Genomic DNA, 57,671 nt, shown 5'->3' on the forward strand with positions numbered 1-57,671 from the left:
AAGGCAATTAAAAAACTTACTAAGCGAATCATTCGGACGAAAGAACCGACAATCCAACGGTTATTATAATCATCTGGTGATTGATAAAAAGCGAATAACGTAACCGGTACGATGAGTGCTGTTGGATCTCCGTCAGATAAAATAGCAACACGCCCTTCCATTAAATTAGCAACAGTTCTATCTGGACGCTCTGTATTTAATTGCTGCGGAAATGGGGAGAAAGACGTATCCTCTATAAATTCTTGTATGTATCCTGGTGGCATAAGTGCATCCGTTTTAATGGTTTCCAATCTTCTTTTCACTTCTATAACTAAATCGTCATTCGCTATATTTTGCATATAAGTAATTGCCACTTTCGTGTGCATTTCTTCACCGAGTGTAAAATACTTAACAACTAAATTTGGACTCTTAATGAGTTTACGAATAGAGGTTAAATTAGTTGCTAGATCCTCTACAAAACCAGTATGTGGACCGCGCACAACTCCTTCATTATCAGGCTCTGCTATATCTCTCTTTAAAGATAAGGCTGTTTCGAAAATACAAAAACTGTCGACCTGTTCATGAAAATATAAGGATTTACCTTGTAATAAAAGTTGTATCCCATAATTTAAATTCGTTTCTTTTTTCATATTTAACGTAGAAAAAGATTTATCTAAAGATAAATCTGATCGCGTTAATAATGGCTCAAGGACTAACTGATGAATTAGATTTGGATCTGCTAAAGATTCGATACATAAGATTGTTCCTTTTCCGTTTTGAAAAGGGAGATCTAATTTTTTTATATCATCAGAATGAGAAAGTTTATTTTCAATGTAATTAATGTTCTCCGGAAGTGATGGAAACATATGCTTTTGGTTTTTACTCTCTTGTTGTTCTTTTTGCTCTGTCATAATTTCCACCTCTCTTAAAGTGCAATTGTTTCTGTTAATTTTTGTTGTTTGTGAGAAATTTATGCTTGAATTATTTTAAAAAAAAAGAGGATTGAAGGTTACGTTACATTGTCTTTTGTGCATTATTCAATTTCATAGCAGTACTTCTAACATTTGTGTCGAATTAAGAAGATATATAGGAGGGATATATATGGAAATAGCTGTAGAACGTGTTTTTACGAAAGAGATTTTAAAAAGAGCAGCGAATTTGTTTCATGTAACAGTAGAAGAAAAGCCACTTGGAGATTTTGAGAATTATATTTTTAAGGCGAAGGGTGATAATGATGAAGATTACGTATTACGTTTAACACATTCTTCTCATCGTTCTAAACAAGAGGTAGAGGCTGAACTAGATTTTTTACGATATGTTGCGGAGAATGGGGCAAAGGTAGCAGGACCTCTTTATTCAACGTCTCGAAATCTCGTAGAAGAAATCGTAGCAGAGGATGGGACTTTCTTTTTCGCTTCTTTATTTACATATGCAAAAGGTGAGCCAGTAAAAGGAGCAGAATCGCCTTATTGGGGAGATGCTTATTTTGAAGCGTGGGGAAAAGCGATTGGGCAACTGCATCGCCTTACAATGGATTATCCTAAAACAGACTACCGTGAAACGTGGGAAGAAGACGAAAGTGGAATTGTTAATGAATTAGAAGATGGTCAAGTGAAAGAGATTGCAGCGGTATTAATGGATGAAATTAAGGCTCTTCCAGTTGAAAGAGAAACGTTCGGTCTTATGCACGGTGATATCCATCAAGGTAATTTCCATTATGATGGAAAAGAGCTTACAATCTTTGATTTTGACGATGCAGCTTATAATTACTTTATACATGATTTAGCGATGGTTCTATACTACTCTGTTCTATTTACACCGTGGACAGCAGAAGAGAAGACAGATTTTGCTCGTAAACAGTTACAAGTGTTACGAAAAGGATATGAGTATGAGCACAGGCTGGCGGATAGTTGGTATGAATCGATACCACTATTTTTACGTTTACGTGATATAGGTTTATATGGAACGCTTCAGAAGAAGTTTAAAGGGAAAGATATGCCTGATAACTTCTTGAAATTATCAGAAGAGCTATACGAAAGAATTATTAAAAGAGAAGCAATTGTGAATATATAATACATTTAGTTCAAAACAAAGTATATAAAACAAATATATACTTTGTTTTTTTATACAAAAATATGTTTACTTTATTAAAATAATATTGTCCTGGATTCGGTATACACTTATAATTTTATATATATTCTGAATATTCTTTATAAAGAAGGAGGGGGAATGTTGGAAGCTTTCGTAAATTGGTTAAATAATATTGTTTGGAGTCCAGCACTTGTTTATTTATGTTTAGGAGTAGGTTTATATTTTTCCATTCGAACGAAGTTTTTACAAGTAAGGCACGTAGGAGAAATGGTGAAGCTAACATTTCAAGGAGAAAAATCAGAAGCTGGTGTTTCTTCATTCCAAGCGTTAGCACTTTCATTATCAGGACGCGTTGGAACAGGAAATATTGCTGGAGTAGCAACAGCGGTTGCATTCGGTGGACCAGGAGCTGTATTTTGGATGTGGGCAGTAGCCTTTTTAGGGGCAGGATCAGCTTATGTAGAATCAACACTCGCGCAAATATATAAGACGAAACATCAAGGGCAGTTTCGTGGTGGGCCTGCTTACTACATCGAAAAAGGTCTAGGAGTTAAATGGTATGCTTTAGTATTCGTTGCAGCGACAATTCTTGCAACAGGACTTTTATTACCAGGTGTACAAGCAAATAGTATTGCTGTAAGTTTAGAAACAGCTTTTGGTATTAATACTACCGTATCAGGGGCTATATTAGTTGTCGTATTAGCTCTTATCATTTTCGGTGGAGTAAAGCGGATTGTTAACGTAGCACAAGTTGTCGTACCGTTTATGGCAATAGGCTATATTTTAGTAGCTTGCGTCATTGTTGCTATGAATATTGAAAAATTGCCAGAAGCATTTATGTTAATTATAAGAAGTGCATTTGCATTAGAAGCTGCATTTGGTGGTATTATCGGTTTAGCAATTTCTTGGGGAGTAAAACGTGGTATTTATTCTAATGAAGCAGGGCAAGGAACTGGGCCACATGCAGCAGCAGCAGCTGAAGTATCACATCCAGCTAAACAAGGTTTAGTGCAAGCATTTTCCGTTTACATTGATACATTATTTGTTTGTTCAGCAACAGCATTTATGATGATTATTACAGGCATGTATAACGTATTTGATGCAAGCGGAAAAAACTTTATCGTTAATAAATTAAATGGTGCTCAGCCAGGACCAGGATATACACAGGCAGCGGTAGAATCTGTTTTCCCTGGATTTGGAAACGGTTTCGTTGCAATCTCGCTATTATTCTTCGCGTTTACAACAATTATGGCGTATTACTACATTGCAGAAACGAATATAGCGTACTTAAATCGTGATAAGGATCGTCCTTGGCTGTCCATGATACTAAAGTTTGTATTTTTAGGAGCAGTATTCTATGGCTGTATAAAAACAGCAGCAACGGCTTGGGCTTTAGGCGACATTGGGGTAGGAATTATGGCATGGGTAAATATCATTGCGATTTTACTATTACAAAAACCTGCATTAGTCGCATTAAAGGATTATGAAAAACAGAAAAAAGAAGGAAAAGATCCAGTATTCGATCCAGGGCCATTAGGAATTAAAAATGCTGATTTTTGGGAGCATGAATACGGGAAAGATAAGAAAGAAGAAGTATCTTAATAGAATAGAAATGAAGAAGCAAAGGGGAAACCCTTTGCTTTTTTTTATGGACAAATTGAAGCTAAAAGTTATTTTTGGGACTATTTTTGAATATAAAAAGAATGTACATGCGTTGTTAGGGGAAGGGGGGAGTATGTTGATAGAATTTCGTAATGTAAATAAATATTATGGTAACTTTCAAGTTTTGAAAAATATTAATGTGCAAGTGAAAAAAGGCGAAGTAGTAGTAGTTGTCGGGCCTTCAGGATCAGGAAAAAGTACATTGCTTCGATGTATAAATCAATTAGAGGCAATTACAGATGGAGAATTAATTGTACAAAATACAGAGGTACACAATAAAAAAACGGACATGAATGAATTGCGGCGAAATATTGGGATGGTCTTTCAACATTTTTATTTATACCCACATAAAACAGTTCTGCAAAATATTACATTAGCACCGATTAAAGTAAATAAAGTTTCCAAAGAAGAAGCAGAGAAAACAGCAATGCTTTATTTAGAGAAAGTAGGAATCCCAGAGAAGGCTAATGTATATCCGCATCAATTATCCGGAGGACAACAGCAAAGGGTAGCAATTGCTAGAGGACTTGCGATGCAGCCGGAAATTATGCTGTTTGATGAGCCTACGTCTGCTCTTGATCCAGAGATGATTGGAGAGGTACTTGATGTTATGAAGGCGCTGGCTAAAGAAGGGATGACGATGGTTGTCGTTACACATGAGATGGGATTTGCTAGAGAGGTAGCAGATCGGATTTTATTTATGGATGATGGTCAAATTATTGAAGATACAACACCGGCACAATTTTTTGCAAATCCTGAACAAGAAAGAGCTCGTTTATTTTTAAGTCGGGTGCTAAATCATTAGAGGAGGAATTTCATGCTTAAAATGAAAAAGTTATTTACTTTAATCGTATTTTCATGTTTATTCGTGCTTGTTGTTGCTGGATGCGGAAGTAAAAAAGATGAGGCAAAGGAAACAAATACGAAGCAAGGCGGGGCTGTTGAGCAAATTAAGAAACGAGGGAAATTAGTAGTTGGGGTGAAGAATGATACGAATTTATTTGGATTAAAAAATCCTTCAACAGGGCAGGTAGAAGGATTCGATGTTGATGTCGCGAAGGCACTTGCGAAAAAGATTCTCGGAGATGAAAAGAAGCTGGAGCTGAAAGAAGTAACGTCTAAAACACGTATTCCAATGCTGAAAAATGGTGATATTGATGCAATTATTGCAACAATGACAATTACGGAAGAACGCAAAAAAGAAGTGGATTTTTCAGATGTATATTTTAAAGCAGGACAATCGTTACTTGTGAAAAAAGGAAGCAATATTAAGAGCGTCGATGATATAAAACAAGGCGTTAAAGTATTAGCTGTAAAAGGGTCAACATCTACAAATAACATTCGTCAAAAGTCACCAGAAGCGACTGTATTAGAGTTTGAAAATTATAGTGAGGCATTTACAGCGTTAAAGGCAGGTAAAGGTGATGTGTTAACGACAGATAATGCGATCCTTTACGGAATGGCAAAACAAGATTCTAATTATGAAGTAGTAGGAAAAATTTTCACAGATGAACCGTATGGAATTGCAGTGCAAAAAGGGGCAGATGATTTAACGAAAGAGATTAATACTTTAATTAAAGACATGAAAGCAAGCGGAGAGTATGACAAATTATATGAGAAATGGATTGGACAAAAACCAGAAAAGTAGATAGTAAAAGTGAGAGGATGAGAGTACTCATCCTCTTCTTGTAAAGAAAGAGGGGAGAATATGTGCCTGATTTTTCTATATTAACGAATAACATTGATATGTATTTAGAAGGGTTTAAATATACAGTTATGTCTAGTGTAATTGCATTGATAGGTAGTTTTATTTTAGGAGTAATTTTGGCAGTAATGCGTATTGCACCTATTCGTATTTTAAATTGGATAGGATCAGCTTTTGTGGAGTTTGTAAGAAATATTCCACTCGTATTAATTGCATTTATATTTTATTTTGCTTTACCTGTAATAGGAATTACTTTAAATGGTTTTGTAGCAGGAACAGTTACGCTTACGGTATATACGGCAGCTTTTATTGCAGAAGTAATTCGCGCTGGTATTTTATCAGTTGCGAAAGGGCAGATGGAAGCTGCTCGCTCTTCAGGGCTAACGTATGTGCAGGCGATGTATTATGTTGTCTTACCCCAAGCAGTGAAAATTGTAATTCCCCCTTTAGGAAACCAGTTTCTCAATTTAGTTAAAAACTCCTCAATACTTGGAATTATTGCTGGTGCTGATTTAATGTATCAAGGAGATTTAATTTCAACGAAGACGTTTGTTACGTTTGATGTTTATATATTTGTCGGGATGTTTTATTTAATATTAACAATTCCGCTCAGTATGCTAGTGCGTTATTTAGAAAAACGCTTAGCAAAGGAGGCGGTGTAAATGGATTTTAAGGGAGCTATAACAGGTGATCATATCCTCTTTTTATTAAAAGGATTGCTCATTACATTAGAGGTAGCGCTCGTAGCAATTGTACTTAGTTTTATTATTGGAAGTGTAATCGGTATATTGCGCTACACGAAAATACCTGTCGTCTCACAAGTATTAGGAATTATCGTTGAAGTGATTCGAAACTTACCACTACTGTTAATTATATTTTTCACGTATTTTGCACTTCCAGAAGCAGGCTTGAAATTAGAAATTATAACAGCTGCAATTGTTGCTTTAACAATATTTGAGGCAGCAATGATATCTGAAATTGTTCGAAGTGGTCTGTTATCTATTGAAAAAGGACAGATTGAGGCCGCAAGATCTTCAGGATTAACGTATGTGCAAGCGCTTTGGCATATTATTTTGCCACAAGCATTAAGGAGAATGGTCCCGCCGCTTGTCAGTCAGTTTATTTCATTGCTGAAGGATACGTCGCTAGCGGTTGTTATATCACTCCCAGAGCTTATGCATAATGCTCAAATTATTAGCGGGCAGAATGTAAATTATATGATTCCAACGTTTATAGTAGTAGCTTGTATGTATTTTATCGTAAATTATAGTTTATCAATTTTATCGAGAAGGTTAGAACTTCGTTGACTCTTACAATATATGTAAGGGTTTTTCCTTGTTTATCCTTATTTTCCTCTAAATAGAATCTAAATCTTGCAATAATTAGATTTTTTATATTATTTTATCAGAAAAGTTTTAATTTTATATAGAAAATGTAATCGCTTTCGTGTATATTTTTATTATCAGAAAATTTTAACAAGACATAGGGGTATGGTAGGGGGAGGATTTAGATGCAGCAACCAACGAATGAGAAATTACATCGTACGATGAAGAGTAGACATTTATTTATGATCGCACTTGGTGGTGTAATCGGAACTGGTTTTTTCTTAGGTTCAGGTTACACTATTAATCAGGCTGGACCAGGGGGGGCCATCCTTTCATATTTAGTAGGCGGATTTATTATGTATTTAACAATGCTTTGTCTTGGAGAGTTAACGGTAGCAATGCCAGTTTCAGGTTCTTTCCAAAAGTATGCGACGAAGTTTATTGGACCAGGAACGGGCTTTATGATCGGCTGGCTATACTGGCTTGGCTGGGCAGTAACAGTAGGACTAGAATTAACGTCAATCGGTTTAATGATGAAAAGATGGTTTCCAAATGTTGATGTTTGGGTATGGTGCCTTGTATTCGGCGTTATTCTATATGCGTCAAATGCTATCTCAGCGAAAAGCTACGCTGAATTAGAATTTTGGTTTTCTAGTATTAAAGTAATTACAATCCTTGCATTTGTTGTTCTTGGTGGTAGTGCATTATTAGGATTTATATCATATGACGGAAAAGAAGCAGCACCTCTTTTCTCTAACTTTGTAAGCGATGGTGGACTTTTCCCGAATGGACTAGCTGCCGTATTACTTACAATGATTACAGTTAACTTCTCGTTCCAAGGAACAGAGTTAATCGGAATTGCAGCGGGAGAAAGTGAAAATCCAGAAAAAACAATTCCACGTGCGATCCGTAATACAGTATGGCGTATTATGTTATTCTTCATTTTAACAATGACAATTTTAGTAGGATTAATTTCTTGGAAGGAAGCAGGCGTAATTGAAAGTCCATTCGTAGTTGTATTTGATAAAATCGGTATTCCATATGCAGCTGATATTATGAACTTCGTTATTATTACTGCGTTATTATCTGTAGCGAACTCTGGATTATATGCAGCGACACGTATATTATGGTCACTTGCAAATGAAGGAATGGCACCAACTTCTTTCAAGAAAGTAAATAAACGTGGTATTCCAATTACAGCGCTAGTCGTAACGATTGCGGTAGCTGGATTATCCCTATTCACAAGTTTCCTTGCAGAAGATACAGTATACATGTACTTATTATCGATAGCTGGTTTATCGGCTGTTTCAAGTTGGATCATTATTGCTCTATCGCAACTTCGCTTTAGAAGTCAGTATATAAAAGGCGGAGGAAAGTTAGAGGACTTAAAGTATAGAACACCACTATATCCGATTGTTCCAATTTTAGCTTTAATTACAAATAGCATCGTTGTTATTAGTTTAGCGTTTATTCCTGAACAAAGAATGGCGTTATACTGCGGTATTCCATTTATCATTTTCTGCTATATATATTATTATTATATGAGTAAGAAACAGCAGAAACCGATGAAAGTGGAGATGGACAAAACAAATGAAACTAACAATCAAACACGATGATATAAAGGCAGATTTATCGTACGCTCAATTAGCGATTGGAAAAGAAAACGGGTATTCACCGTTACAATTACTCGTTTCTTCTATCGCAGGATGTAGTGCAATTGTCTTTCGAACAATTTTAGAAAAGAAACGTATTACATACGATACGTTTACGATCGAAACTGAAATTGGTAGAAGTGAAGCTTTATCCAAACCAGTTGAAAGTGTTCATTTGCAATATAAAATTAAAGCGGAAAACATTACAGAAGAGCAGTTGGACAAAGCATTGCAGCTTGCAGTGAAAAATTGTACGATTGTTCAATCTGTAAAAGATAGTATAAAGGTTACGGAAACAATTGAACTAATAAAATGAAACATAAAAACGTGAGAGCCGTATTCTCACGTTTTTATGTTTTTAGAAAGAGGGGAAAGTGTAGTGGACTGTTTAGGTTGTAAATTAGCAAACGAAGAGGAAAAAATATATAAAGTATATGAAGATGATTATGTAACTTGCTTTTTAGATCATGCGCCTTTCTACCCAGGACATACTTTAATTGTGCCAAAGCAGCATGTTGTAGAAGTAGACGAATTAGATGACGTTGTAGCAAGATCAATTATGGATGCTTCTAAGCTGATTGCAAAAGCGATTAAGGCATTATATAAACCAGATGGAATTACAGTTTGTCAAAATGGTGGAGTATTTAACGAGTTAACACATTACCATATGCATGTCGTACCAAGATATAAAGAGCGTTCGTTTGCTGAGTTTTATACGGTGCAACCGGAGGAAAAGAAGAATCATAACTTTGAAGAGACAAAGAATTTGTTAAAAGAAGCGATAGAGCAAATACTGTATATTGAAAAGGTGTAAAAGAATTTTTCTTAGAGATACAGTCAGGAAAATTCTAATATTAAAAAGCCCAATTTCTCAGTTACAATAGAGAAATTGGGCTTTTGTTTATTCTATTATTAAATTTTATCTATAAAAAGATTTTGCAGTGTCACAAAGTTACAGTGCTCATTCGTTATATAGAGTGAGAGGAGGAATTATATGAAAGTTACAAACAAAGATTATGAAAAGATGGAAGAGCTATATGAGTTGTATGAACAAAAAATTTATTATGTAGCTTATTCTATTTTAAATAATATTCAACAGGCTGAAGATGCGGTTCAAGAGACGTTTATTACTCTTTATAAGAACTTGGAAAAGCTCCATAGCTTGAGCACTGAAGAGCTTAAACGCTATATTTTGAGGATCGCGAAAAACAAGGCGATTGATAGTTACCGGAAAAATAAACGACATGAAACATTTTTAGAAGAATATGAAAGAGAATCAATAGAAGCAGTAGATGAAAATATTGAAGAGTGGGAAAAACGTAAAATGTCTGAGGTTCAAATTGATACATTGCTAAAAGAGTTAAATGAATCTAACAGACAGGTGTTTAAGTACAAAGTCTTCTATAACTTAACGTATCAAGAAATTTCAAGTGTAATGGGGATTACGGAGGCTAATGTCCGCAAGCAGTTTGAACGCGCTCGAAAACGAGTCCAAAATATGATAGGAGGTATACAACATGACGAATTCAAAGAACTCCAAAGAAATATATGAACTTGCTGAAAAAATTGCTTTAGATGATTTTGATAGATCCGAAGAACAACATGAATTTTCACATACATATACGCGCAAAAAGAAACTGTTTATGGAGGAAATGAAGCTGAAGGGCGAGCGACCACAGAAAAAGAGTAAAAGACATCGTATGTTAATCGCTGCTGCCTGCTTATTGATTGGTATGCCGACAACCGTTTTTGGTGCAGTAAAAGTCTATAATATGATTGTTCAAAAACAAAATTATGAAGTAAATGTGTCGGTAACAAATAAGGACACGAAAAAGGCTGATAAGTGGTATAAGCTGAAAATTGATAAATTACCAGAAAATATGGAAGCAATTGATGACTCTGCTATGAAATATTCATTTAAAGATAACGACGCAAATGGAGGCTTTTCATTTAGTCTTTGGAGAGTAGGGGAAAATGCGGACTTTCAAACTTTATATTCAAAAAGCTACGAAGAAAAAGAGATAGGTGGCAAGAAAGCAGTAATTGTTCATAAAGAAACTGGAAACAACAATGTAATGTTTGATAGGAAGGTCTTTCTCTTTTTTGAGAAAGAAGGGATTATGTTAGAAAGTTTTATTGGATCAGATATAAATGAAGAACAAATGATAGATGTCTTAGGGAATATTTCACTTGAGCCCACGTCAAAAGAAAAGGCATCACATATATCAAATTATGATAAAAAGTATTTTAGCCAAGCAGATGAACCTAAAAAATCTAAAGTGATTCCTTTGAAAAAAGATAGCAAACGACTATTTCATATAGGGCAAAAGGTTCCAGTAACGATATCTATGGATAACAGCCAAATTGAATATGTGATAGAAAAAGTTGAAGTTTTTGATTCGATTAAAGATTTTAAACAAGAGAACTTTAATGAACTTGGCCTAGGGATATTAAGCAAGAAGAAGGCTTTAGATCAGACGGGAAAACTGCTATCGTACAGACGGGATGTATATAAATTAGGGAATGGTAAAGATTCAATTGATACATTAGTAGATTCGCAATTAGTTAATGTTAAATTTGTCTACTTGACAACAACAGTGAGAAATATTGGTAAACAGGCAACAGAAGAAATCTATATGCATCCATCCATAAAGCAGCTTAAATTTGAAGGGAATGCATGGAAATACGCTAAAGAAGAGGGAATGGATGCAACGCGTATTATGACGGGAGAAGTTGATTATTTAGAGCCTCACGGAGATGGGAAAAGCTTCTACAATATTGGCAGTATCCGACCAGGAGAAACGGTAAAAGTTAACTTAGGTTACTTTGTAGATGAAGATAAACTAGATTCAATCTTTTTGGATGCTTTCCATTACAGAGGGAATGGAAGTACTGAAAATATGAATGCGTCATATCGTTGGTGGATTGATATTCGTCAACAGTCAAAACAATAGGAACAAATACACAAAAAGCTGCTTATATTTAGCAGCTTTTTTCGTCTTCATACATATGTAAAACTTCTTTCGCACGTATACGTAAACCATCTATCAATTCTTTCGGTTCTAAAACTTTTGCATCTTTTCCAAGTCTATAAAATAAAGGAGTAATAAAGTTAATCTCACCTTTATCAATTGTTGAATTTATATATCCTGTCCCATCCTCGTTTACTATAACGAATTCCTCAAGATAAGGAACGCTTTTACATTGGCGTACGCCTTCTGTTGTCAGTAAAACATGTAACTGAGTAGGATTGTGTACTACGTTAGAGTTAGAGGCAAACCACTCTTCTAAATTCATGAATGTATCTGTATTTTCTTCCATCGATAATATTGAGAGAATACGATCAACGCGATACAGTAATACTTTTTTTCTACCGAAGTCATAGGACGGTAAGTACCATAACCCGTCGTGAGCATATACACCAATCGGATGAACATGTTTTGTTTTTATCCCTGATTTAGATTCGTATTGAAAGTGTAAATTTTTATTTTCAATAGCCGCTGTTAACACTTCGTTTAAAAGTGGGGTCTCAATTGTTCTCTTCGGATTCCAAAAGGCGATATAAGAACGTATTTTATCAACTTTCACTTTCGCCTCATGTTGTAGAGAGCTATATAGTTTATGAGTGACAGAATTGATTTCTGTATTAAAAGGTAAGTCTCTGTAGTAGCTTAAAGATTGAAAGGCAAAAAAGATGGAGACTGCTTCTTCTTCGGTAAATAAGATAGGTGGAATGACCCTAGTTGTTAATACTTTATATCCTCCGTTGCGACCTTGTTCAGCGTAAATGGGTAATCCCATATCACTTAAATCTAAAATATATCTATGGACAGTACGAACGGAAATATTAAATTCATCGGCTATTTCTTGAGCTGTAAATGCTTTTTTTGCAGAAGCAAATATAAGAATATCTAATAAGCGTTTAGCTTTTGACAAATGTATCACCTTTTTTCTTTTTAACATGACATAAATTGTCATGTTTTATTGTTAGTATATTGTTTACATCATATGTTATCAAGATGAGATGCAAGGAGGAAAAGATATGTCACGTGAAATAGTTTTATTTATAGCGGCGAGCTTAGATGGGTATATTGCGAAAGAAAATGATGATTTAGAGTGGTTAATGGAAACGGAAGGAGAGGGAGATAACGGTTATACAGAAATGTATGAAACAATTGATACAATAATAATGGGAAAGAGAACGTACGATTATGTAGTAGAGCATACAGAGACATTCCCGTATTTAGATAAAAAATGTTATGTGTTTTCTAATTCAGAAAAAGGCACGAACGGACATGTAGAGTTTGTAAATGAAGATGTAGTGGAGTTTACAAAAAGGTTAAAAGTACAAGAAGGATCTAAAATATGGATGGTTGGTGGAGGAGAGCTACTGAGAGAATTCTTTAAAAATAATCTAATTGATGAATATATTGTTACGATTACACCGCATATATTAGGCTCGGGTGTTCCATTATTTAAAGAAAAGAATCCAGAAATTAATTTAACTTTAACGGATACGAAACGTTTTGGGCAATTTGTAAATTTATATTATAAAGTAAGATGATAAAGAAACACGACTACTGATGATAGTCGTGTTTCTTTATAGATGGTAATGAAATTATAAAGCAAGACCCGTGATTGACTTCACTCGTTACTGTAATATTTCCGCCGTGTAGCTCTACAATTTCCTTCACGATAGATAGTCCTAAACCAGTTCCACCTGTAGCTCGTGATCTAGCTTTATCAACACGATAAAAGCGGTCGAAAATGTGAGGGAGGTCTTCAGGCGGGATACCTTCGCCTTCATCTTCAATTGTAATGGAGATACGTTTATGTTCTTCTGTAATAGAAATGTTTATATGAGAATGTTCTTTTGAATGTCTATAAGCGTTATTTAAAATGTTTACTATAACTTGTTCAAATCGCTGTTCATCTAAGTTTACTAGCAGTGTAGGAGAACAAGAGAAAGAAACTTTAATGTATCTTTCTTTATACATGGCGTTTACTTTTTCAGCTATGCGAGTAAGGAAGGTGTGTAAATGCACTTCCTTTACTTGAATAGAAAAGTTATGTTGTTCCATTTGTGCAAGTGAAAATAAATCTTGAACTAAGTTTGTAATGTAATCAGACTCATCTTTTATAATCGATAAATATCGTAAACGTTGTTCAGGAGAGGTGCTTTCTTTTAAAGCAATGTCAGCATAACCTCTTACGTATGTTAACGGTGTTCGTAATTCGTGAGCAACACTTGCTAGGAATTCACTTCGCTCTGTTTTCATATAATGTAAATCATTTGCGAGCGTTTGAATAGATGATGCTAGTTCACCAATTTCATCATTTCGAGTAGTTGTTAACGAAACGGACAAATCGCCTTTACTCATTTTTTCAGTTGCATGTTTCATGTGTAACAATGGTTTTGTTAACAAACGTGATAATAGAAAGATGGTGATGGCTGTTAGTAGAAACGTAATGACTCCGGCAATAATGAATTGTCTTGTTAGCCCGTTAACCATTTCCTCGATTGATTCCGTCCCGAGAAACATATATACGTATCCTTCCGTTTTTCCAGCCACTACAATGGGGCTAACTGTACATATATAATTAGATGTTTTCCAATGATTCTCTATAATTGCTCCGTCATGATCTGTCCGTGTTTGCATCTTTTCAATATGCTTTTTTATAGTAGTATTTATTTCATTGGATTTAGCTAGTACCTCCTTATTTGCATTTGTAATAACAACAGTAGTTTCGGCTTCGGATTCCATTAGTGCAACATGGGAGATTGTTTGCTTATCAAAATACTTTTCAAGGACATCTCTGTGACTATTTCCGCGCTTTAATAAAGCTGTCATTTCTTCATTTACTCTATTGTTGACAAGGCTATAATAAAGCGAGACAAATAGAACACTTTCGATTAAAAGTGTAACAATCAAAAAATAAAATCCGAGCTGAATAGAAATTCGCTTCATTGCTTTGCTCCTTAATCTAGAGTATCAACCCATCGATATCCGACTCCGTAAACAGTTTTTAAATGGTGATCAATAGGGAAATTTACTTTTCGCAATTTATCACGTAAATTACGAATATGTGAATCGACTGTGCGATCTTCTGTATTTGTGTTTAACCCCCAAATTCGCTCGATGAGCTGATCACGGCTTAATACGTAGTTCACATGGCGTAAAAATAATCCGAGTAAAGAAAATTCAATTGGTGTGAGAAGGAGTTCTTCATTATGGACAGAAACGAAGTGTTTTGTTTCATCCCATACAATACCGTGATATTGGATTTGTTTATGTTCATTTGTACGTCTTAAAACGGCTTCAATTCTTGCGAAAAGTTCTTCTTCATGGAAAGGTTTCGTTACATAATCATCGGCTCCAAGTTTTAATCCTTGAACGACATCTACTGTTTGATCACGAGCTGTAACCATAATAATAGGAATGTTACTAAAAGATCGGATTTTTTTGCACGTTTCCCATCCGTCCATCTTTGGCATCATAATATCGAGTAAAACAAATTTAAAGTTTCGATTTTCTATATGTAAAATAGCTTCTTCTCCTGAAGTCGCACATACGCAGTTATATCCAATTGGGGTAAGATAAAGCGTTAATAATTCAAGCATTCTCGGTTCATCGTCTACGAGCAGTATATCAATCATAGAGAGCCCTCCATATTTATAATCGTTACTTAAAGTGTAATGCAAAATCATGAAGAAATGGTGCAGATTATGATGTGTCTGCATAATTTCTTCAGAATTGCTTGTTATTGTGGAGTTGAAATTACATTTTAGGTAATCATATTGGCTCAAAAATGATTAATACGGAGGCGGTATAATGAAAAAAATGACCCGAATTTTTGGGATAACAATAATTACAGCAGTTGGTCTTGCTGCATGCGGACAAACGAATACAGACCATAAAAACCATGAATCTACAAAAGAGAAAAAAACAGAGCAAAAGGAAATGAAAATGAATCAGGAGGTAACGGCGCCAAAAGAAATGAACCAAGGGGCATCGTATGATTTATTAACGACAAGTTTAAAAAATGTGACGAGGTTAAATACAAATGATCCCCTGCAAATGGCAGTGTTAACTTCGCAAACGATATGGCCAGCAACCCATAAAGAGAACCAGCCGGGTGCTGTTATTTTAGTACCAGCAAGCGAGTGGCAATTAGGTATTGCGAGTGCAGACCTTATTCATCATCCGAATAACGGGCCGATTTTATTTATAGAAAAAGAAAAGATACCGGAAATGACGTTAAAAGAAATAAAACGATTAAATCCAATCGGAACGAAAGATGGAACACAAATTATGGTGATGGGGGATGTAGGTACTAGCGCGCTTGAACAATTAAAAGGTTATAAAGTAAAACAAATAAAAGAAACGGACCCAGCTATATTTGCGAAAGATGTTGATAAGGAGTATGCCGATATAACAGGAAGCTACCCAAATAGTGTTATTATCGGTTCATCTGCAGAAGAAGGACGTTTATATACAACACCCGCTGTAAATTGGATTTCTCATATGCCGGAACCACTACTCTATACAGAAAAGAATAAAGTGCCAGAAGCGACAATAGAGGCATTAAAGATGAGAAAAGATAAAGCAAATATATATATATTAGGGCCAGAAAAAATTGTTTCAAAAGAAGTAGAAAAGGAGTTAAGCAAATACGGGAAAGTAACGCGTATTAGTGGAGAGACCCCTACAGAAAACTCGATTGCGTTCGCTAAATTTAAAGATGAAAAAACAAAATTTGGCTGGGGATTCACAAAACCTGGTCACGGTTTATCATTTGTTTCAAGCAAAACACCAGATTTAGCAGTTGCTGGGGCACCTTTTTCACATATGGGTAAACACGCACCTGTTGTATTATTAGAAGAAGGTAAAGCTTCACAACCAGTGTATGACTTCCTTGCAAGCATTCAGCCGAAGTTTAAAGATGATCCAACACTTGGACCATATAATCATGGCTTCTTATTAGGAAGTACGAGTGATATTTCATTTGAAACACAAGGAATACTAGATGAGAGGTTAGAAATTGTTCAGGAAAGTGGTCAAGGACACGGTGGACATTAATGAAATGAGAAAAGACGCTACTAAGGTAGCGTCTTTTTCTTTAGGAAACTTTTACATAGTAAAAAATCTTCTACTCGTTATATAATAGCTTTCGTGCAGTCGGCTAGATTTTCTTATGGAGAAAATCAAATTATAAAGGAGTAGAGGAGTGGTATTTTGTTTCAAACGATAAAAAATGACTGGTTTTCTAATGTGAGAGGGGACGTGTTATCAGGAATTGTCGTTGCTTTAGCATTGATCCCTGAAGCGATAGCCTTCTCTGTTATTGCAGGCGTAGATCCGACAGTTGGACTATACGCAGCCTTTTGTATTGCGGTTACCATTTCATTTGTTGGCGGAAGAACTGGAATGATTTCAGCTGCAACAGGTGCAATGTCATTATTAATGGTAACGCTCGTTAAAGATCATGGTTTGCAATATTTATTTGCTACAACAATATTAACAGGTATCGTCCAAATTATTTTTGGCGTGTTCAAACTGAGCTCATTTATGAAGTTTGTTCCGAAATCTGTTATGAGTGGTTTTTTAAATTCACTTGGAATTTTAGTTTTTACAGCGCAATTACCGCATTTTAAAAATGCAACTTGGCAAATGTATGCACTCGTTGTATTAGGACTTGCAATTATATATTTATTTCCACGTATTACAACGGTTGTACCTTCTACGCTTATTTCAATTATTATTGTGACGAGTATTGCACTTATGAGCGGATTACAGTTGAAAACAGTAGGGGATATGGGAAGCCTGCCGAAAGAATTACCGTTCTTTAGTATTCCTGATGTGCCATTTACATTAGAAACATTAGGGATTATTTTACCTTATGCAGTTATGCTTGCAATCATTGGTTTACTAGAGTCTTTATTAACAGCTTCAGTTTTAGATGATATGACGCATACAGAAAGTAATAAGCATAAAGAGGCACGCGGACAAGGGATCGCAAACATCGTTGCTGGATTTTTCGGAGGAATGGCAGGATGTGCAATGATCGGCCAATCTGTTATTAATATTAAATCAGGTGGACGAGGTCGCCTATCAACATTTGTAGCGGGCGGATTTTTAATCGTATTATTATTCGTTTTAGGAGATTATGTCGTTCATATTCCGATGGCAGCTTTAGTTGCGGTTATGATTATGGTTTCAATCGGAACGTTTGATTGGAACTCTGTAACAACGATTCATAAAGTACCAAAAGGAAACGCATTTGTTATGATCGTAACAGTTGTGATTGTCCTAATTACACATAACTTAGCATTAGGTGTAATTATCGGAACAGTAATTAGTGCGGTGTTATTTGCATTCAATATGGCAAAGATTCACGTGAAACATTTATATATTGAAAATAAGAAAATATACGAAATTCACGGTCAACTTTTCTTTGCATCCACAGCCGATTTCATAAATAATTTTTCATTTAATGAAGATGTAAAAGAAATTGAAATGAATTTTACTCATGCGCACGTATGGGATGATTCAGCGGTGGCATCAATTGATAAAGTTATCATAAAGTATGAGCAAAGTGGTGTGAAAGTAAGTATAACAGGATTAAATGAACGTAGCTCAAAACTTGTTGCAAATTTAGCTACTTATAATAAAAGAATTGCTAGTTAAAAGCCTCCTTTTTAGGAGGCTTTATTATATAATACGAGTAGGATAACGAAAAGGGGATTCAGCATATGTACAAACAAATTATATTAGCATGTGACGGTTCTGAACATGCACTTCGAGCAGCGGAACATGCAACATATATTGCGAAATGTAGCGCAGAAACAAATGTTGAAGTTGTGTACGTAGTAGATAATAGAACGGCAAAATCAGATATTATACAAGGTCAAACAGATTTAGAAACAATATCGGCTAGTCGAAAAGATAAATTAAAAGAGATTGAAGTTTTATTAAAGAAAGAGAACATATCTTATACAATTACGATATTACATGGTGATCCTGGAGATACAATTGTTCAATATGTAAATACAGGAGATATAGATCTTGTTATCGCCGGAAGCAGAGGGCTAAATACACTGCAAGAAATGGTACTTGGTAGTGTAAGTCATAAAATAGCAAAACGAGTGAAATGTCCGGTGATGATTATAAAATAAAATGTAACTAAAGACCTTAGTATAGCTGAGGTCTTTTTTATGTATAAAGAACTCTCATTTGTGGAAATACTAGATATATAAGTTGAAAAGATGTTAACTTACAAATTTGTAAGTTAGTTGTTAGAGAAATCGATGTTATGAAATTTTTCCCATTGGTAAAATAAAAGTATCAAAGGGGAGATAGGGAGGATGGAAGCAATGAAATCATTTCAAAATTTGTCATATAGTCAAGGGGTAAGCTTAATTTGTTTAGGGGGATTTGCTGGATCTGTTACGTTAGCTGTTTTAATAAAGGTATTTCATCAAATCTTTTAATATTAGAGTAGGGAAGGAATTGGTTGTTATCATTAGTAGGAAAAGCAATGAAAATAAAAAATAGCTCTTAGCATGTATGTAAATGCTAAGAGCTATTTTTATGTTTATTTTTCTACTTCTGGCTTCTCACTTGTTACAGTAACGTCTTTCCAATGTGAAGTTATTTGATTCACTTCAGTGTTGACATCATAATTTTTTACGCGCTTATTAACACCTGTTAAATCAAATGTGTAATGAATTGGAATCATCGGTGCTTCGTCATGAATTAATTTTTGCCATTTATCGTATACTTCTTTACGATATTTTTCATCAGTAGCTTTTTCTGATAATCCTGCTTCTAATAACTTCGTATTTTCATCATTTACCCAGCGTTGATAGTTGAATCCGGCATTTTTGCCCCATAGGCCAGAAAGGTCAGGGTCAGAGCCAGTGTTCCAAGCACCGGCAAAAATATCAACCTTCGGATCATCTTTTTTAATCATGTCACGCATAGCATTAAATTCGTGTAAGCGTCCATCAACAAGTTCTACTTTTAAGCCGATATCTTTCCAAGATTGAATGTAGAATTTAGCCAGCGGTTCACTTGTTTCACTACCACTACTAGTTAAGAAGTTAATCTTCAATTCATTACCTTTTGGATCTTCACGGAATCCATCACCATTTTTATCTTTATACCCAGCTTCATCTAATAGTTTTTTCGCTTTATTTACATCGAAATTATACGCACCAACATCATTATTATGGTACTTTGGCATAGATGGTGGAATTGGAGAGTTAGCTGGAACGCGAAGTCCGTGATATACTTTCTCTCCTAATTTTTCTCTATCAATTGCATGTGCCATCGCTTGACGTAAACGAACGTCTTTGAACTTATCGTTATCCATTACAGCTTCATTCTTTGCTTTGTCCATATGTCCGAACTTAAATCCGATATAAGTGTAAGCAAGGTCAGTTTTACCAATTAGTTGTGTGTTTTTTAATTTACTTACGTTCGGATATTGATCAGCAGTAATTGCTGCAATATCAATATCACCTTTTTTCAGAGATGCACTAACAATAGATGGATTTACAACTTTTAATGTTACATTTTTTAGCTTAGGTTTGCCGCCCCAGTAATCATCAAAACGCTCATACTCAACTGATTCACCAGGAACGATTTTCTTCACTTTAAATGGACCGAATCCAATTGGATTTTGACGGATTTTATCTGATTCAGCTAGTTTTTCAATTGGTACATCACCTAAATATTTTTTAGGTGTAGGATATGTCCAAATACCAGTTTTTAGTGAAGGGTTTACTTCTTTATAAGTAATGGAAATTGTTTTTGGATCGACTACTTTAATACCAGAAATTTTGTCAGCTTTTCCAGTGTGATATTCTTCCATACCTTCAATCATTTGCATTTGTGTATCGTAACGGATACCTGTATATTTGCTATTACCGATTATTAAGTAAGAATATTCTAAATCCTCAGCTGTTACAGGATTACCATCGTGCCATTTTACATTATCTTTAATTTTAATTGTAATTGTTTTTTTATCTTCAGAAATTGTATAAGTTGCAGCACCGTCATTTGTAATTTCCCAGTTTTTATCTGTAGCTAATAATTGTTCATCAAAGAAATCCATAATCTCTGAATCTGGAGCAACTTCATACAATACCCTACTTAAAACACCAGCGAAAGGTGAATTTGAAACGAGTCCATAAGTTAATGATCCGTCTTTAATTTCTTTACCGTCATTTTTTACAGCAGCACTAAATTTATTTGTTTCTACTTTTTTTGTGTTTGCCTTTTTACTACCGCTATCAGCACCCCCACATGCAGATAGTAATAATGTTGAAGCAGCAAGTGTACTTAATACTTTGTACAGTTTTGGTTTGTTCATAACTTCTCCACCCCTTATCCTTTTCTTTGTCTTGCATCAGCCGCACGCTTTAACGCTTGACCAATAAAATTTATACACAGCATCAACACTAAAATCATGATTGATGCGGGTAACCAAATCCACCACTTTTCTTGTAATACATCTGGGTTAGTTGCGTAACTTACAAGTGTACCAAGACTTGGTGTGCTCTCTGGTAGACCGAAGCCTAAGTAAGTTAAACTAGATTCAATTCCGATGTTACCAGCAAGATTTAATGTGATATTTACGATAATAATAGAACTTAAATTAGGTAATATTTGCTGGAAGATTATTTTCCAATTTGGTGTTCCTAATGTTTTTGATGCAGATACGTAATCAAGTTCTTTCTCAGTCAATACTTTAGAGCGTATAAGCCTTGCTTTTCCGACCCATAAGAAAGCGGTCATTATGAGAATAAATGTCGTAATATTGAAAGTTGGAACGAGTGAGATAAACACGATAACAATCATTAAGAATGGTAAAATCATCATAAAGTCGATAAAACGCATAATGATGTTATCGACAACTCCTCCAAAATAGCCAGCAATTAGTCCCGTCGTAAGACCGATAAGGGTTGCTAAAAGAGTGATGGCTAAACCAACTGTAAAGGAGTTACGTGTACCAATAATTAATTGTCCGAAAATATCACGGCCTCCATAATCAGTTCCTAACCAATGTTCAGCAGAAGGAGGGTCATAAATAGCGAACAAATCGACTCGGACGATATCTTCTTGCTTCATAATAAATGAAGTTGCGTAAACGGCTATTAATATTAAAGCTAAAAAGAATAGAGAAAACATTGCTAGTTTATCTTTACGAAATTCTCGCCACATAATGGAGAAACCAGAGGGGCTCTTTTCGTAATGAATGACTTCAGTTTGTTTTTCAGGATTTGCTAACATAACGTTTCTTCACCTCCATTAATCAATACGAATACGTGGATCAACGATGCTTAGAATAATATCGGAAAGAAGAGTCCCGAGTAGCGTTGCGAATCCAGTAAATAATACAAGAGCAGTTACGACACTGAAATCACGTTGAGTGATAGATTGGAAAAATAGTTGTCCAATTCCTGGATAGCCGAAAATATTTTCTAGAATAATAGAGCCTCCAACTAAACCTGTAATTTCATATCCTAAAAATGCTGCAATTGGTAAAAATGAATTTCTTAAAATATGTCTGGAATATACTTTAGATTCTGGTACACCTTTTGCTTTTACTGTGCGTACAAAATCTTTATGTTTCGTATCGATAATTTCACTTCGTAAATATTGTACAGTTCCTACAGTCCCAATTAATGCCCCAGATAAAGCTGGTAAAATCATATGATTGAATTTACTTAAATAGTAATCAAATGATCCTGTTGCAACTTGTGGATCAACGCTACCACTCGTAGGGAAAATTGGATATAAAAAGCCGAATAAGAATAACATTACTAACCCGAAAATAAATAGTGGTGTACCGAATCCTAAAAAGTTATAGAGCGTAATGAGTCGATCAGCCCACGTATCATTCCAACGTCCACTTATAACTCCAAGTGGAATAGCAATTAAGTAAGTAAGAATAAGAATAAGAAGAGCTAACAGTATGGTATTGCCAAGACGTTCCCCGATAATATCTGTTACTTTTATTTTATGTGCGTAAGAAATACCGAAATCCCCTTGTACAGCATTTGAAATCCACCTTACATATTGAGTGGGAATAGGATCGTTTAAACCTAGTTTTTCACGTTGTTCTTCGAGCACTTTTGGATCGGCTTTTGGGTTTGCTAGTTCAGCGCCACTTAATGCATCACCTGGCATTGCCTTAGCCAGTGTAAAGACGAGTACGCTTAATATGAATAATTGCGGTATCATAACTAAAACCCGGCGTAATATAAATTTCCACATATTTTATCACTCCCTTAAGGTAATGCCACCCGGTGTGTTGGCGAGATTGGTTTTAAATCGTAAGCACGACCATTTTCATTGAAATAACTTTCGTATGATTTCTCATACTCAACGCTTACCTCACGACGCAATTTACGTTGTTGCTCGCGGTTTTCTGGACGAATATCAGGAATAGCTGATATTAGGCGCTTCGTATAGATGTGCTGTGGATTATTATAAATTTCAGCACTAGTTGCTTCTTCCACAATGCGTCCGCGATACATAACACCGATACGGTCACACATATGGCGAACTACACCTAAATCATGACTAATAAATAGGTATGTTAGTCCGAGTTCAGATTGTAAATCTTGCAAGAAGTTTAAAACTTGAGCTTGTACCGACACGTCAAGCGCGGATACAGGTTCATCTGCGATAATAAGCTTCGGTTTTAGTGTAAGTGCGCGTGCAATACCAATCCGCTGTCTTTGTCCACCGGAAAATTCATGTGGGTATTTATACATAGACTCAGGATTTAATCCAACTTTATCAAGATAATCTTGAACAGCTCTACGCTCTTCATCAGGTGAGAGTTTCTCAAAATTTCGAAGTGGTTCAGCGATAATATCCATAACACGTTTCTTCGGGTTTAAGGATGAATAAGGATCTTGAAAAATCATCTGAATATCTTTTCGTTGTTCTCTTAGTTCTGAGCGACTTAATTTTGTTAAATCTCTATTATTAAAATGAATGCTACCGCCTGTCGCTTTTGTTAAGTGCATAATTGCTTTTCCAGTTGTTGATTTGCCGCTCCCAGATTCCCCAACGATTCCGTATGTTTCGCCAGGTTGTAGTTCGAAGCTTACGCCATCAACAGCACGAACGTAATCTAATGTACGGCCGAAAACACCACCTTTAATTGGAAAGTGTACTTTTAAATCTTCTACTTTAAGCAGTGCCATGAGTTACGTCATCTCCTTTCTTATGTTGGAAGTTGAAATGTTTGTAGCAAGTGCAACGTACCCAATGGTCTTGTTTTACTTCATGTAAAACGGGATTTTCTTCATGTTGATCAGGTCTAATCCATGGAATCCGTGCTTGGAATCGACAACCTGTGCGAGGTAACTTAGCTAATGTCGGTACAACGCCTTGAATAACATGTAATTTTTCTTTTTCAGCAGATGCAGACGGGATTGAATTTAATAAGGAACGAGTATATGGATGAAGAGGGTTATTAAAAATTTCTTCGACTGTTCCTGTTTCTACAACTTGTCCTGCATACATAACGACGATACGATCAGCGGTTTCGGCCACGACGCTTAAATCGTGTGTAATTAAGATGATGCCCATTTTCGTTTGTTCTTGAATGGAACGTAATAAATCTAAAATTTGCGCTTGAATGGTTACGTCAAGTGCAGTTGTTGGCTCATCTGCAATAATGAGCCCTGGCTTACAAGCAATTGCAATTGCGATAACAATTCTTTGTCTCATTCCGCCAGATAATTCGTGTGGGTATTGTTTATATGTAAGTTCTGGTTTTGGAATACCAACTTGATGGAGTAGTTCTAAGGTGCGTTCTTTCTTTTCAACTTTTGAAAGGCTTGTGTGGTAGTCTAAGTTTTCTTCGATTTGTTTTCCAACTGTCATAAGAGGATCGAGTGCTGTAAGAGGTTCTTGGAAAATCATTCCGATATTTGAACCGCGTACTTTATTTATTTCGGCGGTTGACATGCTAAGTAAGTCCTTATCTCTATAGTAAAGCTGCCCTTGTAATTTTGTGTTTGCTTCATTATGCAGTCGCATAATGGAAAGGGCAAGTGCACTTTTTCCGCATCCTGACTCACCAACGATAGCAACAATTTCATTTTCATGAACAGTTAAGGATACATCATCAACTGCTGCATGATACTGATCTTGTATACGAAAGGAAGTTTGCAAGTTTTCAATACGAAGAAGTGGATTCTTCATGGCTATCCCTCCATCTTTTCTGAAAAGACTAAATATTTTGTATGTTGTTATTTTAATATAAATTGACAATGTTTGACAAGGATAAGTTGAAAAAATATTCAAAAATCTTTTTATATAAAAGTGGAATGCAGTTGTATTAGGTGTTGAAGTTATTTGGAAGCGCTAACATATATATGAGAGGAAAATGAATCTTTTGTAAGAAAAAAGATTTATATGTAGAAAAAAGAGAGGCATTCTGGAAAGAATGGTCTCTCTTTTTTTGATAAGTATAATATTTGTACTTAAGCTTGCTTTTGTTTTGTTGACCCTGTATTTAAAGTAAGGGCAAGGAAGAACATTGCAAGTATGCAAGATGCAAGTAATAAGATGAATCCGCCATCCCATCCGAATGCATCTACGATAAAGCCCATAGCGGCACTAGCGAAAGCAGCTCCGCCTAAGTAACCGAAGAATCCAGTTAAGCCTGCTGCAGTTCCAGCAGCTTTCTTTGGTGCTAAGTCTAGAGCGTGTAGACCAATTAACATAACCGGTCCGTAAATTAAAAATCCAATTGCGACAAGTGCGATACTATCAACCATTGGATTACCAGGAGGGTTTAACCAGTAAACAAGAACTGCGATAAATACACCAACCATAAATAAAATACCAGCAGGTGCACGACGTCCTTTAAATAGTTTATCACTCATCCATCCGCAAAGAAGTGTACCTGGAATACCAGCCCATTCATATAGAGCGTAAGCAGTACGTGAGCTACTATGAGTAAAGCTTTTTTCTTCTACTAAATAAGTAGGAGCCCAGTCTACAACGCCGTAACGTACGAAATATACGAAAACGTTCGCAATAGCGATGTACCATAAAAACTTATTGTTTAGTACGTATTTAAATAAAATTTCTTTTGCCGAAAGTTCGCGTTCGCGATCTTTTATTTTCTCATCTGGTGGATATTCTCCAGTATGCTCTTCAATAGAAGGTAGTCCACAAGATTGAGGCGTATCTTTCATCGTAATTAATACATAAATACCAACTAAAATTGAAAGAATACCTGGGAAGTAAAAAATACTTTTCCAGTCATTTGCAAAGAAGTATAAGCCTAATGTTACAAGAGAAGGCATAAGCGCGCCGCCGACATTATGAGCGACGTTCCAAATAGACATTTTTGTACCACGTTCGCTAATAGAGAACCAGTGAACCATCGTACGACCACAAGGAGGCCAGCCCATACCTTGTACCCATCCATTTAAAAACTGAAGTACAAACATAAGTATAATGCTCGTTGTAATGAAAGAAAATGAGCCGAAAATAATATTAATGATACCTGATAAAAATAGCCCAGCTGCTAAAAAGTAGCGAGGATTACAACGATCGGATACGATACCCATCAAGAATTTACTTAATCCGTAAGCGATAGATACTGCTGAAAGGATAACACCAAGTTCCCCTTTACTAAAGCCTTGTTCGATTAAGTATGGCATTGCTAGTGAAAAGTTTTTTCGAACAAAGTAGTAACCTGCATAACCGATGAAGATACCTAAGAATACTTGTAAACGTAATTTACGGTATTCGCTATCAACGCGATCAGCTGGTAAGCGTTCCGCGTGGGGCGCAGGTTTAAATAATTGTGTGAAAAACATAAAATGAAAATCCTCCCCTAATTAATTCGAAGCGTTTTAAGACAGAGAATATAAAAAGGCCATGAAATATAAAAAAGTTTCCTTTTTTATGATTCATAGCCGTGTACTCCGTTTCTCCGTGACTGTCAATATTAACTTCGTCGAAAATTATACAACTTTGTGACAAAAATGTAAACGTTTTTATGAATAAAAGTATTGACGGATTTTGTTCGCGGGATTAATATTTAAATACGTTAAATATTTTATTGTTTAAATAAGAGGTGGATAACATGCCAAATGATATGACGCATATCGATAAAATTCAAGCTCTTGCCTTTTCGATTGGAAAGAAAATGCAGACGGAGTTATTAAAACAAATGCAAGCAACAGGACTTACACCACCGCAGTTTTATATTTTAAAGATTTTAGATCATTATGGGGCTTCAAGAGCGACAACATTAGCAAAAAAGATGTATGTGAAGCCTAGCGCGATTACAGTGATGATTGATCGTCTAATCGATCAAGAACTTGTAGAACGCTATCACGACAAAGATGACCGTCGTGTTGTCATCATCGAGTTAACGAAAAAGGGGAAAGCTAGAGTAGAAGAGGCAATGACAGCTCGCAACGAGCATATTGCAAAATACTTTTCACATTTAGAGTTGCAAGAAAGAGAAGATTTATTACGTCTCTTTGAGAAGTTAGAAACCATTATTTGCGGGACACAAGAGAAAAAAGAGAATAACTAAGAGGAATTGAGGAGATTACATGGAGCAACAAGAAAATCAAAATAGAAAGTTGTTGTTAATCGGTTTAGTAATCGCGATGCTATTTGCTGCATTAGATGGAACAATTGTTGGTACAGCAATGCCACGTATCGTCGGTGACCTAGGCGGATTAAGTTTAATGACATGGTTAACGACAGCTTATATGTTAACATCAACGACAGTTGTACCAATTGCAGGTAAATTAGCGGATTTACTTGGTCGTCGTAACGTATATATAACAGGGCTAGTTATTTTCATGATTGGTTCGGCGTTATGTGGTATGGCGAATGGTATGACAGAATTAATTATTTTTCGTGGTATTCAAGGTCTTGGTGGCGGTATTATGATGCCAATGGCTATGATTATTATTGGAGATATGTTCACGGGAAAAGAACGTGCGAAATGGCAAGGTATTTTTGGTGCGTTATACGGTCTTGCTTCTGTAATTGGACCGCAAGTTGGTGGTTGGATTGTAGATGCAGTGAACTGGAGATGGGTATTCTACATTAACTTACCGGTTGGTATTCTAGCAACAATCTTTATTGCAATGGGATTAAAATCACATAAACAAACAGGACCAATTAAAATTGATATCGCTGGAATCTTTACGATGATTCTAGGTGTTGTAAGTTTATTACTTGCGCTAACGTTTGGTGGAAAAGATTATGCATGGGATTCTTGGCAAATTATCGGTTTATTCGCACTAGCTGTAATTGGTATCGTTAGCTTTGTTATTGTTGAAACGAAAGCTGAAGAGCCGATTTTACCAATGCATTTCTTTAAAAATCGCACATTTACAATACTGAATGCGATTGGATTCTTTATGAGTATTGGAATGTTCGGCGCGATTATGTTCGTACCATTCTTCATGCAAGGTATTGTAGGAGTAAGTGCTGCTGAATCAGGAACAATTATGACTCCAATGATGATTACAATGATTGTAATGAGTATTATCGGTGGGCAACTTGTATTAAAAGTTGGTGTAAAACCACAAATTATCGCAGGTATGCTTATTATGGCCGGTGGTTTCTGGTTATTAACAACGATGGATATGCACACAACGAAGCTTACAGCTACTTCTTATATGATGGTTATCGGTTTAGGAATGGGTCTTGTAATGCCGACATTAACATTAGCGTTACAAGAAAGCTTCCCGAAAAAAGACCTTGGTGTCGTAACGTCATCAAGTCAGTTCTTCCGTCAAATTGGTGGAACATTTGGTATTACAATTTTAGGATCAATTATGAATAACACTTCAGGTACAACGTTAACAAATAAATTAGTACCTGTATTAGATACATTCCCGAAAGAAGCGGGACAAATGGTAACGAAATTTAAAGATATGATTCACACAGATCCACAAGGTTTATATTCGATGCTATTTAGCCCAGAGGCATTAAAACAAATGCCAGAAGCGTTTGCTAACAGCATTGTACCTATTTTGAAAAACTCTTTAGTAGACTCGCTTCATACTGTATTCTTAACAGGATTAGTATTTATCGTAGTAGGTGCCATCTTTACGATTTTCTTACAAAAAATTAAACTATCAGATCGTAAAAAAGATGCTGAAGAGCCTGCTGTAGAAGAAAAAGAAAAAACTGTATCATACTCGTAATGAAGAAGCATCGCCTTATGGCGGTGCTTTTTTGAGTATAACCTTAAAAGCTTTTTAGTGAGAAATGATTGACGTATTTTTAGAAATACGTTATATTATTTTCTGTAAACGGTTACATGAAATGAGGAGAAAAGAGAATGAGTACGATTAAAGACGTTGCGAAATTAGCGGGAGTATCTGTTGCGACCGTTTCCAGAGTTTTAAATAAAAATGGATATGTTCACGAAGATACATTAAAAAAGGTAGAGCGTGCAATTGAGATGTTAGATTATAAGCCTAGTACAGTAGCGCGTTCACTGTATAATAAAAAGTCTCGTTTAATTGGCTTAGTTGTTCCAAATATCGTGAATCCGTTCTTTCCAGAAGTTGCACGTGCCGTAGAAGATGTAGCACATAAACAAGGTTACACAGTTGTCCTTTGTAACTCTGATGAAAGTTTAGAAAAAGAGAAACAATACATTGATGTACTTAGACAAAATAATGTAGATGGATTTATTGTAGCAACAAATCCACAAAATAGTGTTAATTACATGAATTTATCTGTCCCGGTTGTTGCGATTGACCGTATGTTTAATGAGCGTATTCCTACTGTATATGCAGATAACTATACAGGAAGTCAGGCTGCGACAAAGCTGTTACTAGATAAAGGATGTAAACATATTGCACATATTCGCGGTCCACGTGATGTGAGTACTGCAAATGAACGTTTTGAAGGTTTTGTAGACGTTATTACGCAAAATAACCTTCCGTATATGATTGCGGAGAGTACGTTTGAGCCAGCAAATAGTGAGCGTGTAGCGATGGAATTATTAGAAGAATACCCGCATATTGATGGTATTGTTGCTGGGAATGATTTAATTGCGATTGGTATTGTAAAGGCTGCACTTCAAAAGGGGATTGCCATTCCAGATGATTTACAAATTATCGGATTTGATGGAATTTCTTTAACAGAAATGATGTATCCATCTATTACAACAGTTGCACAACCGATATATGAAATGGGGAAAATTGCAACAGAGTTGTTGTTAGAGCAAATGGAAGGAAATACATTAGAAGAGAAACACTATCGTTTGCCGATTGAAATTATAGAACGAAATACAACGAAGTAAGGAGATGAAACAGATGCCAAATATTGCAGTAGTAGGAAGCATTTCAATGGACTTAGTGGCTGTTTCAAAAAAACGGCCGAAAGCAGGAGAAACAGTAATTGGTGAAGCGTTTCATACAATCCCAGGAGGGAAAGGGGCAAACCAAGCAGTTGCTGCAGCTAGGTTAGGAGCAAATGTAGCAATGGTTGGAGCGGTAGGAAATGATGATTATGGAACAGTAGTTAGAAAAAATTTAGAGAACGAACGCATTTTTATCGATTATGTGGTACCGGTTACAGATAGAACGACAGGAATTGCTCATATCGTTTTAGCAGAAGAAGATAACAGTATTGTTGTCGTACAAGGGGCAAATGCTCTTGTAAATAAGTCAGTTGTAGATCGCTCCAAAGACCTTCTTGTAAAAGCGGATATGGTTGTTCTTCAACTAGAAATTCCACTTGAAACAGTAAAATATGTATTGGCTATTTGTGAGGAACATAATATTCCTGTTATGTTGAATCCAGCGCCAGCACAAGTTTTATCAGAAGAAATTTTAGAAAAAGCAACTTATATTACGCCAAATGAACATGAGTGCCGCATTGTATTAGATGATTTTACATCACCAATTGAAGATTTATTGGCGAAGTATCCAAATAAATTATTGATGACAGAAGGTTCTAACGGTGTTCGTTTCCATAATGGCACAGAGATTGTACATGTTCCTAGCATTGCTGTTGATGTAGTGGATACAACTGGAGCTGGTGATACATTTAATGGTGCGTTAGCAGTTGCACTTTCTGAAGGAGAGACACTTCAAAAAGCAATTCGTTTCGCGAATATTGCCGGTGGTCTTTCTGTAACGAAACTTGGAGCACAGGGCGGTATGCCAACGAGAGATCGAGTACGTGAAGTGCAGGTGATTGTTGGATGAAAAAGCATGGTGTATTAAACAGTGAAATCGCGGCAGTCCTTGCTTCACTTGGGCATACAGATACGGTTGTAATTGCTGATTGCGGGTTACCGATTCCGGATGGAGTAAAACGAATTGATTTAGCTGTTGAGATTGGAAAACCGAGTTTTTTAGAGGTGTTACAAGTTGTAGCTGATGATATGGCAATCGAAAAAGTGACGTTAGCAGAAGAAGTCATTATAAATAATGCGGAAGTAAATAAAGAGATCGAGCAAAAATTAATAGAGCCAGCATTTGAGTATGTATCTCATGAACAATTTAAAGAGCATACAAAGAAAGCGAAGGCGATTATTCGTACAGGCGAGGCTACGCCTTATGCAAATGTAATTTTACATGCAGGCGTGATTTTTTAATAAAGGGAAGTGATGGGAATGCATATTGAAATGAAAAACATTTCAAAGGCGTTCAATGGCAATCCTGTTTTGAAGAATGCACAGTTTATGATTGAAACAGGAGAAGTCCATGCATTGATGGGGGAAAATGGAGCGGGTAAATCAACGCTCATGAAGATTTTAACAGGTGTATACAAAAAAGATGATGGGACAATCACGATTGATAGGCAAGAGCGCACCTTTAAAAATGCGAAAGAAGCTGAAGAGTACGGCATCGCATTTATACATCAAGAACTAAACATATTGCCGAATTTAACAGTAGCTGAAAATATGTTTCTTGGTAAAGAGTTAATGTATGGGAAAACAGGTATTTTACGCACTCGACAAATGAACGCGATTGCGCAGCAGCAACTAGCAGAGCTAGGATTGCATGTAAGAGGTGCTATGTTAGCAGAGGAACTATCGGTTGGACAACAGCAAATTATCGAAATTGCGAAAGCGTTAATGACAAACGCGAGCGTTATTATTATGGATGAACCTACTGCGGCACTGACGGATCGTGAAATCGAAACGCTCTTTACAGTAATCAATAAGTTACGTAAAGAAGGTGTTTCATTCGTGTACATTTCGCATCGTATGGAAGAGATTTTCTCAATATGTGATGCCATTACGATTTTGCGTGATGGAGAATACGTTGGAAAGAGATTAATTCCAGAAACATCATTTGATGAAGTAGTGAGTATGATGGTGGGGCGCAGCATTGGTGAACGTTACCCAGAGCGAAATAGTCAAATTGGTGATGTCATTTTTGAAATGCGTAACGGAACGAAGAAAGGGAAATTTGAAAATGTTTCGTTTCAAGTGAGGAAAGGTGAAATCCTTGGTGTAGCTGGTTTGATGGGGGCTGGTCGCACTGATATTATGAAAGCGATATTTGGTTATGAACCTTTAGATTCTGGACAAATTTTTATAAATGGACAAGAAGTAAAGATTGATAGTCCGATAGATGCAATTAGACAAAGAATTGCTTTCATTACAGAAGATAGAAAGTCTGAAGGATTAGTGTTAGATTTTTCAATTCGAGAAAATTTAGCTTTACCGAATTTAGAAAGTCTTTCAAAGGGAAGTGTTCTAAGCAACGAGCTAGAACAACAGTTTACAGAGGATATGATGAAGCTTCTTAATGTGAAAGCATCTAGCGGAGAGCAGGCAGTGAAATCTCTTTCTGGTGGAAATCAGCAAAAGATTGTAATCGCAAAATGGCTAGGCATTCATCCGCAATTACTCATTTTAGATGAGCCAACAAGAGGTGTCGATGTTGGAGCGAAAAAAGAAATTTACTCTATCATGAATAAGCTTACTGAGCAAGGCGATGCCGTTATTATGGTATCATCTGAGCTTCCGGAAGTTTTAGGAATGAGTGATCGAGTTCTTGTTATTCATGAAGGAAAAGTCGGCGGCATTTTAGGGAAAGATGAGGCATCACAAGAGTCTATTATGGCACTAGCTACAGGGGGAGAGTAAGGATGGCTAAGAAGGGGAATGTATTACAACAACTCGGTTCTTTAATCGGTTTAGTATTAATTATCGTCGTAATTACAGTTTTAAATCCAGCGTTCATTGAAATTCCAAATTTATTTAATATACTGCGTCAAGTATCGATTAATGCGCTTATTGCATTCGGAATGACCTTCGTAATTTTAACAGGGGGTATTGACTTATCGGTAGGTTCTATTTTAGCATTATCAAGTGCACTTGTTGCTGGAATGATGGCAAGTGGCATGGATCCGTTCCTTGCAATGGCAGTTGGACTATTAGCAGGTCTTGTAATGGGGATTGTAAACGGTATCATCATTGCGAAAGGAAAAGTAGCTCCATTTATTGCAACTTTAGCAACAATGACTATTTTTCGTGGGTTGACGCTTGTTTATATGGACGGACGTCCGATCACTGGTCTTGGTGATCATTTAATGTTCCAAATGTTTGGCCGCGGTTATTTTCTTGGTATTCCGGTACCAGCTGTTACAATGATGATCGCTTTCGCAGTACTGTACTTCATTTTGAAGAAAACGACATTTGGCCGTCGTACATTTGCAATTGGTGGAAATGAAGAAGCAGCAGCACTATCAGGTATTAATGTTACGAGAATTAAAGTAATGATTTACGGTCTTTCCGGAATTTTGGCAGCGCTTGCAGGTATTGTCTTAACATCACGACTAGATTCTGCACAGCCGACTGCAGGTACTTCTTACGAATTAGATGCAATTGCAGCAGTTGTATTAGGTGGAACAAGTCTTTCTGGGGGAAGAGGATGGATTGTTGGTACATTCATCGGTGTACTAATTATCGGTGTACTAAATAACGGTTTAAATTTATTAGGTGTATCTTCTTTCTTCCAACAAGTTGTAAAAGGACTTGTAATCTTACTAGCTGTATTAATTGATCGCCGAAAAGAAGCGTAATGGAGGGACAGTTCATGAAAAAATGGTTACTTATACTCGTTGCATGTATTATGGTCATTACTGCTGGTTGTTCAATGGAACCACCAGAATGGGCAAAGGATTCTAGCGATAAAGGTCGAAATAAAACTATTAAAGTTGGATTCTCTGTTTCAACTTTAAATAATCCCTTCTTTGTAACTTTGAAAAAGGGTGCAGAAAAGAAAGCGAAAGATAGCGGCATCGAATTGATTGCTGTTGATGCGCAAAATGATGCAGCGAAGCAAACGAACGATGTTGAAGATTTAATTCAAAAGGGTGTCGATGTAGTTGTTATTAATCCGACCGATTCAGATGCTGTTGCTTCAGCGGTAAGTGCGGCAAATGCAGCAAATGTTCCTGTTATTACAGTAGACCGCGTTGCGAATTCAGGTAAGGTTGTTTCTCACATTGCATCTAATAATATCGAAGGTGGTCAAATGGCTAGTGATTACATTCGTGAATTAGTCGGCGAAGGAGCAAACGTTGCTGAGTTAGAAGGAATCCCTGGATCGTCTGCTGCTCGTGAACGTGGGAAAGGATTCCATAACGTAGCCGATAAGTCTTTAAAAGTAGTTGCCAAACAAGCGGCTGATTTTGATAGAGCGAAAGGATTATCTGTTATGGAAAACATTTTGCAAGCAAATGGTGATATTAAAGCCGTGTTTGCGCATAACGACGAGATGGCATTAGGTGCACTTGAAGCATTGAAGTCTGCTGGAAAAACAGATGTAGTAGTTGTTGGATTTGATGCAACAGAAGATGCTGTGAAAGCGGTTAACGATGGGCGTATGGCTGCAACAGTCGCTCAAAAACCGGAATTAATCGGAGAGAAGGCGATGCAAACAGCAAAAGAGATAACACAAGGTAAAAAAGTGGACAAATCTATTCCGATTGAATTAGAGCTTATTAAGAAAAATAAATAAATATAAAATGAAAATTAGGAAGGAAGAATAACAAATGAAATTTTTTATTGATACAGCAAACATTAACGAAATTAAAGAGGCAAATGCATTAGGCGTAGTAGCTGGAGTAACGACAAACCCATCACTTGTAGCAAAAGAAGGCGTAGATTTCCATGAGCGTATTCGTGAAATTTGCAGCTTTATAGAAGGACCTGTAAGTGCAGAAGTAATTAGCTTAGAAGCTGATAAAATGATTGAAGAAGGAAAAGAATTAGCGAAGATTGCTCCAAACGTTGTTGTAAAAGTTCCAATGACAACAGAAGGTTTAAAAGCAGTAAAAGCATTCTCAGATTTAGGAATTCGTACAAACGTTACATTAGTATTCTCAGCAGTTCAAGCATTACTTGCAGCTCGCGCTGGTGCAACATATGTTTCACCATTCTTAGGTCGTTTAGATGATATCGGTCATAACGGTATGGATTTAATTCGTCAAATCGCAGAAATCTTTGCAATTCATGGCATCGAAACAGAAATCATTGCAGCATCTGTACGTCACAGCGTTCACGTAACTGACGCAGCATTAAACGGTGCACATATTGCAACAATCCCAGCAAACGTAATTGCTTCATTAGTGAAGCACCCATTAACAGATCAAGGAATTGAGAAATTCTTAGCTGATTGGGAAAAAACACAAGAGAAATAATAGAAAATCAAGAATCCTAGTTTAATTGACTAGGATTCTTTTTTATTTAAAAGAATTTTCATGCAATTTTGCATATTGTCTTTTAAATTTGTTATATAAGATATTTAATATATATCACATAACTCTTTATTTTTCATATTTCGATATAAAGTGAAACTTTAATCAGTGGGGGCTTTGTTCATCAGCACACTGATTATTAGTTGAACCAAGGGATAAACAGATAGAGGGTCTGACCAGAAAACTGGAGGGCATGATTCTATAACAGAAAGTTTAATGTTTATAGAATTATGTCTTTTTATATAGGGAGGGTAGTAAACAGAGATTTCGACAAAACGCACCGATTTATCTGAATTTTAAGTTTTATAAAAGGAGAGAAATGGAATGAGAAGAAAAGCCCCATTTAAAGTGTTGTCATCATTAGCAATTGCAGCAATTATCGGATGCACATCTGTAATGAGTGCGCCGTTAGCATATGCAGAAACGCCAGCAAAAGAGAAAGAGAATGTGTCTACAACGCCAATTGATTACAATTTAATTCAAGAAGATCGTTTAGCGGAAGCTTTGAAAGAAAGAGGAACAATTAATCCAGCATCTTCTAAAGAAGAGACGAAAAAGGCTGTCGAGCAATATATTGAAAAGAAACAAGGAGATCAGGCGAACAAAGAAATTCTTCCAGATGCTCACTCACAAGAAACGTCTGATTTCACAAAAAAAGTAAAAGAGAAAAAGATGGAAGAAAAGGAAAATGTAAAAAAGACTGAAAAAAATATTAACCTTGAGCAAAAGCCAGAACCAAATAAAAAGCAATTAAATGGGCAAGTTCCAACTTCAAAAGCAAAGCAAGCTCCATATAAAGGATCTGTTCGATCGGATAAAGTATTAGTGCTACTCGTTGAATTTAGTGATTATAAACATAATAATATTGATCAAACACCAGGTTATATGTATTCGAAAGACTTTAGTAGAGAACATTATCAAAAGATGTTGTTCGGTAAGGAGCCTTATACATTATTTGATGGTTCAAAAGTAAAAACGTTTAAACAATACTATGAAGAGCAGTCTGGTGGTAGTTATACGACAGACGGATATGTAACGGAGTGGCTAACAGTTCCAGGAAAAGCATCTGATTATGGAGCTGATGGTAGCAGTGGTCACGATAATAAAGGTCCGAAAGGTGCACGTGATTTAGTGAAAGAAGCTTTGCATGCAGCTGCTGAGAAAGGACTAGATTTATCTCAGTTTGATCAGTTTGATAGATATGATACAAACGGGGATGGGAATCAAAATGAACCTGACGGTGTAATTGATCATTTAATGGTAATCCATGCTGGTGTTGGTCAAGAAGCAGGTGGTGGTAAATTAGGTGATGATGCGATCTGGTCACATCGTTCAAAATTAGCAGTAGATCCAGTAGCGATTGAAGGTACAAAATCAAAAGTAGATTACTTTGGTGGAAAAGTAGCAGCACATGATTACACAATTGAACCAGAAGATGGAGCTGTAGGTGTGTTTGCGCATGAATTTGGACATGATCTTGGATTACCAGATGAATATGACACGAAATATACTGGAAATGGTTCACCTGTCGAAGCTTGGTCGTTAATGAGTGGAGGTAGTTGGACAGGAAAAATCGCAGGAACGGAGCCGACAAGTTTTTCACCACAAAATAAAGACTTCTTACAAAAGAATATGGGTGGCAACTGGGCAAAAATATTAGAAGTAGATTACGATAAAATTAAGAGTGGTGTGGGAGTTCCTACCTATATTGATCAAAGTGTTACGAAATCAAATCGTCCAGGCGTTGTACGTGTTAACTTACCAGGTAAAAGTGTTGAAACGATTAAACCGGAGTTTGGAAAGCATGCATATTATAGTACAAGAGGCGATGATATGCATACAACGTTAGAGACACCTTTCTTTGATTTAACAAAAGGAACAAATGCAAAATTCGATTATAAAGCAAATTATGAGTTAGAAGCAGAGTGCGATTTCGTCGAAGTACATGCAGTAACAGAAGATGGAACGAAGACGTTAATTGATAGACTTGGAGAAAAAGTAGTCCAAGGAGATAAAGATACAACAGATGGGAAATGGATTGATAAATCATATGATTTAAGTCAATTTAAAGGCAAAAAAGTGAAACTACAATTAGACTATATTACAGATCCGGCTGTAACATATAAAGGTTTTGCGATGGACAATGTAAATGTAACTGTTGATGGACAAGTTGTATTTTCTGATGATGCAGAAGGACAGTCTAAAATGAATTTAAATGGTTTTGTTGTTTCTGATGGGACAGAGAAGAAAGCTCATTATTACTACTTAGAGTGGAGAAACTATGCGGGATCAGATAATGGTTTAAAAGCAGGAAAAGGTCCAGTGTATAATACAGGTCTTGTCGTTTGGTATGCAGATGATAGTTTCAAAGATAACTGGGTTGGGGTGCATCCAGGTGAAGGATTCCTTGGTGTTGTAGATTCTCATCCAGAAGCGCTAGTTGGTAATTTAAACGGAAAACCAGCATATGGTAATACGGGCATGCAAATTGCAGATGCTGCATTTTCATTTGATAAAACACCAGCATGGAGTGTAAATTCATTAACACGTGGTCAGTTTAACTATTCTGGATTACAAGGTGTTACAACTTTTGATGATTCAAAAGTATATAGTAACAAGCAAATTGCAGATGCAGGAAGAAAAGTTCCAAACCTTGGACTTAAATTCCAAGTTGTTGGACAGGCAGAAGATAAATCGGCAGGCGCTGTTTGGATTAAACGTTAATAACATAAAAGCACATTCTTCATATGAAGAGTGTGCTTTTTAATTTGTACAGTAAGTTATTATTTTAGTTTATGTAATACAAGTGTTTATTCATGTGTAGTGTATCAAATTATGTGGGGAAAGGAAATATTTCCGAGGAAATTGTCGAAGTATCGTCGGTATTTATAAACTTTCTTTTTAAAAGAAGCGATGTATTATTGCCTTTACGGCTCAATTTATTTACATTGTTATTTGGTTATACACAAAAGTAATATATTGGGCAAAAAAGAGTTCTATTCAATAGGGCTCTTTTTATAGATAGAAAGGAGTAAGCGATAAATGAAAGAAGTTATTGAATGTCCACAGTGTGAAGGGGATATTACTGTACAGCATATTATTGATCTCCCGCATCCTTTTTCATTAAGGTGTCCACATTGTAAGGTGAAGTTGAAAGAAATCAGGGTAACACCATGTTTAATATTAGCGATGATTTGTATAATTCCATTGTTTATTATTATTGGAGAGAGTATTAAGGAATTACTAGTAAAATATTTTTCTATTGTAGACAATGTACCAACTGTACTTATTTTCTTTTTATTTTGTTATCCATTGTATTATTTCTATGAAAAATATAATGCTATATTGTTTATTAAATATGGTTTGCTGAAAGTTAAAAGTTAAATTGAATAGGAGATTATCATTATGCTTTGGAAAATATATTTAGTTATTGTAGCAATGTTAGCTATTATTTCGTTAGTAAGGGGTATGTTTCAAACACCAATTCAAAAGTTTGACTTTGTAGTATCTATTATTACGTGGATAGGGCTTTTTGGTTTTGTATTTGATATACAAATATTAACCTCAATTGTTTGGAAATGTATCTTCTTGTTTAGTGTCATTTGGACTTTAACTGCAGTTTTTGTTTTTCGTTTATATGAAGAGCGAGATGAGCCATTACCTTTTATATTTAAATTAATTGGCATTATTCCAACGCTTCCATTATATTACGGATTATATCAATATGCATTTTAAAAAAGACAACGATGGATTATCCCATCATTGTCTTTTTTACTTTGCTTCTTACATAAATCATCCCAGCAAATGTTAATAAAAATGCTGTCCCGATAATGAAGCTGATGCTAGGTGATGCTCCGATTGCGCCGACTGTAAAGGAGCCAGCAACAACTCCTAATGAGAAGAAGGCATAAAATAATCCGAATGCCTTTCCACGATTATCGTCTGTAGTATTTTCAACGAGTAAAGCGTTAATAGACGGAAAGAGGATTGCGAATCCAATTCCATAAATCATCATTACGATAAAGAGCATACCTTTTGTAGCAAATAATCCGAGTAAAGATAATGCGAATGCCATAACTGCAATTCCGATTAGCATTAGTTTCGAACGATTAAATCGATCGTAAATACGATTTGTTGGAAGCAAGAAGAAGAGGATAGCAGTTATACCGAATACACTTAACATCATGCCTGTTGTGGATGCTTTAAGCGCTAATGCCTCAACTTTTACTGGTAACATATAAGTGACAATTCCTTGTGAAAACATTAATGTGAAAGCACCAATATATGCTTGTAATAACGGTTCTGATTTTAAAAGTTCAACCATATCTTCTTTGTTCATCATTTGCATTCTTGATGTATCTTTTCTTGATACGTTATTTGGTAAGAAGAATAGAGATACGATCGTACCAAGAGCCATTAAAATAGAAATAGTAATGAAGACCCACTCTACGCCAGCTGTTGCTTTCATAATACCGCTGAAAGCAGGTCCTACGATTGCGGCTGTTCCAACAGCAGCACCAGATAGAGCCATTGCTTTTCCTTGTCTTTTTGCATTTGTTTGTTTTGATAAAAATGTAAAGGCAGCAGGAATTAAAAAGCCATCACTAAATCCATGCATAAAGCGCACAACTAATAGTTGTTCACCACTTTGAACAACGGTGTATAACAAGACTATGAAACTCGTAATTCCCATGCTTATATAAAGGATTTTTTTTGCACCAAATTTATCGACAGCGGCTCCAGCAATAATATTACCAATCATATTAGCGAATGAGTACATACCGACAACTAGACCGATAATAAGAGGAGTTCCTCCAAGGCTTTGAGCGAAAGTACTCATAATAGGTAATTGTGAAAATGTATCTAAAAATGCCACGATAACGATAAAGTAAATAAAATATTTCAAGCGATATTCACCTCTCCTATGCTATTATGGCACAATGCTAATTTCACCTGCAATGAAATTGAATTAACAGATGTGGAAAAAAGTACAAAGTGACAAAATATTGAACGTTATTTGTAAAAAATTAGTGGGAACGTGATTGTTTTTTTGAAATATATGGATAGAAGTATTATAATAGAGTTGTAAACTTCACCAGGTTAAGTATATACATAGAGAGGGATGTATAAAATGAAAGCACTACTTTGGCATAATCAACGTGATGTACGAGTAGAAGAAGTACCAGAACCAACAGTAAAACCAGGAACAGTGAAAATCAAAGTTAAATGGTGTGGTATTTGTGGGACAGACTTGCATGAATATTTAGCAGGGCCTATTTTTATTCCAACAGAAGAACATCCATTAACACATGTGAAAGCACCTGTTATTTTAGGTCATGAGTTTAGTGGTGAGGTAATAGAGATTGGTGAAGGAGTTACATCTCATAAAGTGGGAGACCGCGTTGTTGTAGAGCCAATTTATTCTTGTGGTAAATGTGAAGCTTGTAAACATGGACATTACAATGTTTGTGAACAACTTGTTTTCCACGGTCTTGGCGGAGAAGGCGGCGGTTTCTCTGAATATACAGTAGTACCAGAAGATATGGTTCATCACATTCCAGATGAAATGACGTATGAACAAGGTGCGCTTGTAGAACCAGCAGCAGTAGCAGTTCATGCAGTACGTCAAAGTAAATTAAAAGAAGGAGAAGCTGTAGCGGTATTTGGTTGCGGTCCAATTGGACTTCTTGTTATCCAAGCAGCTAAAGCAGCAGGAGCAACTCCTGTTATTGCAGTTGAACTTTCTAAAGAACGTCAAGAGTTAGCGAAATTAGCAGGTGCAGATTATGTATTAAACCCAGCAACTCAAGATGTGTTAGCTGAAATTCGTAACTTAACAAATGGTTTAGGTGTAAATGTTAGCTTTGAAGTAACAGGTGTTGAAGTTGTACTACGCCAAGCGATTGAAAGTACAAGCTTCGAAGGACAAACTGTAATTGTTAGTGTATGGGAAAAAGACGCAACAATTACTCCAAATAACTTAGTATTAAAAGAAAAAGAAGTTATTGGTATTTTAGGATACCGTCACATCTTCCCAGCTGTTATTAAATTGATTAGCTCTGGACAAATTCAAGCAGAGAAATTAATTACGAAAAAAATTACAGTGGATCAAGTTGTTGAAGAAGGATTTGAAGCACTTGTAAAAGATAAAACCCAAGTGAAAATTCTTGTTTCACCTAAATAAGATAGAATCGAAAAAAGTAGCCCTTTTCTAGAAATAGAAGAGGGCTACTTTTTTTCTGTACAGAAAGGTGATAGACTTTCCTGTAACTAAAGGTATTTTGTTTGGAAGGGGAAGTCTAATGCTTTCATTTATATTGACATTGAAACGGATGCTAAAAGCTTGTTTGCGAGCATGGAAAGATAAAGAATTTCAAGTGTTATTCGTATTAACAATTTTGACATTAATATCTGGCACAATCTTTTATAGTACAGTGGAGGGGTTACGTCCTTTGGATGCTTTATATTTTAGCGTTGTGACGCTGACTACTGTCGGTGATGGGCAATTTAGTCCCCAAACTGACTTCGGAAAGATATTTACGATATTATACATATTTATAGGGATCGGATTAGTGTTTGGATTTATACATAAGTTGGCAGTTAATGTACAATTGCCAAGTATATTATCGAATAGAAAAAAAGAGTAAAGCATGTGGGTGCTTTACTCTTTTTTTACATTAGTTTAGACAAGCCTTAATAATAGTTTATTAAAATGAAAGTGTATTCATTCATTATATTCACTATGTATAAAGTTATAATGATATGAACATTTGCATATTTTAATTTAGTGATAGAAATTTCGTGAAAGGTGGGATATTCTAGTCATAGGTTAACCGGACGACATCATAGGATCCTAACAAAATGTTTACAATAATTCAATTATAAAATGGAGGATTTTATATGAAAAAGAAAGTACTTGCTTTAGCGGCAGCTATTACATTAGTTGCTCCATTACAAAGTGTTGCATTTGCTCATGAAAATGATGGGGGACAGAGATTTGGAGTTATTCCGCGCTGGTCTGCTGAAGATAAACATAAAGAAGGCGTGAATTCTCATTTATGGATTGTAAACCGTGCAATTGATATTATGTCTCGTAATACAACACTTGTAAAACAAGATCGAGTTGCACTATTAAATGAATGGCGTACTGAGTTAGAGAACGGTATTTATGCTGCTGACTATGAAAATCCTTATTATGATAATAGCACATTTGCTTCACATTTCTATGACCCTGACAATGGGAAAACTTATATTCCGTATGCAAAGCAGGCAAAGGAAACTGGAGCTAAATATTTTAAATTAGCTGGTGAGTCTTACAAAAATAAAGATATGAAACAAGCATTCTTCTATTTAGGATTATCTCTTCATTATTTAGGGGATGTAAACCAACCAATGCATGCGGCAAACTTTACGAACCTTTCGTATCCACAAGGATTCCATTCTAAATATGAAAACTTTGTAGATACGATAAAAGATAATTATAAAGTAACGGATGGAAATGGGTATTGGAACTGGAAAGGTACGAATCCAGAAGATTGGATTCATGGAGCGGCAGTAGTTGCGAAACAAGATTACGCTGGCATTGTAAATGATAATACGAAAGATTGGTTCGTAAGAGCAGCTGTATCACAAGAATATGCAGATAAATGGCGCGCTGAAGTTACACCAATGACAGGTAAGCGTTTAATGGATGCACAACGTGTTACTGCTGGATACATTCAGCTTTGGTTTGATACGTACGGAAATCGTTAAGTATTTGAAAAAGGTCAAATCTCAGAATAGAGTATTTGGCCTTTTTATTACTATACAATACATGGAGGTATGAAACGTGAAAGGTAAATTGCTAAAAGGTGTACTTAGCTTAGGGGTTGGTTTAGGAGCTTTATATAGCGGAACTTCAGCTCAAGCAGAAGCATCTACAAATCAAAATGATACATTAAAAGTGATGACGCATAATGTATATATGCTATCAACAAACTTATATCCGAACTGGGGACAAACTGAGCGTGCTGATTTAATCGGGGCGGCAGATTATATAAAGAATCAAGATGTTGTTATATTAAATGAAGTGTTTGATAATAGTGCTTCAGATCGTTTATTAGGCAATTTGAAGAAAGAATATCCAAATCAAACAGCAGTATTAGGTCGTAGTAGTGGAAGCGAATGGGATAAAACGTTAGGAAACTATTCATCTTCAACTCCTGAAGATGGTGGCGTTGCGATTGTGAGCAAATGGCCAATCGCTGAAAAGATTCAATATGTATTTGCAAAAGGATGCGGGCCAGATAATTTATCGAATAAAGGATTTGTATACACGAAAATTAAGAAAAATGATCGTTTCGTTCACGTGATTGGGACGCATTTGCAGGCTGAAGATAGTATGTGCGGAAAAACTTCACCAGCATCTGTACGTACGAACCAATTAAAAGAAATTCAAGATTTTATTAAAAATAAAAATATACCAAATAATGAGTATGTGTTAATTGGTGGTGATATGAACGTAAATAAGATAAATGCAGAGAACAATAATGATTCAGAGTATGCATCTATGTTTAAAACATTGAACGCTTCTGTACCATCTTATACTGGACATACAGCGACTTGGGATGCAACGACAAACAGTATTGCAAAATATAATTTCCCTGATAGTCCTGCCGAATATTTAGATTATATTATTGCAAGCAAAGACCATGCGAACCCATCGTATATAGAGAATAAGGTGTTACAGCCGAAATCTCCACAATGGACTGTTACATCGTGGTTCCAAAAATATACGTATAATGATTACTCTGATCATTATCCAGTAGAGGCGACTATTTCTATGAAGTAGTTTCAAAAAGTTTCTTCGTAAAGAAGAAACTTTTTTTATTTGCAAACAGGAAAATCATACTTTCTTTCCAATATGTATAAGACATATTGAAAAGAGGAGAGAAAAATGTGGATCGAGGAATTTTTAAAGAAGTTCCATTACCGTGTGCATTTTTGGATGAAGTGGCTTTAGATAGAAATATTCAATCGATTATAGAGTTAAGTGGAAATAAGAAGATTCGTATAGCGAGTAAATCGTTACGTTCTGTTCCGATTATGCAAAAGATTTTAGCTGCAAATGATCGATTTCAAGGTATTATGTGCTTTTCACCTAGAGAGGTTTTATTTTTAATAGAACAAGGATTTAATGATTTATTGCTCGGATATCCTGCTTATGATGAAAGAGCTTTGTGTGAAATTAGTTTGCTAACAAAGAAAGGTTTCATTATAACTTGTATGGTGGATTGTGAAGAGCATATTGTGTATTTAGAAAAAATTGCTGAGAAATCTAGAGGATGTTTTCGTGTTTGTTTGGATATTGATATGAGTAGTCGTTTCTTTCAATTTCATTTTGGTGTACAAAGATCCCCAGTAAAAAATGTGCAGGATGCGTTGAAAGTAGTAGAAAAGGTGAGAAGGTCATCATATTTAATGTTAGATGGTGTGATGGGTTATGAAGCTCAAATTGCTGGGGTGGGAGACCATATACCGAATCAATGGCTGAAGAGTAAAGTGATTTCGTATTTAAAGCAGAAATCAGTGCTAGAAGTGAAAGAAAGAAGAGAATATATTGTAAAAGCAATACAAAAACTTGGTATTGAGCTAAGGTTTGTAAATGGAGGCGGAACAGGAAGCATAAAAACAACTGAGAAAGATAATTCAGTTTCAGAGATTACAATAGGTTCTGCTTTTTATTCTCCGAAGCTGTTTGATTATTATAAAGAGGTGAAATTTCATCCAGCGGTCGGATTTGCTTTACCAGTTGTGCGTAAACCAGTCCCGTTTATTTATACTTGCCTAGGTGGTGGATATATTGCTTCAGGAGCAGTTGGAAAAGATAAAGAGCCTGAAGTTTGGAGACCGAAGGGTGCAAAACTATTAGCTTTAGAAGGTGCTGGCGAGGTACAAACGCCAATTTTTTATAGCGGCGAGGAACGAGTGGATATAGGAGAGTCCATTTTGTTTCGTCATAGTAAGGCTGGTGAATTATGTGAGCGCTTTCCTTTTTTGTATCGTGTTAAAAAAGGAGAGATTGTTGGGGAGTATTCAACATATCGGGGGGATGGCCAATGCTTTCTATAAAGGGACAAAAGTGGAGGAATTGGACAGGGAATGTAGAAGGAACGCCGCATTATACGATGTATCCAGAAAGTATACAAGATGTAGTAGAAGTAGTGGGGCTTGCACTAAAAAAGGGGCGGAAAATTCGTGTTGTTGGTTCAGGACACTCGTTTACACCCCTTGTGCAAACCGAAGAAGTTTTAGTTTCTTTAGATGAATTGAAGGGCATTGTGAATATTGATGAAGAGAAGATGGTCGCTGAAGTGTGGGCAGGAACAAAGTTATATGATTTAGGGAAGTTACTTGAGGAAAAAGGTTATGCGCAAGAAAATTTAGGGGATATTGATTCACAATCTATTGCAGGAGCGATTAGTACGGGGACTCATGGAACGGGTATTACCTTTGGGAGTTTATCAACACAAGTTATAGAGATTACGGCCGTTTTATCTAATGGTGAGAGTATAGTTTGTTCGGAAGCTGAGAACGTAGAATATTGGAGAGCGTTTCAGTTGTCACTTGGAATGTTAGGTATCATTGTAAAGATAAAATTGAAGGTTATTCCAGCGTATTCACTCGTTTATGAAAGTGAAAAACAGTCATTATCTACTGTAATGAACAAACTAGAAGAGTATAAGAAGCATCGTCACTTTGAATTTTTCGTTTTTCCTTATTCTGATGAAGTACAAGTAAAACTTACGAACGAAACAACGAATACAGGCAGTGATTTGAAATGGCATAAACTAAAGGTGGAGTTACTTGAAAATAGGATGTTCTCTTTGCTATCTAAAGGGTGTAAATGGTTTCCTTCTATAAGTAAAGGAGTGAGTCGATTATCAGCTAAGGCTGTACCAAACACAAAAATAATTGGCCCGAGCTATGAAGTATTTGCTACATCACGTACGGTACCATTTTATGAAATGGAGTATAGCATTCCTTCAAAGTATATGAGGACTGTGGTAGAAGAAATCTCAAATCTTATTGAAAAGAAAAAGTATAAGGTGCACTTCCCGATCGAATGCCGCTATGTGAAGGGTGATGATATATGGCTTAGTCCAGCCTATGGAAGAGATTCAGCGTATATCGCTGTTCATATGTATAAAGGTATGAAATATGCTGCTTACTTTGGCGAAGTGGAAAAAATTTTTCTGAAGTATGAAGGGCGTCCGCATTGGGGGAAAATGCATACATTATCGTATGAGCAATTACAAGATATATATCCAGAGTTTCATTCGTTTTTACAGGCGAGGAAGTCTCTAGATGAACTTGGAATGTTTTTTAATCCTTATGCAGAAAAGTTATTTATCCCGCTATTTGCCGGGCAGTAAGACCCCCACTGATTAAAGTTTCAAATTATGTATATGAAAAAGCTGATAAATAATTATTTGTCAGCTTTTTTTAGCGTAATTGCATTTCTTGTATGACTAATATGTTCATAAAATAGTAGTTTATCACGGCTAAATACATGCAGTAAAACATGAATAATAAATAGGCCGTTAATGATAAATAGGAATAACAATGTAACGAGTAATACTAAAGGCTCTGTATGATTTAACATAGAGCTACTAGAAAGAATATAATTGATTCCGCCTAACGCAAAATAAAATATACCGTAGCGAATAAATAGTTCTTTTAATGTAATACGATCTGATTTTCCTTTCAGATGAATGCGGAGCAATGCTTTCCCAATTGTTTTTCCATTTGTAAAGTATGGAATAAGAATAAAATAAATAAGGATTGAACACGTAATGAAAATGAGTTCATACATATTCGTGTAAGATTGCATATTAGAAACGAAGAAAGAATTTCCTTTGTTTTTAACGACAGGTACGACGATAGATAAGAAAATCCAATCAATTTGCATCGCGATAAGGCGACGAATGAATCCGACTGGTTTCGTTTCCAAATCAATATGACTATCTAACTCATTTGTCTTCGGAAGGAAGTACGTAAATATTGGGGCAATGATAAAACCAATTACGCCACCTAATGTATTTAAAAACAAATCATCGATATCAAATAATCGGTATGCACAATTGTATATACCGTATAATCCAGTCACTTGTGTTAGCTCGAAAAATAGTGAAAGGAAAAAGGAAATGCAAATTGTTTGTAAGAAACTACGTCGAAAATAATAACGTAAGTAAATACCGAATGGAATAGTTAATAGAACATTAAATGCAACTTGTAAAAACGCAGACTCTTTTAATAAGTAGAAATAAGTAGCTGGTTTCGTTAAAACTGCCGATGTATGACTACTAATCTCTTGTATGAAATAAAATGGTGAGAGTTGCATGTGTTGTGTATTAGCTGGTTGTAGGCTACAAGTATCAAACGTTTGTGGTAACGGCAAAATAACAAGAAAATAGGCATTTAATAAGTAAAGTAATAATGAGTATAAAATAAATGAGCGCCATTTATTTAAATAACCGTATTTTCGATAATTAAATATTAAAAAAGGGATTAAAAGAAACATTGCTAAAAAGGGAAATAAAATAAATGCTGTTTTTACTGGAAATAAATATGCAGTCAAAGTAAAACTCCTTTCAATGAAAATTCGTTTATCATTATAGCGCCAAAAATATTTAAATACAAAGTTAAAATCTTTCGAAATAGAAATAATTACTAATTTTATAGGAATTAAGTTATAATAAATTTAATATAAGGATATTATGATTATATAAGTTGAGAGAGGGTACAAGAGATGCGATATGAACTTTTTTCTGTAAGTGGGGATCATATTACGACTTTTGAAAGTGCATGGCGTTTTCAGGAGGGAGAACAGATTTTTGTTCATGATGATCAAACAAAAAGAAACTTTATTATTATTCGTCTGACGCATGATGTATTTCAACAAAATAAACATGTTATTCGTTTGTATTGTCAAGAGAAGAAAGTGTATGCATAAGAGAAGCCCTCTTACAGTATGAAAAGTAAGAGGGGCCTTATTTCGTTATTTGTGAACAGCCCGATTGATGAGAGCTGATTAAAGTTCCACTTTATCATTTTTCCCCTCGTAAGGAATAAAAAGAGAAGGGTTAATGTACATAGCTAGCATTTGATTTGGAAGAAAGGATATAGCCTTGTATTTTGTGCTTCAAAGTTACATTTCTTTCTCTTTGAGAAAGCCATGTATGGTAATCTTGTTGTGTTTTCCATAACATACGAATCATATATTCTGCCTTATCATTTGTAGGATGAACATGTGAAAACTCTATGTTAATACAACCGTTCGTTCCGGGAGAAGGATAATATTGTTTAAGCCCATAAAGAAGCTCACTTTCATATCCGTACTTAATATGAATGAGTTTAGTAACAATAAACATATAAACACCTCTTTTACGATAATAGTAGGAAAGATAGCTTTACTATAATAGTGAACTTAAATGATATCATACTATTCAGAAAATTCAAAGTAAATGATAGATTTTAACTTAATACAGGTATAAAAAAGCGAGTCATCTAGTGTAATAGAATGACTCGCTTTCAATTTGTAAGTTTCATTTTATAAGAAAATAAGAGTAAGTACACCTACGATAATACAATAGAAAGAGAAATATTTTAAATTTCCTTTTGCCATAATGTTCATAAACCATTTTAGTGAAATATACGTCATGATAAATGTTGCGATGAATGCAACAACATATGGCACGAATAATGTGTCTAGATTTGGATCATTTGCAATGTCTGTAATGCTTAACAATAAGCCACCTAAGCTAACAGGAATGTATAGTAAGAATGAAAAGCGAAGAGCTGTTTCTTGCTTCATACCAAGTAACATTGCTGCTACGATTGTGGCACCAGATCGGCTTATTCCGGGAATCAGTGCGCAAGCTTGTGCTAATCCGACGATGATTGCATCTTTCATAGAAAGGTCGCCATCATTTTTACGACCGCGTAAATTTCTAATAATCCAAAGGCCGACAGCAGTAATAAGAAGGGAAATCCCAACCATCTTCACACCTTTTAAGTACTGATCGATGTAATCTTTAAATAAAACACCAATAACACCTGCTGGAATGGTTGCAATAACAAGATAAATAATAAAGAAGAAATCTGATTTTGCGTCTTCTGCTCTTGTAAATATATAAGAGAGACCATTCTTCGTTAGACGAATTAAATCATTTCTATAAATAAGTAATACAGCTAATAATGAAGCTGAATTAACAAGTAGTTCGAAGCTAAACCCTTCTATTTTTAGTCCTAGCAAATGTTGTGCTAAAACGAGATGACCACTTGAAGAAATTGGAATTGGTTCTGTTAGTCCTTGGAACAGACCGAGAATTAAATATTTTAAAACGTAGTAAAATTGTTCCATAATAACCTCCTTGTTTATTAGTTGAAAGAAACAACTTTTCCATTATAACAAAGATATGGATGAATATTGAAAAGAAATAAATATTCGAAATAAAATAAAAATCCCTTATAGCAGTATAAGGGATTTTTATTTTTAATTAAGAATTTACTGTTCCTTGAAGACTTTTAGACAATTGAACATCGACTTTTTCAGCATCATGAATATGATTCATAATAGTAGTATTTAATTTTTGGAACATTTGTTGTGTGTTAGCGAATTCTCGTAATATGTCATCATTACAAGATTTTTGGTTTTCAATAGCCTTAATAACATTTGTAGCACCATTTTGTAACGTTTGAATCATAACTAAAATATTTTCAATTCTAGCGTTTGTATCGGCGCTCATTTCTACACCTTCATCGACTAAATGTAAATTATCTTTTGTGTTATCGTATGCTTTTTCAATTTCTTCTTGAATTTTTTTCGTTAAGTTGCCTATGTTTTTTGTACTTTCTGCTGTACTTTCTGCTAGTTTTCTTACTTCATTGGCAACGACAGCGAATCCTTTACCGTGTTCTCCAGCACGTGCGGCTTCAATACTCGCATTTAAAGCAAGTAAATTTGTTTGTGCTGCAATGTTTTGAATGACTTCTACAATTTGCTCGATTTCCTTTGAGCGTTCGCTTAGATGATTCATACTATTAGACGTGCGTTGGGATTGTTCACCTAATTTATTAATTACAATAAGTAAGCGGTGAACGGATTCTTTTCCTTCATTAGAGCAGTCAATAATTTCTGCAATAGACTGAATTAAGCTTTGTTCCTTTTGTAACATTTCATTATTTAACTCATTGGAATGTGTCGTACGTATTGAAACATTTTCGAAACATGAACTTAATTGTTGAACTAAATTTTGGAGTGTATTGTGTTGGTTATTTACAAGTTGGTGCTCTTGGACAACGCTTTGTACACGATCGTGGATAGTAGAAATAGTCTCTTGTTTTTCAATATCTTTTTGTTTTAATTCTGCTTCTAATTCTTGTATACGCTCTTCTAATTGAGCAATTGTATGTTGGAGTGATTTCTTTTGAGTAAACATGTATTTATTTCAACCGCCTTCGAAAGTTATATTTTCTCTATATTTGGATTTTAGCATCTTTTGTATTTTTTAAATATAGGAATTGTTAAATATTTAAGAATCTATTACATTTTATTCATAATTCTCTTTTTTTTGTCACGAAAAATAAACTGTATTTAATCGTTTTGTAAACAAACTGTAAAATAAATCATGTATAACTGTATAAGAAGGGAGTCGGATTATGAACTATTTTAAGCGAATCAGTAGTCTAGTATTAGCAGGAATTATCGGTCTTTCTAGTACAGTCGCTGTAAAAGCAGAGTCAAACGACGAGAAACTTAACAACATGCAACAGCAATTGCAACAAAACGATGCAGAAATGCAAAAGAAAGAGCAAGAGAAGCAAGCTGTTAGTAAAGAAATTAAAGGTATCGAAAACGAACTACATAATTTAAATAATACAATTGCAAAAAATAAAGAGGATCAAGCTGCTATTCAACGTAAAATCGATGAAACACATAAGCAGATTGAACAAAAAAAGGAAGAAATTGTCGTTTTAGAGGATAAAGTCCTTGCTCGTAAAGATATTATGAGAAAACGTATGGTTTCTGTTCAAAACAGCTCAAATACAAGTTTAGTAGTAGAAGTTGTAGTAGAGTCAAAAAACTTTGCAGACTTCTTACAACGTATGAACGCAGTTTCTACTATTCTAGAAGCTGATAAAGAAATTTTACGTCTACAAGAACAAGATCTTCGTCAAATTGAAGAAGATAAGAAAACAATTGACGAAAAAGAAGCATCTTTAGTAGTAGATAAACAAAAATTAGCAAAAGCACAAGCTGAACTGCAAGATAACTTGAAAAAACGTCAAGATAACTTACAAACAGTTCAAGCTAAATATAATGAGGTTGCAAGTCAACTTAATTTAGCAGCGGAAGAAAAAGCTAAAATTGAATCAAATATGAAGGCAGTACAAGAAACAATTGCTCGTGAACAAGAAGCAGCAAGAATTGCGGCGGAAGAGCGTGCAAAAGCAGAAGCGGCTGCAAAAGCAGAGCAAGAAGCTTTAGCGAAAGCACAAGCAGAAATTGCTGAAAAGCAAAAGCAAGAAAAAGCTAGTAAACCGGCTGAACCAGTTGCTAATAATAATTCGAAGGTAGAACCTGCAAAACCTGCACAACCTGAACCGTCTTCTAAGCCAACTGCTGGCGGGAAAGAACTTTATGTACATGCAACAGCTTATACAGCAGATCCAGGTGAAAATGGCTATGCACCAGGTCAACAAGTATATTCTGCATGGGGAGGCTATAATCTAACTGCAAACCCAGGAATGAAATTGATTGCGGTGGATCCATCTGTTATCCCATTAGGTTCTCGTGTATATGTTGAAGGATACGGAGAAGCAATTGCAGCAGATACTGGTGGCGCGATTAAAGGTCACAAAATTGATGTTTTAATGCCAGATAAAGCTTCGTCTAGTAAGTGGGGCAGAAAAAATGTTAAGCTTACAATTTTAAACTAAAACGTAATCCAACTTTACAATACGTAAAGTTGGATTTTTTTGTAAGAATAATGTTAAGTCGAGTTTACATTTTGTTAAGGATAGCATACAATAATGGTGAGAGGTGGTAAATTTGACCATTTTAAACAGAGTAAAAGAATTAAGAGCTCGTTTTAACTTTACACAAAGCGTATTAGCAGAAAAGGTTGGAGTAACGAGACAAACAATTGCAGCAATTGAAAAAGGGGATTACGTTCCTTCGTTGTTATTAGCACTTACGATTTGTGATGTGTTTCAGTTAAAGATGGAAGATGTGTTTGTTTTAAATAAGGAGGGGGAAGAGGATGAATAGAATTGTTTTTTCTTATATCATAAACGTGCTTTATACTGCTTTAGCATGCTGGACATTTGTTGAATTTTATAGTGTCATTACAGAGTTAGCAGATATAATTAAAAACGAGAAATTCCCATTTGAAGTATGGTTTAATGGAGTACCATTCATTTTATTATTTATTGGAGCAATTATAGTTACAATTTTTTATAGAATTCAAAAGAAAAAATATAAGAATTTATCTTTTTGGATGTATCCATTATTATTTCCACTAGAAGATGAACGTGAAAAAGCGATTACGGATAAAGCTTGCCGAACAACATTTGTATCGTTATGGTTTGTGTTACCTTGTGCAGTTGGATTTTTAACTTTTTCGCCTATTATTAATGAATATCTTCCTGGATACCCATTATATATTATATTTTCGATTTTCTTTATTCAAATGACAGTATTTCACGTATCACTATACAGAAATAAATTAGCTTAAAAAGAAACCTTCTTGCACCGGCAAGAAGGTTTCTTTTTAAGCTAATACTTGTACATATGGCGATATTATTTTATCATTTTATATAGAGTAAGATTTTGTAAGGGAAAGGAATTGTATATGAATAAGCAAAGAATTTATAGTATAGTAGCAATCCTTCTATTTGTTGTAGGTGGCGTGTTAATTGGAAAGCCATTTTATGATGGATATCAGGCTGAAAAGAAACAGACTGAAAATGTGCAGGCTGTTCAAAAGATGGATTATGAAAAGCATGAGACGGAATTTGTAGATGCTTCCAAAATTAATCAACCAGACTTGGCGGAAGTAGCGAATGCATCATTAGATAAGAAACAAGTAATCGGTCGTATTTCGATTCCAAGTGTTTCAGTAGAACTGCCTGTTTTGAAAGCTTCTACTGAAAAAAACTTATTATCAGGTGCAGCGACAGTAAAAGAGAATCAAGTTATGGGAAAAGGAAATTACGCACTAGCAGGACATAACATGTCTAAAAAAGGTGTTTTATTTAGTGATATAGCTTCTTTGAAAAGAGGCGATAAAATTTATTTGTATGACAATGAAAATGAATATGAGTATGCGGTTACTGGTGTATCTGAAGTAACTCCTGATAAGTGGGAAGTTGTAGAGGATCATGGGAAAGATGAGATAACGCTTATTACATGTGTATCTGTAAAGGATAATTCTAAGCGTTATGTTGTTGCTGGTGATTTAGTAGGAACGAAGGCGAAGAAGTAAAAAAGAAGGTGAACTCTTTAAAGAGTTCACCTTCTTTTTTACTAATGTTGAGAAATAATAGAATATTTTGATTGGTATTTAAGTATTCTTCTATTTATGTATAATAAAGTTAGAATTCTATATTTTGGGAGGAACAAGAGTGAGACAACAGGTGAAGAAACTTCTTTTAACAACGAGTATAGCGTTATTGGTAGCCCCAATTTCAGCTTATGCGCATCCAGGGCGTACAGATGCTAATGGCGGACATACGTGTCGTACAAATTGTGAGAAATGGGGATTACAGTACGGGGAATATCATTATCACAATAAACCAGCTTCTAGTAGTGGTGCAACGAGCCCAGCTCCTAGCCAGAATAATAATAGTGCTGTAGAAGCTGAGAGACAAGCAGAAGCCCAGCACAATACTGAGGTTGAAAAACAACGTGCTGCAGAAGCACAGCGTAAAGCTGAAGAAGAGAGACAACGTGTAGCCGAGGAACAAAGAAAAGCTGAAGAGGCACGTAAACAAGAGGAAGCGCAGCGCCAAGCTGATATTGAAAAAGGTCAACTTGAAGGTCAAAAGAATGGAGAAACTGATTTTAAAGCAGGAAAAAATGATGCAGAAGTGCATGTAGCTGGAAAATCTGATGCATATAAACAAGCGTTTAAAGCGACTTATGCAGCCGCATGGTCTTTAGAAGAGCAGAAGAAAACGCATTTTGAAAAAGGAAAAGAACAAGGTTTAGCGCAAGAGACGATGGACGATAGTCAAGTTGCTCCAGAGTTTAAGGTAAACTTTGCAGACGGGTTCAAAGTAGGGAATAAAGAAAGAGTAGAAAAAATTGAAAAAGAGCAAGCTGAATTAGGGGAAAAGACAGGGAAAGAATTAGCTGAAAAGAATCCTGGAAATAGAGAGAAAGAAGTATACGTGAAGGCATATGAAATAGCGTATGAAAAAGGCTATAAATCTACAAAAAAGGCAGTAGAAAAAGCTGGCTATAAGTATGCATTTGAAAACTATGATTTAAAAGTTCCTGCTAAGTATGAAAGAAATGAATTGTTAAAGAAATGGTTTACTGAAGGATTTAAATCGAATAAAAAAGCAGCGGAAATTCGAGAAGAAGGGTATAAAAAGGGAGACAGCTGGTTCTCATTCTTCTATAAGAGTTTCGTACCAAGTGAATATAAAGAACATAAAGAGCTGTACGAACAAGCAATCGAAAAAGGTAAAACAGCATAAAAAAAGATGAGGAGAAATTCCTCATCTTTTTTAATCCATCCATTTCACTAATTTCTTAGAAATTAATAATAAAACACAACCTAATACAATTGCCACAGCGCCAATAACTGTGAATACTTCAGCGTATCCAAGTGAAGTTGTGAAGCTTGCAAGTTGTCCGCCTAAAATGTTGGCGATACCTGAACTTGCTAGCCATACACCCATTAGTAAAGATGCTAATTTTACCGGAGCAAGCGCACTAACCATTGATAGTCCGACAGGTGATAAGAATAGCTCACCTAACGTATGGAAAAGATACGTAAAGACGATAAATAGTAAGTTTGCTTTTTCTGTAATGTTATGTTCATCACTACCTGTTTTTAATGTAGCGATAACGAGAATGATATAACCGATACCGAGCAAGATCATCCCAAGTCCCATTTTAGTTGGGATTTTTAAATCACCGCGCTTGCGAGTTGCAAGTTTTGCCCATAATGCAGAAATGACTGGAGCAAGCAAAATAATAAATAATGGATTGACCGATTGGAACCAAGATGTTGGAACTTCCCATCCGAACACAGAGCGGTCTACAAATTTGTTTGTATATAATGTTAATGAGCTACCAGCTTGTTCAAAGCCAGCCCAGAAGAAGACAACGAAGCATGTTAAAATGACGATAACTGCGGTACGTTGTTTTTCTTTTTTTGTTAATGGTGTATCTCCTACTGATGGTTGTCCAGCAGCTGTTTGTAAATCGCGAGTTGGTTTTTTACCGATATTACCAAGGAAGCGATTTGATAGTGTTGTAAATAAAATTTGTCCAATAATCATTCCGATTGAAGCGGCTAAGAAACCGTAACGGAATCCGTAATGTACAACGCCATCAACTGTTGTTTTGAATAAATTTTCTGATAAAAATCCGCAAACGAGTGGAGCTAAAAATGACCCGACGTTAATACCCATATAGAAAATGGTAAATGCACTATCACGTTTTGGATCGTTCTCTTCGTATAATTCCCCAACCAGTGTAGAGATGTTCGGTTTGAAGAATCCGTTACCGATAATAATAAGCGCTAATCCGAGGTATAGGCCTAATTGGTTTTGCAAGGCAAATAGTGTAAGGTTACCGATTGCCATTGTTATACCACCAATTGTGATCGCTTTTCGTCTACCTAGAAAACGATCTGTTAAGTATCCACCAATCATTGGTGTGAAATAACAGGCTCCAGTGTAAAATCCGTAAATAGAGAGTGCCCATGCGGGACTAAACCCAAGACCACCGCTTACTAAAGCTGTCGTTAAATATAATGTTAATAATCCTCGTAATCCATAGTAACTAAATCTTTCCCACATTTCTGTAAAGAAGAGTAAGTATAAACCTGGAGGATGTTTCTTTTTTCTTTGTTGTTCTCTTTCTAGTTGTATCGCTGATTCCATGTTATTTTCCTCCTGACACAAACAAAAACAAAGTTAATAATTTTGTACATTTAATATTTTACCTTATTAACTATTATAAGTCAATAAAGGTTGATTTTTCAGAAGAAATTGGAAAAAGGGAATAGCTATAGAAGGGGTGTTTCTTTTGTGATAGACTATGGACTATGTTTTCTTTGTAAGGAAGCGGGTTATTTTACTTTTTTTATATGTGGAATTGATTTCATAAGAGATGAAATTAAAGAAGGAGAAAGAAATGAAATTGTTACAGAAAAAAGAAATTTTACTTATTAGTCTTATGTTATTTTCGATGTTCTTTGGAGCAGGGAATCTTATATTCCCACCTTTTCTTGGATATGAAGCAGGAGAACATGTGTGGATTTCATTAGTAGGATTTATTATATCAGCAACAGGTCTTCCTATATTAGGTGTTATCTCTATTGCAAAAGCAGGAAGTTTTCAAACGTTAGCGTGTAGAGTTCATTCTTCATTTGCAATTATTTTTCCATGTATCGTGTACGTATTTATTGGACCTGGGCTTGGTATACCACGTGCGGGAAGTTTAGCCTTTGAAATGGGGCCAGGTCAGTTATTCCCTGAAGCAGGAAGCGGAGTATTATTGTTTTATACAGTTATTTTCTTTAGTATTGTTTACTGGTTAAGTTTATCACCATCTAAACTAATGGGGTTGTTTGGAAAAGTCTTGACGCCGTTATTATTATGTATGATTGCACTTATTTTTATAAAGAGTATGTTTACAACAGTAGGAGATATGAAAGAACCAATAGGGAACTATGGCCAAGCTCCTATGTTTCAAGGGTTTTTAGATGGATATTTAACAATGGATGCGTTAGCTGCTTTAATCTTTGGAATTGTTATTGCAAATGCATTACGTGCAAAGGGTATTGAAGATGATAAAGGTTTGGCGAAATATATGAGTATTGCTGGAATTGGGGCAGGACTATTATTATCTATTATTTATGTCATCCTTGGATATGTGGGGGCAATTAGTGGCTCATTAGGAACATTTGATAACGGTGCGAAAGTGTTAGCACAAGTTATGATTACATTATTTGGACAGGGCGGAGTCGTTTTATTAGGTCTTATTTTTACTATCGCTTGTTTATGTGTTTCAATTGGACTTGTTACGTCTTGTAGTCAATTTTTTGCGATTGCATTTCCGAAAGTATCTTATAAAGTGTGGGCATTTATAGTAAGCGTTGTTAGTATGATCTTAGCTAATTTAGGATTAACGCAAATTTTAAAAGTATCAGTACCAATTCTTGGATTTATTTATCCAATTGCATTAACGCTTATTATTCTAGGGTTATTCCATAAG

General features: G+C 35.5%; 56 protein-coding genes and 1 pseudogene (2 of these 57 cut by a window edge). 41 read left to right on the forward strand and 16 right to left on the reverse strand.

From position 1 onward, the window contains the following. Window positions 1-890: the 5' portion of a spore germination protein GerKA gene (gene gerKA / locus AC1Q8L_RS26355; protein WP_492339516.1), read on the reverse strand. It extends 613 nt beyond the left edge of the window; 890 of the gene's 1,503 nt are visible here — the first part of the coding sequence; its start codon is at window positions 888-890; its stop codon lies beyond the left edge, outside the window. Between the two features lie 190 nt (window positions 891-1,080). Here gerKA and AC1Q8L_RS26360 point away from each other — a divergent pair, with 190 nt between their 5' ends. The 11 genes from AC1Q8L_RS26360 (at window position 1,081) to AC1Q8L_RS26410 (ending at window position 11,368) form a co-directional block, all read left to right on the forward strand. Continuing rightward, window positions 1,081-2,052 carry a phosphotransferase enzyme family protein gene (locus AC1Q8L_RS26360; RefSeq protein ID WP_000401646.1) on the forward strand — a complete coding sequence of 324 codons (972 nt, stop codon included), beginning with the start codon at window positions 1,081-1,083 and terminating at the stop codon, window positions 2,050-2,052. Window positions 2,053-2,211: 159 nt separating this feature from the next. Then, window positions 2,212-3,672, forward strand: coding sequence for an alanine/glycine:cation symporter family protein (locus AC1Q8L_RS26365; protein ID WP_000387158.1), 1,461 nt, complete (start codon window positions 2,212-2,214; stop codon window positions 3,670-3,672). Window positions 3,673-3,682: 10 nt separating this feature from the next. Next, complete coding sequence (locus AC1Q8L_RS26370; protein ID WP_307839161.1) at window positions 3,683-4,537, forward strand: amino acid ABC transporter ATP-binding protein; 855 nt, start codon at window positions 3,683-3,685, stop codon at window positions 4,535-4,537. Window positions 4,538-4,549: 12 nt separating this feature from the next. Then, complete coding sequence (gene glnH, locus AC1Q8L_RS26375; protein WP_000916491.1) at window positions 4,550-5,380, forward strand: glutamine ABC transporter substrate-binding protein GlnH; 831 nt, start codon at window positions 4,550-4,552, stop codon at window positions 5,378-5,380. A gap of 62 nt (window positions 5,381-5,442) precedes the next feature. Then, complete coding sequence (locus tag AC1Q8L_RS26380) at window positions 5,443-6,099, forward strand: amino acid ABC transporter permease (RefSeq protein ID WP_001112667.1); 657 nt, start codon at window positions 5,443-5,445, stop codon at window positions 6,097-6,099. Beyond that, window positions 6,100-6,744, forward strand: a complete 645-nt coding sequence (locus tag AC1Q8L_RS26385) for an amino acid ABC transporter permease (protein WP_000345981.1) — start codon at window positions 6,100-6,102, stop codon at window positions 6,742-6,744. A 203-nt stretch (window positions 6,745-6,947) separates the two neighbouring features. Beyond that, window positions 6,948-8,378 carry an amino acid permease gene (locus tag AC1Q8L_RS26390; RefSeq protein WP_001187093.1) on the forward strand — a complete coding sequence of 477 codons (1,431 nt, stop codon included), beginning with the start codon at window positions 6,948-6,950 and terminating at the stop codon, window positions 8,376-8,378. Further along, complete coding sequence (locus AC1Q8L_RS26395) at window positions 8,353-8,730, forward strand: OsmC family protein (protein WP_000778854.1); 378 nt, start codon at window positions 8,353-8,355, stop codon at window positions 8,728-8,730. The genes AC1Q8L_RS26390 and AC1Q8L_RS26395 overlap by 26 nt, the downstream gene beginning before the upstream one ends. Window positions 8,731-8,793: 63 nt before the next feature. Next, window positions 8,794-9,228: an HIT family protein gene (locus AC1Q8L_RS26400; RefSeq protein WP_000340517.1), complete on the forward strand. Its 435-nt coding sequence runs from the start codon at window positions 8,794-8,796 to the stop codon at window positions 9,226-9,228. 180 nt (window positions 9,229-9,408) lie between these two features. Continuing rightward, a complete protein-coding gene (locus AC1Q8L_RS26405; protein WP_000869256.1) occupies window positions 9,409-9,966 on the forward strand; it encodes an RNA polymerase sigma factor in 558 nt (185 codons plus the stop codon). Next, window positions 9,932-11,368, forward strand: coding sequence for a DUF4367 domain-containing protein (locus AC1Q8L_RS26410; protein WP_000185139.1), 1,437 nt, complete (start codon window positions 9,932-9,934; stop codon window positions 11,366-11,368). Before AC1Q8L_RS26405 ends, AC1Q8L_RS26410 begins: the two co-directional genes overlap by 35 nt. Window positions 11,369-11,396: 28 nt before the next feature. Here the strand turns inward: AC1Q8L_RS26410 and AC1Q8L_RS26415 are convergent, their stop codons facing one another. Beyond that, window positions 11,397-12,392, reverse strand: a complete 996-nt coding sequence (locus tag AC1Q8L_RS26415; RefSeq protein ID WP_171004495.1) for a helix-turn-helix transcriptional regulator — start codon at window positions 12,390-12,392, stop codon at window positions 11,397-11,399. A 64-nt stretch (window positions 12,393-12,456) separates the two neighbouring features. Between AC1Q8L_RS26415 and AC1Q8L_RS26420 the strand changes: the two genes are divergently transcribed. After that, entirely contained in the window at window positions 12,457-12,978 is a 522-nt protein-coding gene (locus AC1Q8L_RS26420; RefSeq protein ID WP_000085797.1) for a dihydrofolate reductase family protein, read from the forward strand. A 13-nt stretch (window positions 12,979-12,991) separates the two neighbouring features. Here the strand turns inward: AC1Q8L_RS26420 and AC1Q8L_RS26425 are convergent, their stop codons facing one another. Together AC1Q8L_RS26425 and AC1Q8L_RS26430 are read right to left on the reverse strand one after the other, a co-directional pair. Further along, window positions 12,992-14,383 carry a sensor histidine kinase gene (locus AC1Q8L_RS26425; RefSeq protein ID WP_000822579.1) on the reverse strand — a complete coding sequence of 464 codons (1,392 nt, stop codon included), beginning with the start codon at window positions 14,381-14,383 and terminating at the stop codon, window positions 12,992-12,994. 11 nt (window positions 14,384-14,394) lie between these two features. After that, on the reverse strand, window positions 14,395-15,072 hold the full coding sequence (locus AC1Q8L_RS26430; RefSeq protein WP_000565482.1) for a response regulator transcription factor: 678 nt from the start codon (window positions 15,070-15,072) through the stop codon (window positions 14,395-14,397). 175 nt (window positions 15,073-15,247) lie between these two features. Between AC1Q8L_RS26430 and AC1Q8L_RS26435 the strand changes: the two genes are divergently transcribed. The 4 genes from AC1Q8L_RS26435 to AC1Q8L_RS26450 all read left to right on the forward strand — a co-directional run bounded on the left by AC1Q8L_RS26435 (window position 15,248) and on the right by AC1Q8L_RS26450 (window position 18,906). Next, window positions 15,248-16,495 carry a hypothetical protein gene (locus tag AC1Q8L_RS26435; protein WP_000738880.1) on the forward strand — a complete coding sequence of 416 codons (1,248 nt, stop codon included), beginning with the start codon at window positions 15,248-15,250 and terminating at the stop codon, window positions 16,493-16,495. Between the two features lie 156 nt (window positions 16,496-16,651). Continuing rightward, the gene (locus AC1Q8L_RS26440) at window positions 16,652-18,103 is read left to right on the forward strand and encodes a SulP family inorganic anion transporter (protein WP_000487926.1); all 1,452 of its coding nucleotides are present in this window, start codon (window positions 16,652-16,654) and stop codon (window positions 18,101-18,103) included. Between the two features lie 65 nt (window positions 18,104-18,168). Then, window positions 18,169-18,591, forward strand: a complete 423-nt coding sequence (locus AC1Q8L_RS26445) for a universal stress protein (protein ID WP_000277991.1) — start codon at window positions 18,169-18,171, stop codon at window positions 18,589-18,591. A 198-nt stretch (window positions 18,592-18,789) separates the two neighbouring features. Further along, the gene (locus AC1Q8L_RS26450; RefSeq protein WP_002094283.1) at window positions 18,790-18,906 is read left to right on the forward strand and encodes a DUF4027 family protein; all 117 of its coding nucleotides are present in this window, start codon (window positions 18,790-18,792) and stop codon (window positions 18,904-18,906) included. Between the two features lie 104 nt (window positions 18,907-19,010). Here AC1Q8L_RS26450 and opp4A read toward each other — a convergent pair whose 3' ends face one another. The 6 genes from opp4A to glpT form a co-directional block, all read right to left on the reverse strand. Continuing rightward, window positions 19,011-20,792: an oligopeptide ABC transporter substrate-binding protein gene (gene opp4A / locus AC1Q8L_RS26455; RefSeq protein ID WP_001039730.1), complete on the reverse strand. Its 1,782-nt coding sequence runs from the start codon at window positions 20,790-20,792 to the stop codon at window positions 19,011-19,013. 14 nt (window positions 20,793-20,806) lie between these two features. Beyond that, entirely contained in the window at window positions 20,807-21,712 is a 906-nt protein-coding gene (locus AC1Q8L_RS26460) for an ABC transporter permease (protein ID WP_000880730.1), read from the reverse strand. An 18-nt stretch (window positions 21,713-21,730) separates the two neighbouring features. Further along, window positions 21,731-22,699 (reverse strand): oligopeptide ABC transporter permease, encoded by a 969-nt coding sequence (gene opp4B, locus AC1Q8L_RS26465; RefSeq protein ID WP_000265452.1) that lies wholly within the window; start codon window positions 22,697-22,699, stop codon window positions 21,731-21,733. Between the two features lie 14 nt (window positions 22,700-22,713). Next, window positions 22,714-23,640 carry an ABC transporter ATP-binding protein gene (locus AC1Q8L_RS26470; protein ID WP_001196381.1) on the reverse strand — a complete coding sequence of 309 codons (927 nt, stop codon included), beginning with the start codon at window positions 23,638-23,640 and terminating at the stop codon, window positions 22,714-22,716. Next, complete coding sequence (locus tag AC1Q8L_RS26475; protein ID WP_000795382.1) at window positions 23,627-24,646, reverse strand: ABC transporter ATP-binding protein; 1,020 nt, start codon at window positions 24,644-24,646, stop codon at window positions 23,627-23,629. The genes AC1Q8L_RS26470 and AC1Q8L_RS26475 overlap by 14 nt, the downstream gene beginning before the upstream one ends. Window positions 24,647-24,927: 281 nt before the next feature. Then, complete coding sequence (gene glpT / locus AC1Q8L_RS26480) at window positions 24,928-26,277, reverse strand: glycerol-3-phosphate transporter (RefSeq protein WP_000466388.1); 1,350 nt, start codon at window positions 26,275-26,277, stop codon at window positions 24,928-24,930. A gap of 269 nt (window positions 26,278-26,546) precedes the next feature. On the opposite strand from glpT, the gene AC1Q8L_RS26485 reads away from it, so the two are divergent. The 12 genes from AC1Q8L_RS26485 (at window position 26,547) to AC1Q8L_RS26540 (ending at window position 38,905) form a co-directional block, all read left to right on the forward strand. Next, window positions 26,547-27,005 (forward strand): MarR family winged helix-turn-helix transcriptional regulator, encoded by a 459-nt coding sequence (locus AC1Q8L_RS26485; RefSeq protein ID WP_001132367.1) that lies wholly within the window; start codon window positions 26,547-26,549, stop codon window positions 27,003-27,005. Between the two features lie 19 nt (window positions 27,006-27,024). Beyond that, window positions 27,025-28,638 (forward strand): MDR family MFS transporter, encoded by a 1,614-nt coding sequence (locus AC1Q8L_RS26490; RefSeq protein ID WP_000437647.1) that lies wholly within the window; start codon window positions 27,025-27,027, stop codon window positions 28,636-28,638. Window positions 28,639-28,775: 137 nt separating this feature from the next. After that, window positions 28,776-29,747, forward strand: a complete 972-nt coding sequence (rbsR, locus tag AC1Q8L_RS26495) for a ribose operon transcriptional repressor RbsR (protein WP_492339517.1) — start codon at window positions 28,776-28,778, stop codon at window positions 29,745-29,747. 13 nt (window positions 29,748-29,760) lie between these two features. Further along, window positions 29,761-30,657 carry a ribokinase gene (rbsK, locus tag AC1Q8L_RS26500; protein ID WP_001132865.1) on the forward strand — a complete coding sequence of 299 codons (897 nt, stop codon included), beginning with the start codon at window positions 29,761-29,763 and terminating at the stop codon, window positions 30,655-30,657. After that, window positions 30,654-31,049, forward strand: coding sequence for a D-ribose pyranase (gene rbsD, locus AC1Q8L_RS26505; protein ID WP_000716151.1), 396 nt, complete (start codon window positions 30,654-30,656; stop codon window positions 31,047-31,049). The genes rbsK and rbsD overlap by 4 nt, the downstream gene beginning before the upstream one ends. Before the next feature lie 18 nt (window positions 31,050-31,067). Beyond that, window positions 31,068-32,552: a ribose ABC transporter ATP-binding protein RbsA gene (gene rbsA, locus AC1Q8L_RS26510; protein WP_002153502.1), complete on the forward strand. Its 1,485-nt coding sequence runs from the start codon at window positions 31,068-31,070 to the stop codon at window positions 32,550-32,552. A 2-nt stretch (window positions 32,553-32,554) separates the two neighbouring features. Beyond that, window positions 32,555-33,490, forward strand: coding sequence for an ABC transporter permease subunit (locus AC1Q8L_RS26515; RefSeq protein WP_001074649.1), 936 nt, complete (start codon window positions 32,555-32,557; stop codon window positions 33,488-33,490). Window positions 33,491-33,504: 14 nt separating this feature from the next. Next, on the forward strand, window positions 33,505-34,431 hold the full coding sequence (gene rbsB / locus AC1Q8L_RS26520; protein ID WP_000758975.1) for a ribose ABC transporter substrate-binding protein RbsB: 927 nt from the start codon (window positions 33,505-33,507) through the stop codon (window positions 34,429-34,431). A 34-nt stretch (window positions 34,432-34,465) separates the two neighbouring features. Next, window positions 34,466-35,113 (forward strand): fructose-6-phosphate aldolase, encoded by a 648-nt coding sequence (gene fsa, locus AC1Q8L_RS26525; RefSeq protein ID WP_000667666.1) that lies wholly within the window; start codon window positions 34,466-34,468, stop codon window positions 35,111-35,113. 381 nt (window positions 35,114-35,494) lie between these two features. After that, entirely contained in the window at window positions 35,495-37,894 is a 2,400-nt protein-coding gene (gene inhA2, locus AC1Q8L_RS26530; RefSeq protein WP_001252976.1) for a M6 family metalloprotease immune inhibitor InhA2, read from the forward strand. Window positions 37,895-38,212: 318 nt separating this feature from the next. Further along, the gene (locus AC1Q8L_RS26535) at window positions 38,213-38,554 is read left to right on the forward strand and encodes a hypothetical protein (RefSeq protein WP_000665754.1); all 342 of its coding nucleotides are present in this window, start codon (window positions 38,213-38,215) and stop codon (window positions 38,552-38,554) included. Between the two features lie 21 nt (window positions 38,555-38,575). Next, complete coding sequence (locus AC1Q8L_RS26540; RefSeq protein WP_000964465.1) at window positions 38,576-38,905, forward strand: hypothetical protein; 330 nt, start codon at window positions 38,576-38,578, stop codon at window positions 38,903-38,905. 16 nt (window positions 38,906-38,921) lie between these two features. Here the strand turns inward: AC1Q8L_RS26540 and AC1Q8L_RS26545 are convergent, their stop codons facing one another. Continuing rightward, window positions 38,922-40,076, reverse strand: coding sequence for an MFS transporter (locus AC1Q8L_RS26545; RefSeq protein ID WP_000873265.1), 1,155 nt, complete (start codon window positions 40,074-40,076; stop codon window positions 38,922-38,924). Window positions 40,077-40,301: 225 nt separating this feature from the next. Between AC1Q8L_RS26545 and bdhA the strand changes: the two genes are divergently transcribed. The 6 genes from bdhA (at window position 40,302) to AC1Q8L_RS26575 (ending at window position 46,584) form a co-directional block, all read left to right on the forward strand. Beyond that, window positions 40,302-41,354, forward strand: a complete 1,053-nt coding sequence (bdhA, locus tag AC1Q8L_RS26550) for a (R,R)-butanediol dehydrogenase (RefSeq protein WP_000645827.1) — start codon at window positions 40,302-40,304, stop codon at window positions 41,352-41,354. A 118-nt stretch (window positions 41,355-41,472) separates the two neighbouring features. Further along, the gene (locus tag AC1Q8L_RS26555) at window positions 41,473-41,817 is read left to right on the forward strand and encodes a potassium channel family protein (RefSeq protein ID WP_000948035.1); all 345 of its coding nucleotides are present in this window, start codon (window positions 41,473-41,475) and stop codon (window positions 41,815-41,817) included. Window positions 41,818-42,070: 253 nt separating this feature from the next. Continuing rightward, window positions 42,071-42,922 carry a phospholipase CerA gene (gene cerA, locus AC1Q8L_RS26560; protein ID WP_000730997.1) on the forward strand — a complete coding sequence of 284 codons (852 nt, stop codon included), beginning with the start codon at window positions 42,071-42,073 and terminating at the stop codon, window positions 42,920-42,922. Between the two features lie 76 nt (window positions 42,923-42,998). After that, window positions 42,999-44,000 carry a sphingomyelinase C gene (gene sph / locus AC1Q8L_RS26565; protein WP_000676799.1) on the forward strand — a complete coding sequence of 334 codons (1,002 nt, stop codon included), beginning with the start codon at window positions 42,999-43,001 and terminating at the stop codon, window positions 43,998-44,000. 107 nt (window positions 44,001-44,107) lie between these two features. After that, complete coding sequence (locus tag AC1Q8L_RS26570) at window positions 44,108-45,280, forward strand: amino acid deaminase/aldolase (protein ID WP_000373758.1); 1,173 nt, start codon at window positions 44,108-44,110, stop codon at window positions 45,278-45,280. After that, window positions 45,268-46,584, forward strand: a complete 1,317-nt coding sequence (locus AC1Q8L_RS26575; RefSeq protein WP_000948937.1) for a D-arabinono-1,4-lactone oxidase — start codon at window positions 45,268-45,270, stop codon at window positions 46,582-46,584. The genes AC1Q8L_RS26570 and AC1Q8L_RS26575 overlap by 13 nt, the downstream gene beginning before the upstream one ends. 53 nt (window positions 46,585-46,637) lie before the next feature. On the opposite strand, the gene AC1Q8L_RS26580 is transcribed toward AC1Q8L_RS26575, so the two are convergent. Beyond that, a complete protein-coding gene (locus AC1Q8L_RS26580; protein ID WP_000128016.1) occupies window positions 46,638-47,789 on the reverse strand; it encodes a VanZ family protein in 1,152 nt (383 codons plus the stop codon). Window positions 47,790-47,960: 171 nt separating this feature from the next. On the opposite strand from AC1Q8L_RS26580, the gene AC1Q8L_RS26585 reads away from it, so the two are divergent. Continuing rightward, entirely contained in the window at window positions 47,961-48,164 is a 204-nt protein-coding gene (locus tag AC1Q8L_RS26585) for a hypothetical protein (protein WP_001268332.1), read from the forward strand. Window positions 48,165-48,294: 130 nt separating this feature from the next. Here the strand turns inward: AC1Q8L_RS26585 and AC1Q8L_RS26590 are convergent, their stop codons facing one another. From AC1Q8L_RS26590 to AC1Q8L_RS26600, 3 genes and pseudogenes are all read right to left on the reverse strand, one after another. Then, a complete protein-coding gene (locus AC1Q8L_RS26590; RefSeq protein WP_000471253.1) occupies window positions 48,295-48,582 on the reverse strand; it encodes an antibiotic biosynthesis monooxygenase in 288 nt (95 codons plus the stop codon). 179 nt (window positions 48,583-48,761) lie between these two features. After that, on the reverse strand, window positions 48,762-49,574 hold the full coding sequence (locus AC1Q8L_RS26595) for an undecaprenyl-diphosphate phosphatase (protein ID WP_000434794.1): 813 nt from the start codon (window positions 49,572-49,574) through the stop codon (window positions 48,762-48,764). 136 nt (window positions 49,575-49,710) lie between these two features. Beyond that, a pseudogene (locus tag AC1Q8L_RS26600) lies at window positions 49,711-50,241 on the reverse strand (methyl-accepting chemotaxis protein); the annotation flags it as partial. A gap of 631 nt (window positions 50,242-50,872) precedes the next feature. Here AC1Q8L_RS26600 and AC1Q8L_RS26605 point away from each other — a divergent pair. The 5 genes from AC1Q8L_RS26605 (at window position 50,873) to AC1Q8L_RS26625 (ending at window position 54,919) form a co-directional block, all read left to right on the forward strand. Beyond that, window positions 50,873-52,153, forward strand: a complete 1,281-nt coding sequence (locus tag AC1Q8L_RS26605; protein WP_001105810.1) for a 3D domain-containing protein — start codon at window positions 50,873-50,875, stop codon at window positions 52,151-52,153. A 112-nt stretch (window positions 52,154-52,265) separates the two neighbouring features. Continuing rightward, window positions 52,266-52,484 (forward strand): helix-turn-helix transcriptional regulator, encoded by a 219-nt coding sequence (locus AC1Q8L_RS26610; RefSeq protein ID WP_000154019.1) that lies wholly within the window; start codon window positions 52,266-52,268, stop codon window positions 52,482-52,484. Then, window positions 52,477-52,950 carry a DUF2178 domain-containing protein gene (locus tag AC1Q8L_RS26615; RefSeq protein ID WP_001080041.1) on the forward strand — a complete coding sequence of 158 codons (474 nt, stop codon included), beginning with the start codon at window positions 52,477-52,479 and terminating at the stop codon, window positions 52,948-52,950. The genes AC1Q8L_RS26610 and AC1Q8L_RS26615 overlap by 8 nt, the downstream gene beginning before the upstream one ends. A gap of 117 nt (window positions 52,951-53,067) precedes the next feature. Next, entirely contained in the window at window positions 53,068-53,700 is a 633-nt protein-coding gene (locus AC1Q8L_RS26620; protein ID WP_001041728.1) for a class A sortase, read from the forward strand. Between the two features lie 139 nt (window positions 53,701-53,839). Beyond that, a complete protein-coding gene (locus tag AC1Q8L_RS26625; RefSeq protein WP_001249804.1) occupies window positions 53,840-54,919 on the forward strand; it encodes a YHYH domain-containing protein in 1,080 nt (359 codons plus the stop codon). 30 nt (window positions 54,920-54,949) lie between these two features. Here the strand turns inward: AC1Q8L_RS26625 and AC1Q8L_RS26630 are convergent, their stop codons facing one another. Then, window positions 54,950-56,335 (reverse strand): peptide MFS transporter, encoded by a 1,386-nt coding sequence (locus AC1Q8L_RS26630; RefSeq protein WP_000443144.1) that lies wholly within the window; start codon window positions 56,333-56,335, stop codon window positions 54,950-54,952. A gap of 253 nt (window positions 56,336-56,588) precedes the next feature. On the opposite strand from AC1Q8L_RS26630, the gene brnQ1 reads away from it, so the two are divergent. Beyond that, a protein-coding gene (brnQ1, locus tag AC1Q8L_RS26635; RefSeq protein ID WP_000771685.1) for a branched-chain amino acid transport system II carrier protein BrnQ1 crosses the window boundary here: on the forward strand, window positions 56,589-57,671 show its 5' portion. The gene runs 219 nt beyond the window's last position; 1,083 of the gene's 1,302 nt are visible here — the first part of the coding sequence; its start codon is at window positions 56,589-56,591; its stop codon lies beyond the right edge, outside the window.

It is taken from the genome of Bacillus sp. GW823-FHT06A11 (genome assembly GCF_058795355.1).

What these genes read in the sequence shown, in the direction of transcription:
- rbsD (WP_000716151.1), top strand. Translation starts at nt 30,654, where the DNA reads ATGAAAAAGCATGGTGTATTAAACAGTGAAATCGCGGCAGTCCTTGCT.
- AC1Q8L_RS26615 (WP_001080041.1), top strand. Translation starts at nt 52,477, where the DNA reads ATGAATAGAATTGTTTTTTCTTATATCATAAACGTGCTTTATACTGCT.
- AC1Q8L_RS26415 (WP_171004495.1), bottom strand. Translation starts at nt 12,392, where the DNA reads ATGACAATTTATGTCATGTTAAAAAGAAAAAAGGTGATACATTTGTCA.
- AC1Q8L_RS26620 (WP_001041728.1), top strand. Translation starts at nt 53,068, where the DNA reads ATGAATAAGCAAAGAATTTATAGTATAGTAGCAATCCTTCTATTTGTT.
- rbsB (WP_000758975.1), top strand. Translation starts at nt 33,505, where the DNA reads ATGAAAAAATGGTTACTTATACTCGTTGCATGTATTATGGTCATTACT.
- AC1Q8L_RS26515 (WP_001074649.1), top strand. Translation starts at nt 32,555, where the DNA reads ATGGCTAAGAAGGGGAATGTATTACAACAACTCGGTTCTTTAATCGGT.
- bdhA (WP_000645827.1), top strand. Translation starts at nt 40,302, where the DNA reads ATGAAAGCACTACTTTGGCATAATCAACGTGATGTACGAGTAGAAGAA.
- cerA (WP_000730997.1), top strand. Translation starts at nt 42,071, where the DNA reads ATGAAAAAGAAAGTACTTGCTTTAGCGGCAGCTATTACATTAGTTGCT.
- AC1Q8L_RS26420 (WP_000085797.1), top strand. Translation starts at nt 12,457, where the DNA reads ATGTCACGTGAAATAGTTTTATTTATAGCGGCGAGCTTAGATGGGTAT.
- AC1Q8L_RS26540 (WP_000964465.1), top strand. Translation starts at nt 38,576, where the DNA reads ATGCTTTGGAAAATATATTTAGTTATTGTAGCAATGTTAGCTATTATT.
- AC1Q8L_RS26445 (WP_000277991.1), top strand. Translation starts at nt 18,169, where the DNA reads ATGTACAAACAAATTATATTAGCATGTGACGGTTCTGAACATGCACTT.
- opp4B (WP_000265452.1), bottom strand. Translation starts at nt 22,699, where the DNA reads ATGTGGAAATTTATATTACGCCGGGTTTTAGTTATGATACCGCAATTA.
- AC1Q8L_RS26630 (WP_000443144.1), bottom strand. Translation starts at nt 56,335, where the DNA reads ATGGAATCAGCGATACAACTAGAAAGAGAACAACAAAGAAAAAAGAAA.
- AC1Q8L_RS26590 (WP_000471253.1), bottom strand. Translation starts at nt 48,582, where the DNA reads ATGTTTATTGTTACTAAACTCATTCATATTAAGTACGGATATGAAAGT.
- AC1Q8L_RS26435 (WP_000738880.1), top strand. Translation starts at nt 15,248, where the DNA reads ATGAAAAAAATGACCCGAATTTTTGGGATAACAATAATTACAGCAGTT.
- AC1Q8L_RS26485 (WP_001132367.1), top strand. Translation starts at nt 26,547, where the DNA reads ATGCCAAATGATATGACGCATATCGATAAAATTCAAGCTCTTGCCTTT.
- AC1Q8L_RS26390 (WP_001187093.1), top strand. Translation starts at nt 6,948, where the DNA reads ATGCAGCAACCAACGAATGAGAAATTACATCGTACGATGAAGAGTAGA.
- AC1Q8L_RS26490 (WP_000437647.1), top strand. Translation starts at nt 27,025, where the DNA reads ATGGAGCAACAAGAAAATCAAAATAGAAAGTTGTTGTTAATCGGTTTA.
- AC1Q8L_RS26370 (WP_307839161.1), top strand. Translation starts at nt 3,683, where the DNA reads ATGAAGAAGCAAAGGGGAAACCCTTTGCTTTTTTTTATGGACAAATTG.
- AC1Q8L_RS26470 (WP_001196381.1), bottom strand. Translation starts at nt 23,640, where the DNA reads ATGGCACTGCTTAAAGTAGAAGATTTAAAAGTACACTTTCCAATTAAA.
- AC1Q8L_RS26555 (WP_000948035.1), top strand. Translation starts at nt 41,473, where the DNA reads ATGCTTTCATTTATATTGACATTGAAACGGATGCTAAAAGCTTGTTTG.
- rbsA (WP_002153502.1), top strand. Translation starts at nt 31,068, where the DNA reads ATGCATATTGAAATGAAAAACATTTCAAAGGCGTTCAATGGCAATCCT.
- AC1Q8L_RS26405 (WP_000869256.1), top strand. Translation starts at nt 9,409, where the DNA reads ATGAAAGTTACAAACAAAGATTATGAAAAGATGGAAGAGCTATATGAG.
- AC1Q8L_RS26575 (WP_000948937.1), top strand. Translation starts at nt 45,268, where the DNA reads ATGCTTTCTATAAAGGGACAAAAGTGGAGGAATTGGACAGGGAATGTA.
- opp4A (WP_001039730.1), bottom strand. Translation starts at nt 20,792, where the DNA reads ATGAACAAACCAAAACTGTACAAAGTATTAAGTACACTTGCTGCTTCA.
- rbsR (WP_492339517.1), top strand. Translation starts at nt 28,776, where the DNA reads ATGAGTACGATTAAAGACGTTGCGAAATTAGCGGGAGTATCTGTTGCG.
- AC1Q8L_RS26395 (WP_000778854.1), top strand. Translation starts at nt 8,353, where the DNA reads ATGAAACTAACAATCAAACACGATGATATAAAGGCAGATTTATCGTAC.
- AC1Q8L_RS26460 (WP_000880730.1), bottom strand. Translation starts at nt 21,712, where the DNA reads ATGTTAGCAAATCCTGAAAAACAAACTGAAGTCATTCATTACGAAAAG.
- AC1Q8L_RS26430 (WP_000565482.1), bottom strand. Translation starts at nt 15,072, where the DNA reads ATGATTGATATACTGCTCGTAGACGATGAACCGAGAATGCTTGAATTA.
- AC1Q8L_RS26605 (WP_001105810.1), top strand. Translation starts at nt 50,873, where the DNA reads ATGAACTATTTTAAGCGAATCAGTAGTCTAGTATTAGCAGGAATTATC.
- AC1Q8L_RS26595 (WP_000434794.1), bottom strand. Translation starts at nt 49,574, where the DNA reads ATGGAACAATTTTACTACGTTTTAAAATATTTAATTCTCGGTCTGTTC.
- AC1Q8L_RS26385 (WP_000345981.1), top strand. Translation starts at nt 6,100, where the DNA reads ATGGATTTTAAGGGAGCTATAACAGGTGATCATATCCTCTTTTTATTA.
- fsa (WP_000667666.1), top strand. Translation starts at nt 34,466, where the DNA reads ATGAAATTTTTTATTGATACAGCAAACATTAACGAAATTAAAGAGGCA.
- glnH (WP_000916491.1), top strand. Translation starts at nt 4,550, where the DNA reads ATGCTTAAAATGAAAAAGTTATTTACTTTAATCGTATTTTCATGTTTA.
- inhA2 (WP_001252976.1), top strand. Translation starts at nt 35,495, where the DNA reads ATGAGAAGAAAAGCCCCATTTAAAGTGTTGTCATCATTAGCAATTGCA.
- AC1Q8L_RS26535 (WP_000665754.1), top strand. Translation starts at nt 38,213, where the DNA reads ATGAAAGAAGTTATTGAATGTCCACAGTGTGAAGGGGATATTACTGTA.
- AC1Q8L_RS26410 (WP_000185139.1), top strand. Translation starts at nt 9,932, where the DNA reads ATGACGAATTCAAAGAACTCCAAAGAAATATATGAACTTGCTGAAAAA.
- rbsK (WP_001132865.1), top strand. Translation starts at nt 29,761, where the DNA reads ATGCCAAATATTGCAGTAGTAGGAAGCATTTCAATGGACTTAGTGGCT.
- glpT (WP_000466388.1), bottom strand. Translation starts at nt 26,277, where the DNA reads ATGTTTTTCACACAATTATTTAAACCTGCGCCCCACGCGGAACGCTTA.
- AC1Q8L_RS26425 (WP_000822579.1), bottom strand. Translation starts at nt 14,383, where the DNA reads ATGAAGCGAATTTCTATTCAGCTCGGATTTTATTTTTTGATTGTTACA.
- AC1Q8L_RS26450 (WP_002094283.1), top strand. Translation starts at nt 18,790, where the DNA reads ATGAAATCATTTCAAAATTTGTCATATAGTCAAGGGGTAAGCTTAATT.
- AC1Q8L_RS26360 (WP_000401646.1), top strand. Translation starts at nt 1,081, where the DNA reads ATGGAAATAGCTGTAGAACGTGTTTTTACGAAAGAGATTTTAAAAAGA.
- AC1Q8L_RS26475 (WP_000795382.1), bottom strand. Translation starts at nt 24,646, where the DNA reads ATGAAGAATCCACTTCTTCGTATTGAAAACTTGCAAACTTCCTTTCGT.
- AC1Q8L_RS26585 (WP_001268332.1), top strand. Translation starts at nt 47,961, where the DNA reads ATGCGATATGAACTTTTTTCTGTAAGTGGGGATCATATTACGACTTTT.